This window comes from Corynebacterium sp. NML130628, from assembly GCF_001875665.1.
Lineage (GTDB): Bacteria > Actinomycetota > Actinomycetes > Mycobacteriales > Mycobacteriaceae > Corynebacterium.
Map to the genome: position 1 here is coordinate 1 of NZ_MLAL01000013.1, position 42,231 is coordinate 42,231.

Annotated in this window: 22 protein-coding genes and 1 pseudogene; 5 read left to right on the plus strand and 18 right to left on the minus strand. The window is 60.6% G+C overall.

Going from position 1 to position 42,231, the window contains the following annotated elements; translation table 11 throughout:
• A partial coding sequence (locus BJP07_RS02095; RefSeq protein ID WP_255365901.1) for a transposase occupies positions 1-246 on the minus strand: 246 nt, incomplete at its 3' end.
• A gap of 191 nt (positions 247-437) precedes the next feature.
• Here BJP07_RS02095 and BJP07_RS02105 point away from each other — a divergent pair.
• Positions 438-1,634 (plus strand): annotated as a pseudogene (locus tag BJP07_RS02105) (IS3 family transposase).
• A gap of 418 nt (positions 1,635-2,052) precedes the next feature.
• Here the strand turns inward: BJP07_RS02105 and BJP07_RS02110 are convergent.
• From BJP07_RS02110 to BJP07_RS02120, 3 genes are read right to left on the minus strand one after another with little or no spacing between them, the layout of a single operon-like run.
• The gene (locus BJP07_RS02110; protein WP_071565847.1) at positions 2,053-2,781 is read right to left on the minus strand and encodes an ABC transporter permease; all 729 of its coding nucleotides are present in this window, start codon (positions 2,779-2,781) and stop codon (positions 2,053-2,055) included.
• A gap of 2 nt (positions 2,782-2,783) precedes the next feature.
• Positions 2,784-3,737, minus strand: coding sequence for an ABC transporter ATP-binding protein (locus BJP07_RS02115; protein WP_071565848.1), 954 nt, complete (start codon positions 3,735-3,737; stop codon positions 2,784-2,786).
• Positions 3,730-4,209 (minus strand): NUDIX domain-containing protein, encoded by a 480-nt coding sequence (locus BJP07_RS02120; protein ID WP_071565865.1) that lies wholly within the window; start codon positions 4,207-4,209, stop codon positions 3,730-3,732. The genes BJP07_RS02115 and BJP07_RS02120 overlap by 8 nt, the downstream gene beginning before the upstream one ends.
• Positions 4,210-4,268: 59 nt before the next feature.
• Between BJP07_RS02120 and BJP07_RS02125 the strand changes: the two genes are divergently transcribed.
• From BJP07_RS02125 to BJP07_RS02135, 3 genes are read left to right on the plus strand one after another with little or no spacing between them, the layout of a single operon-like run.
• Complete coding sequence (locus tag BJP07_RS02125; protein WP_071565849.1) at positions 4,269-5,630, plus strand: hypothetical protein; 1,362 nt, start codon at positions 4,269-4,271, stop codon at positions 5,628-5,630.
• Positions 5,627-6,646 (plus strand): glutamate ABC transporter substrate-binding protein, encoded by a 1,020-nt coding sequence (locus BJP07_RS02130; protein WP_143109639.1) that lies wholly within the window; start codon positions 5,627-5,629, stop codon positions 6,644-6,646. The genes BJP07_RS02125 and BJP07_RS02130 overlap by 4 nt, the downstream gene beginning before the upstream one ends.
• Positions 6,633-8,897 carry a serine/threonine protein kinase gene (locus tag BJP07_RS02135; protein ID WP_071565850.1) on the plus strand — a complete coding sequence of 755 codons (2,265 nt, stop codon included), beginning with the start codon at positions 6,633-6,635 and terminating at the stop codon, positions 8,895-8,897. Before BJP07_RS02130 ends, BJP07_RS02135 begins: the two co-directional genes overlap by 14 nt.
• A 1,057-nt stretch (positions 8,898-9,954) precedes the next feature.
• Here BJP07_RS02135 and BJP07_RS02140 read toward each other — a convergent pair.
• The 13 genes from BJP07_RS02140 to BJP07_RS02200 all read right to left on the minus strand — a co-directional run bounded on the left by BJP07_RS02140 (position 9,955) and on the right by BJP07_RS02200 (position 39,940).
• On the minus strand, positions 9,955-12,405 hold the full coding sequence (locus BJP07_RS02140) for a hypothetical protein (RefSeq protein ID WP_071565851.1): 2,451 nt from the start codon (positions 12,403-12,405) through the stop codon (positions 9,955-9,957).
• Between the two features lie 13 nt (positions 12,406-12,418).
• Positions 12,419-15,673, minus strand: coding sequence for a YPDG domain-containing protein (locus BJP07_RS02145; protein ID WP_143109640.1), 3,255 nt, complete (start codon positions 15,671-15,673; stop codon positions 12,419-12,421).
• A gap of 190 nt (positions 15,674-15,863) precedes the next feature.
• Complete coding sequence (locus BJP07_RS02150) at positions 15,864-17,066, minus strand: acetate kinase (protein ID WP_071565853.1); 1,203 nt, start codon at positions 17,064-17,066, stop codon at positions 15,864-15,866.
• The gene (pta, locus tag BJP07_RS02155; protein WP_071565854.1) at positions 17,067-18,410 is read right to left on the minus strand and encodes a phosphate acetyltransferase; all 1,344 of its coding nucleotides are present in this window, start codon (positions 18,408-18,410) and stop codon (positions 17,067-17,069) included. It abuts the gene before it with no gap.
• A gap of 532 nt (positions 18,411-18,942) precedes the next feature.
• On the minus strand, positions 18,943-23,667 hold the full coding sequence (locus BJP07_RS02160) for a YPDG domain-containing protein (RefSeq protein ID WP_071565855.1): 4,725 nt from the start codon (positions 23,665-23,667) through the stop codon (positions 18,943-18,945).
• 455 nt (positions 23,668-24,122) lie between these two features.
• Positions 24,123-28,559: a YPDG domain-containing protein gene (locus BJP07_RS02165; protein ID WP_071565856.1), complete on the minus strand. Its 4,437-nt coding sequence runs from the start codon at positions 28,557-28,559 to the stop codon at positions 24,123-24,125.
• 423 nt (positions 28,560-28,982) lie between these two features.
• Positions 28,983-30,206, minus strand: a complete 1,224-nt coding sequence (locus BJP07_RS02170) for a hypothetical protein (protein ID WP_071565857.1) — start codon at positions 30,204-30,206, stop codon at positions 28,983-28,985.
• Between the two features lie 30 nt (positions 30,207-30,236).
• Positions 30,237-30,770 (minus strand): thrombospondin type 3 repeat-containing protein, encoded by a 534-nt coding sequence (locus BJP07_RS02175; RefSeq protein ID WP_071565858.1) that lies wholly within the window; start codon positions 30,768-30,770, stop codon positions 30,237-30,239.
• Between the two features lie 208 nt (positions 30,771-30,978).
• On the minus strand, positions 30,979-31,791 hold the full coding sequence (locus BJP07_RS02180) for a hypothetical protein (protein WP_071565859.1): 813 nt from the start codon (positions 31,789-31,791) through the stop codon (positions 30,979-30,981).
• A 12-nt stretch (positions 31,792-31,803) separates the two neighbouring features.
• Positions 31,804-33,111 carry an AAA family ATPase gene (locus tag BJP07_RS02185; protein WP_071565860.1) on the minus strand — a complete coding sequence of 436 codons (1,308 nt, stop codon included), beginning with the start codon at positions 33,109-33,111 and terminating at the stop codon, positions 31,804-31,806.
• 26 nt (positions 33,112-33,137) lie between these two features.
• On the minus strand, positions 33,138-37,187 hold the full coding sequence (locus tag BJP07_RS02190; protein WP_143109641.1) for a YPDG domain-containing protein: 4,050 nt from the start codon (positions 37,185-37,187) through the stop codon (positions 33,138-33,140).
• A gap of 85 nt (positions 37,188-37,272) precedes the next feature.
• Complete coding sequence (locus BJP07_RS02195; RefSeq protein WP_255365900.1) at positions 37,273-38,421, minus strand: ATP-grasp domain-containing protein; 1,149 nt, start codon at positions 38,419-38,421, stop codon at positions 37,273-37,275.
• A 229-nt stretch (positions 38,422-38,650) separates the two neighbouring features.
• Complete coding sequence (locus BJP07_RS02200) at positions 38,651-39,940, minus strand: adenylosuccinate synthase (RefSeq protein WP_071565862.1); 1,290 nt, start codon at positions 39,938-39,940, stop codon at positions 38,651-38,653.
• 50 nt (positions 39,941-39,990) lie between these two features.
• On the opposite strand from BJP07_RS02200, the gene BJP07_RS02205 reads away from it, so the two are divergent.
• On the plus strand, positions 39,991-40,875 hold the full coding sequence (locus BJP07_RS02205; protein WP_071565863.1) for a hypothetical protein: 885 nt from the start codon (positions 39,991-39,993) through the stop codon (positions 40,873-40,875).
• Here the strand turns inward: BJP07_RS02205 and BJP07_RS02210 are convergent, their stop codons facing one another.
• Complete coding sequence (locus tag BJP07_RS02210; protein WP_071565864.1) at positions 40,876-42,048, minus strand: aromatic acid exporter family protein; 1,173 nt, start codon at positions 42,046-42,048, stop codon at positions 40,876-40,878. It lies immediately after the preceding gene.
• Positions 42,049-42,231 lie beyond the last annotated feature (183 nt).

The window sequence follows — 42,231 nt, forward strand, 5'->3', positions numbered from 1 at the left end:
CAAGAAGGAACCGTGGCGTAGTTTCGGGATAGTCACATCGACGGTGTTGACCCGTGTATCCAGTAGTCGGTGGCGGTAGCCGTTGCGGTGGTTGACGCGGTTGTCGCTGGTGGTGCCGTAGTCAGCGCTGCCGACAGTATCGTCTTGGGCAGATAGAATTTGGTTGATGAAATCACCGAGCATCTGACGCATCAGATCGGGTGATGCTTGAGTGAGTAGCTCTTCGAGATACGCGGTCGGGTCGATAGACTAAGGGCCAGCGGCCATTATCGGTGAAACTCCTTCTAGATCAGAGCCTCACGCACAAACTTCCTGACACCCTCACCGCGAAAGCCACTTGTGCGACTTCTTGCCCCGTGCAGCTGTCACGCCCAGGCCCGTTAGGTAGACACCTCTGAAACCGACAACACAGTGTCGGAGAAAGGTAACCTACCCTAATGCCACGGAAAACATATTCGGAGCAATTCAAGCGCGACGCCGTCGCCATGTACGAGAACACGCCAGAGGCCTCACTGAAAACCACGGCCGAAGACCTAGGCATCAACCGCGCCACACTACGTGCGTGGGTCCAACGACTCGGCACCGGTGCCAAAGCCCAATCCTTTCAAACAACAACCCCTGCCAACGAAGCAAAGATGCTGACGGACGCAGAACGACTTCGCCAGCTCGAACGCGAAAACGCCAAGCTCAGAGAAGAACGCGACATCTTGCGCAAGGCAGCGAAGTATTTCATGGAAGAGACAAACTGGTGATCCGCTTTAAGGTTTGTTGATGACCACCGCACCGAGTACTCGGTCAAGCGGATGTGCACGGTGCTCGATATCAACCGAAGCTCCTACTACAAGTGGAAAGCCACCAAGCCTAGGCGGCAACGCCGCCAGGTGGCCGATGCGCTTCTGGGAGTAAAAGTCAAGACGATCTTCGAGGAAAAAGACCAACTCTACGGTGCGAAACGCATCGCCGCTGAGCTGAACTACAGTGACAAATACCTCGATAATGATCCGGTAAACCACAAGCGTATCGCCCGGATTATGCGCTTGCTGCGGCTGCGTGGCTACACGAAAAAACGCAACGTCACCACCACGCGATCCGCCCGCAACCGGAAGGTGTTTGCCGACTTAGTCAAGCGTAACTTCACTGCACAAGCGCCTAATATGGTCCTTGTCGGCGATATCACCTACCTACCGGTTGCCGGTGGGGCGAATATGTATTTAGCAACGGTGATCGACTGTTACTCCCGACGTCTTGTAGGCTTCGCGATTGCCGATCACATGCGCACTGAGCTGGTAGAAGAAGCACTCGAGCATGCTCGTCGTAGTCGTGGAAGTCTTGCTGGGGCGATTTTTCACTCGGATCACGGCAGTGTATATACCTCGTCGCAGTTTCAGGCGACGTGTCGCCGCTTGCAGGTAACCCAGTCGATGGGTGCGGTTGGCACGAGTGCTGATAATTCGTTGGCGGAGTCGTTTAACGCGACGTTGAAGCGAGAAGTGCTCAAGGACAACAAAGTCTTTGCAAACCAGTTGATATGTCGCCGCGATGTCTTTGCGTGGTGCGTGCGTTACAACACCAGTCGGCGTCATTCTTGGTGCAAGTATTTGACTCCTTGCGAGTACGAATCTCGTTGCGCGTAGCGATACGCTAGAGTTGAACCCATTATTTGACCACCCCATGGTGTCTACTTTTCAGGGGTCGGCCCCGATGGCACGTGGCAACAGATGGAGGCCAACCGGCAAGATGCCGTCGAGCAAGCCCTTGCTGATGGGCTCATTACCGCGCGACCGAAAACACCGACTGGGTTGCCTGAGAAAGTCACGATTATCCGCACAACAAGCAAGACAGCGCCGACGCCGTGTGCTTTGATGATGCATTGCTAACCATGAAGCTGGACCACAACCACTTGACACAAAGCGCAAAAACAGGAATTTGGTGTCGCACGCACCAGCACAAGCACCAAATTCCCCCGCGCCCACCCAACGACCTGGGGAAATGCAAAACCCGCGCTCCAAAAAGCAGGAATTTGGTGCGCGGGAACCGGCCAGGCGGCGAAACCTAGGCGTCCCGCGCCTCGGTCAGCAGCACGCCGATGACCCACAGCGCCACGGCCCAGACGGCGAAGATGCCGAGGGAGGCGCTGAGTTCCCAGTGTTGGGTGGGTTGGTTCATCATGAAGGCGATGAGGTTGTTGAAGGGCAGGAACTTCGCAACGTCTTGGCCGTATTTGGGGATAAAGCCGACGATGGTTTCCAGGAGGAGCATCATGGACAGGCCGATGACGATGGCGGCGGAGGTGTTGCGGACGATCCAGCCGACGCCCTGGGTGAACAGGGTGAGCAGGGCCATGCCGAGCGGGATTGCCCAGAGGGCGCGCTGGGTGGCTGAATTGGTGGTCCAGCCTGCGGGGATGGCGGTGGTGAGATCGGCGAGGGTGAAGGCGACGACGACGGCCACCAAGGTCGCAACGACTACGCCGACCACGCCGACGCACAGTTTCGCGAGGGCGACTTGCCAGCGCTGGGGTGTGAGTCGGAAATTGGTGGCGGGGATGCCGAAGCGGTATTCGGTGGTGACGGTCATGGCAGCCTGAACGATGACGACGATCCCGATGGTCATGGAGACGGTCGAGACGACGGTCAGGGGTGTGTAGGGCATGCCGGAGGTGTTGGCGAGCCAGCCGAAGAGTGCACCGTAGATGCCGGCGACGATGATCATGGTGGCGCTGGTCCACCAGAAGGCGCGGGTGCTGCGGAGTTTGGTCCACTCGGAAAGTATGAGGTTCATGGTTACTTGCCTTCCTGGACTGTATGTTCGGAGCGGGATGCGAACTGTTCGGTGCCTTCGGTGGATTGGATGTAGGCGTCTTCGAGGGAGGCGTGGTGTTCGCTGAGTTCGGTGAGGATGACGCCGGCTTCGAAGGCGATGCGCCCGATGGTTTCGGGGGTGGCGTCGTTGATGGTGAGGTTGGGTCGGCCGTCGGCGTCGGTGCCTGGGCGGATGGTGGCGCCCGGCGCGCCTGCTTCCACGGCCGCCCGTAACGCCCCCAAGCCATCCTCCAAAGCGCGCACCACGACGCTTGAGCCGGAGTGGGCTTTGATGAAGTCGTGGACGGAGGTGTCGGCGACGAGTTTGCCTTTGCCGATCACGATGAGGTGGTCGGCGGTCTGCGCCATTTCGGCCAGGAGGTGGGAGGACACCAGGATGGTGCGGCCTTCCTGCGCGAGGGCGCGGAGGAGGGAGCGGACCCAGCGGATGCCTTCGGGGTCGAGGCCGTTGACGGGTTCGTCGAGGATGAGGTATTCGGGGTCGCCGAGGAGTGCTGCGGCGATGCCGAGGCGTTGGCCCATGCCGAGGGAGAACCCGCCAACCTTCTTGCCGGCCACGTCGGTGAGGCCGACGAGGGAGAGGACTTCGTCGACGCGGGAGGTGGGGAGCCCGGAGGCCTGCGCCTGCCAGAGGAGCGTCGCGCGGGCGGAGCGGTTGGGGTGGACTCCTTTGGCGTCGAGGAGCGCGCCGACTTTTTGGGCGGGGCGTTTGAGGTTGCGGTAGCTGGTGCCGTCGATAAGGCAGCTGCCTGACGTGGGCTTATCCAGGCCGACGATCATGCGCATGGTGGTGGATTTGCCGGCGCCGTTGGGGCCGAGGAATCCGGTGACAACTCCCGGTTTGACGCGGAAGCTGATGTCGTCGACGGCGCGGACGGGGCCGTAAGCCTTCGACAGGTTTTGGACTTCAATCATGCGAAACAGTATGCCTGAGAATGTCCGGCAGCGCTGCACGCAGGCCCGGGTGGAGGGCAAGTTCTTCCAAAGTTGTCAGGGGAACCCAACGCAGTTCGACGCTTTCTTCGTTGGCAGTGGTCGCCAGTGGGTGGCCGGCGCGTACGCGGGCGAGCACGGTGGTGTAGGTCCAGCCGCTGGGCGCGGGACCGGACGTCACTAATTCCTTGTCGACGTCCACTTCGCCCCCATCGATGCCGCATTCTTCTGCTGTCTCCCTGAGTGCCGCTTGGGAGGCTGTTTCGTGTGAGTCGCGGGCGCCGCCGGGGATGCCCCACGTGTCGCCTTGGGCGGTCCAGGGGGCGCGGTGTTGCATGAGTACGACGGGTTCGCCGTCGTGTGTGGCCTGCAGGAAGAGTCCTGCGGCGCCGTGTTTGCCCCACATTTTTTGTCCGTTGGGGCCTTCTACCCATCCGTTGCCGTCTCCTTGCATGTGTTCCACTGTAGGTCGTTTCCTAGAAATAGGCAGGGTGTGGTGGTTATGGTTGAGGAATGACAGTCACGACGCCACCGCCCAGCGACGCCTGGTTGGATGATCTTGCGCTGCATCCGCAGCAGCGCGCGTCGAGCGGGCCGATCCGTGCGCTGCGCAGGTTGGCGGATTTCGTGATGACGACGCCGGGCAAGATGCTGGCGATGATGCTGGTGCTGACGGTGGCGGTGGGTGCGATTGGGTTTGCGCAGAGCCAGTCGATGAGTAAGCGGCAGCACGCCTTGGACGTGCTGGTGCAGACCACGGAGCCGATGAGCCACTCCGCCCACGTGCTGCTGACGTCGCTGTCGCAGGCGGACACGGTGGCCACGACGGGCTTCGTGCAGCCGGGGTTGATGACGCCGGAGGAGGTGGAGGCGTATTTGGCATCGATAGATCAGGCGGTGATCGCTGCCAGCGACATTTACGAGGGCGCCTCCGAATTGACGCGGCCGGAGGACCAGGAGCGTATCCAGAACCTGGTGCGCTCCATCCAGCGCGACCTGCCGCTGTACGTCGCGTTTATGGAGCGCGCGAAGGTGAACCAGCGCATGGGCAACCCGGTGGGTGTGTCCTACATGTCTGAGGCGTCCAGCATGATACGCGAACGGATGATTACGTCGGCGAATACGTTGTTCGCGTTGACGCAGCGCCAGGTCGCGGTGGAGATGGTGCGCCTCAACGCGCCGCAGTGGGTGCCGCTTTCGGGCCTGGTTGCGGCGCTGCTGTTGCTGGCGGGCGCGCAGTGGTGGCTGTGGCGCACGTTCCGCCGCCGCTGGAACAAGGGGTTCGTGGCGGCCTCGGTGGCGATGGTGGTGGCGCTTGCGTGGGTTGCGGGTTCGAATTTTGTGTCGTGGCGCTCGGGGGTCGTCGGGTTTGAGCAGGCGGCCACGCCGTGGCGCCAGCTTACCGACGCCCGCATCCGCGCCCAGGAAACCCGCACCGACGAGACGATGGCGCTGCTGCGCCGCCAGTCCGTGGCGGAGTCGACGGAGTCCTTCGAGTCCACGTACAAGACGGTGGGCTCCGCGTTGGAGAGGGCGTCGGAGGCGCCGGAGGTGGCGTCGGCAAGAAGGGCGCTGGAGCAGTGGTCGCAGGCGCATAGCGAGCTGGTGGCGACGCTGGACGCCGGCCGTTTTGAGCGCGCCGTCGACGTGCTGATGGTCGATAGTCCCGACCACCCGAGCGCGTCCACCGCGTACACGGAGCTGGACGAGAACATGGTGGAGCTGATTGAGGCGTCGCGGACCGAGATGCGCAACTACATCCACACCTCCCTGGACGCAACACGGCTGGTGTCGACGGTGGTGGCACTGCTTTCGCTGCTGGCCGTGATCTGCATGTGGTTCGGGGTGCAACGCCGATTCAGGGAGTACGTATGATGCGCAAGGCTGGGTCGTTGGTGGTGGCGCTCGCGGTGGCGGCGGGCGCGGCGGGATGTGCTCCGAGGTCCTCCCTGGGGACGTTGGAGTCACCGCCGACGGGGACGGCGTCCACGGCGCACGAGGCGATCCCGCTGCCGCCCGGCGCGCTCCTGGACGGGGCGGGCAAGCAGCCCTCGGCGAAGTTTGTGCCGCACGGCCTGGACTGGGAGGGCTCGCTTCGCCCGCGCGAGACCACCCAGGACGAGCCAGGTGACCCGGCCCTGGAGCGGATCCGGCAGCGCGGCCGCCTGGTCGTGGGCGTGGAGCAGTCCCAGTACCTGCTGTCCTACCGCGATATGGTGCGCGGCCAGCTGCGCGGGTTTGAGGTCGAGCTGGCGCAGGAGATCGCCCGCGACCTGTTGGGGGACCCCGAGGCGGTGGACTTCCGCTTCGTGGACTCGGCTTCGCGTGCGGAGCTGCTGCAGAAGGGCCGTGTGGACGTTGTGATCAGGACGATGTCGATTACCCCGGAGCGGGCCGCCAAGGTGGCGTTCTCCACCCCGTACTTGAAGTCGCAGGTCAGGGTGCTGGCCCCGGACGATCGCGGCATCACAAGCATGGACGACCTGCCCGAGCGCACGGTGTGCGTCGTCGACGGCACCACCCTGCTCCACATCGTGCGCACCCTCGCGCCGCAGTCGCCGGTGCTGCGCACCCGCTCCTGGTCCGACTGCCTCATGGCCACCCAACAATTCCAGGCCGACGCCATCATCGCCGACGACGCCATCCTCGCCGGCATGATCGCCCAAGACCCCCACACCGACATCCTGCCGGACGCGCTGGCCACCCAGTACTACGCCGTCGGCATCCCGCTCGGCAACGATTCGGTGGTGCGCCAGGTCAACGCCACCATCGAACGCATCAGGGCCGACGGCACCTGGCGCCGCATGTTCCAGGAGTGGCTGTCGGATTCCACCACAGACCCCTACCCCCCACCGCTGATGTACCGGGAGGAACCCAATGAGCACGAATGACCCAGGCACCGAAGCCGTCGCCTTCGACCCCTTCGCCGACGACGACGATGACGACGACCTCTTCGAGTACGACGACTCCATGTCCGCCCTCCTCGAAGACCTGGAGACGCTGCGGAAGGAGAAACAGCAGGAAGACACCTCGCAACGCTCGCGGCGCCGCGCCCTCGACCGGTTCCGCGAGCTGCGCGGCACGAAGCGCGAGACCCGCACCGTCGCCGACGGCATGGTAGAACTCCCCTGGGTCCACCCCACCAACCCCAACGACGCCCTTCGCGACCCATCCACGTTCAACAACGTGCCCGCCCCCGCCCTGCAACCCGGCGACATGGTCGCCGAACAGTACGAAGTCCTCGGCACCATCGCACACGGCGGCATGGGCTGGATTTATCTTGCCGCCGACCACTTCGTCTCCGGGCGCAACGTCGTGCTCAAAGGGCTACACTCGGCCCGCAACAAGGACGAGGAAGCCGCCGCCGTCGCCGAACGCGAATTCCTCGCCGACATCACCCACCCCGGCATCGTAAAGATTTTCAACTTCATCGACGACCCGCGCGTGCCCGGCGGGTTCATCGTCATGGAGTACGTTGGTGGGCCGTCGATAAGCAGGTGCGAGGTTGACATCGCGATCGCCTACATCCTCGAAGTGCTGCCCGCACTCGACTACCTGCACTCACGCGGCGTCGTCTACAACGACCTCAAGCCCGACAACATCATCGTCACCGAAGACCAGGTCAAACTCATCGACCTCGGCGCCGTCTCAGGCATCGGCTCCTACGGCTTCATCTACGGCACCAAAGGCTACCAGGCCCCCGAAGTATCTATCGACGGCCCCTCCGTCCAATCCGACATCTACACCATCGGCCGCACCCTCGCCGCCCTCATCATCGACCTCCCCCACGACGCCGACATCCCCACCCCCACCACCGAACCCCTCTTCCGCCGCTACATCTCCCTCTACCGCCTCATCGCCCGCTGCTGCGCACCCAACCGCGACGACCGCTTCGAATCCGTCACCCAACTCGAAGCCCAACTCCTCGGCGTCCTACGCGAAGTACTCGCCATCCGCGACGGACGCACCTTCCCCGCCCAACACTCACTCTTCTCCCCACAACGACGCACCTTCGGCACCAAACACGTCGTCTTCCGCACCGACCAACTCCTCGACGGCATCACCCGCACCGTCACCATCACACCCCAAGAAGTCAACATCGCCCTCCCCATCCCACTTGTCGACGCCACCGACTCCGGCGCCGCCACCCTCCAAAGCACCACCTACTCCGAACCCTCCGAAACCCTCGCCGCGCTACGCCAAGCCCTCGCCGAAGACCGCCACCCCGACTCCATCGAAATCCCCTTCGCCGTCGCCCGCACCCTCCTCGACCTCGGCTTCACCACCCAAGCGCGCACCTGGCTTGACTCGCTTGACGTAAGGCTGCGGAAGAACTGGCGGTACCACTGGTACACCGGCATCACCAACCTACTCACCAGCAACTACACCGACGCCCAGGTCGCCTTCTCCCGCGTCCTCGAAATCCTCCCCGGCGAATCCGCCACCAAACTCGCACTCGCCGCCGTCGCCGAACTCCTCCTCCAAACCGCCGACCTCCACGACACCGCCCTGCTAGAACCACGCGTAGCCCGCGGCGCCGCCGGCATGGACCGCCACCTCGACGAACTCCCCAACTCCGTCTTCGAACACCTCCTTGACCGCGGGCTGCTCGCCCCCGACTGGTCCATGGTCACCACCAACCCCGCCATGCTCCGCTTCCACGCCACCCGCCTCTACGCCCTGGTCTGGAGCACCAACCCCACCACCGTCTCCTCCGCCTTCGGCCTCGCCCGCCAACTCATGCACGAACACCAACCCGAGCTCGCCGCCGCCGCCCTCGACCAAGTCCCAGTCGCATCCCGTCACAACCGACTCGCCCAACTCACCGCCATCCTCAGCCTCGTCACCGATCCCACCGAAGACCGCATCCGCAACGCCGCCCTACGCCTCCAACGCATCCCCAACACCGAACCCCGCTACCTCCAAATCAAAGTCTTCATCCTCCGCGCCGCCCTCAGCTACACCCTCGACGGCCACCAACCCGACCCCTCCCCCATCCTCGACACCCCATTTACCGCCCACGAACTCCAAAACGAACTCGCCCGAACCCTGCGCGCGCTTGCCCGAGTGGCGCCCTACCTCCAGCACCGCTTCGACCTGGTCGACATGGCCAACAAAATCCGACCCGTCACGTGGTTCTAGGGTTGGTTGGGGCTTGCTTGGGGGTTGCTCGGGTGCCGCGTGCACCAAATTCCTTGTTTTTCGCAAACGGGTTTCACATTTCCCCAGGTCACGTGGCTCGCGTGAAGGAATCTGGTGCGCACCCCACCCAGCCAGACACCACATTCCAGGAATTCGGGGAACACCCCCAACGTTTGCCCAGGTCGCAGGGTTTGAGGGAGGGAATTTGGTGTCACCCCCCAACGCGCCCCACCCAGCCCTGCACCACATTCACGCTCCGTACCCAACTGCCACCCACTAAGGGCGCCGAGATAAGCTTCGGGTGGATAGTCGCACTATGTCGCTTATCAAATATGTGAACCCAAAAATCGAGCGTCAACTCTGCAGTCACACGCCCCGGAGGCGGATCCACTTCTCCCGCACGCTATTTCGCTTTTGTTATCCCCCGCCTATCAATGCTATTAAAGTTCAGTCCAGTAGGGTTCGACGCAGATTTGATGTTGTCGTACCACTTCTGGCCCCAAGTTCTAGCAACATGTCGATCAATCCAGTTACGCAGCAGCACTTCAAAATGCTCAATATCCTCAAGGAACGCTTTACCCAGTTGGGCGTTCCAAAGGTATAGGTCCACAGGGTTTTCCGGTGCGAAAAGGTCTCCATGCGTGGAACAGAAAACCAACGCTCAAGGTCAGCGAGCGAAGCGGCGACTTCCGGGTTCTGACAGATTGACTCGCTCCTCGTGCAGGCACAGCACGAAGTGCATACGCCACCGCATTGACGTATCTGTTCAAACCCGATAGCCTCCACCAGCGAAGGCCCCAGGACGATCCCTGCATTAAGTTGCAAATCGCTGGGGTCATTGCTTTCCCCCTCTACCCGGCACCATATTCCAGGTTTTCGGCGGCCCAATTCGCGTTTCCCCAGGTCGCGGGATCCGCAAGAGGGAATGTGGTGCGCACCCCACCGCACCTCACCCAGCCAGACACCACATTCCAGGATTTCCCGAACGCACAGACGAATTCCCCCAGGTCACGAACTGGACCTGGGGGAATCTGGTGCACAATGGAAGCCGAAAAAGTTAGAACCCTCCCATGCCAACTGCGGCAGCGCCCAGAATACCGATCAAGGCGAGCAGGCCAACGACGATGCCGGCGATGGCGCCGCCGGACAGGCCGCCCGCTTCCCCGCCCTTGCCTGGGTTCTGCTGCTGGGCAGTCGAAGGAGCAGGACGCACAGTCGGCTCGCTGGGGCGCGAGGTGGTCGGCGAAGGGGCGTCGTAGGTGCCGCTTGGTGCGGCGTTCAGTGAGGTCACTGGCGCTTGGCCGGCGCGGCTCGGGATGACGGCGTTGGCTTGGGTTTCCAGTGGCTTCGTTGGGCGTGGCCCGGCGCCGCCTTCCTCCTTGCCGACGGTCTGCTCTGCCCTGCGGAGCAGGTCGGAGTTCTTCTTGCGGAGCTCCTTGATCAGCTTCGCGGTGTCTTCGCCGTTGTAGTTGAGGACGGAGAACTCGATGGTGTCGTCGGCGACAATGTCGTTGTCTTGGTTGAAGACGCGGAAGGTGACCGGCATGGTGGAGCCGCTGTAGCCGGCGGTGTTCGTAATGGGGACGCTGATGGGCAGTTTGGATTCGTCGCTGAGGGCGCCTTCGATGGTGTATTCCTGCTCGTATCGGCCGCCGGGGTAGGTGGCTTGGAGGCGGAATTTGTGGATGTCGATGCCCAGGTTGGCGATCTCCATGCTGACCTTGGAGTCGGTTCGGTTGGCGATGATCATGTTGTCGGCGCCTTCTTCGGTGCGGACGCGCAGGCCGGCCTTGCCGTTGTTGAATTCGGCGGAGTAGACCTCGAGTTCGCGGACGGTTGGTTCGTCGTTGGCATGCTCGTGCTCGTGGTCGTGGTCGTGGTCGTGGCCTGGGGTGCCGGTGGTGCCGTGGGCGCGGCCGATTTGCCCACCGATGAATGCGAGGTTGGGCCAGTCGGGTTCGATGTCGTAGTCACCGGTGTAGCACTGGACGGTCTTGCATGCTTCGGGCAGTTTGTTGAGTGGTTTTGATCGTTCGTTGGAGTATCGGAAGTCGGTGAACTGGTAGAGGTAGTTCATGACTGAGAGGTAGCCGGGCACGTAGTCGGAGATGGGTCGACTGGGGTCGGCGAGCGGCCCGGAGTGGGTGAGGCCAAGGTTGTGGCCGAATTCGTGCAGGATGGTGTTTCGCAGTTGGTCTTGCGAGGTCATCATGCGGTTCTTTGCGACGTAGAATGCGCCGTCCCCGATCAGTGCGTTTCCTGAGGAGAAGTTGCTTCGGGTTTGTTGGTCGCCGATGACGCCGACGCGGAAGACGGTTTGGCGTCCGTTGAGGAGGCGGTCGCGGTCTTCGAGCATTTTGATGCCGGGGACTTTGCCTTCGAAGTAGTAGGGCTGGAAGTCTTCGGTTGGGCCGCCTTGGGGGTTGGTGAGGCGCATGGGGTTGTAGTATTCGCCGGCGTCGATGTGCAGGTTGATGTTTTGTTCGGCGAAGGCGTCAACGAGGTCGTTAAGGGTTTGGCGGGATGGCCGGTACACGTTCGTGTTGGCTTCGGAGCAGTCGAGGAATTTGCGGAAGTCTTCCTCGGTGGGCGCGTATTTGCGCTGCTCGGAGCATTTTTTGGTTTCCCATTCGGATTTCATCCAGTTGAGTTGGAGGAAGAGGTCGACTTTTTTGGGGTCGGCTCCCCATTTGTTGAGTGGGAAGGGGTTGCCGTGTTCGTCGGTGAAGCCGTTTTCTTCCCATTCGTCGGGGAAGCCGTCGCCGTCGGTGTCGATGGTGCCTTGGGCGACGCCGAGGGTCATGGCGGTGGTGGCGCGCAGGGTGCCGTTGGCGGGTACGTGTTGTTCCCAGACGCCGGCGACGAAGTGGGCGTCGTCACTTGTGCCGCCGTTGATGGCGTCGTAGCGTTGTGGGCCTTTGCCTTTGCGGGTGGCGCCCATGAAGTCGACGTTGAGTTTGTAGCTGTTGCTGACGTCGACGTGGTAGCCGTCGCCGCGGGGGACGCCGGTGACGTTGAAGTCGCGGTCGATGATGCCGCTGGCCATTTCGACGCGCAGGTTGGCGTCTTGGCCTGTTGTGTTGCGCAGCGCGACGGTGACTTGGATGGAGTCGTTGCTGATGAGGAAGGTGCGGGTCATTTCGACGCCGGAGTTGGGGTCGGTGTGGCGCAGTACGACACGGTCGTGGTTGCCTACTGGGCGTGCTTCGACGACTTCGGTGGCGTTTCCGACGTAGTTCATGGGCGAGCCGTTGACGGCGCCGTCGATGTAGAAAGCGTTCTGCAAAAGACGCGTGGTGCTGCTTGGGTGGTTGAAGTACATCCAGGACACGCGCGCTTTGTTGACGTCGACGCGGAAGTTGCCGCCTTCGGAGTCTCGGTTGACGCCGATGGCGAAGCTACCTTTGGTGATTGCCGCGTCTGCGTGGGGTGCCACGACGAAGCCTGCGGCGACGCTGACGCCTGCGAGTATCGCTGCGATGCGTTGTTTGGTCGTTGTGCCGGTCACTGTCGTTGTCCTCTCAGCGCTGGTTGAAGATTGGGAATGCCATGAATGTGCGGAAGAAGTCGCGGTGTTCGTATAGGGAATAGCCTAGCCCGCCCAGGAATGCGAGGAGTCCGAGTACGAAGCCTGCAATGTTGAGCCCTGGTGGGAGCACACTACTTGTCGACGCCCACTCCGTCCCACCCTGTGGTTCTTTCACTACTTTGACTCGGAGGAGTCTGTCGGCTTGGGAGTTGTCAGCGAAGCTGACGACGACTGGGATTGGCACGATGCCAGGCTTCGCGCCTTCAGGTGGTGTGACGTTGAGTTCGCCGGTGGTTGGGTTGATGTTGAGTTTCCAGTCGGCGAGGCCTCTCGGCAGTTGGCCGAGGGCGAATGCGTTGTCGGCGGCACCGGCTGGCTTTGGCACCACGTAGGTGGTGGTTTTGCCGGGGTATACCTTGATGGTGTCGTTGAAGGCGGGGGTGGCTTCGGCCAAGGATGGCTTGCCATTGTTGGTCAGTACGGAGACTCTGGCGTTCGCGATGGTGCTGGAGCCGTCCGGGAAGGTGATGCGTACCGGGATTTCGCGCACGCCGGGGACTGCGTTCGGGCGGGCGCCGACGGTGAGGGCACCGGTGGCGGCGTCGATACGTGTGTCGAGGCCGCCGACTGGGTTGAGCAGCGAGTAGTGCGCGCCCTGCAGCGTTGGGCTGAGCGTGGTGGTTTCACCTGCGCGGACTTGGGTCGGCTCGTATACGTGGGAGACTGCACCGCCCATCGATTGCACGGCCGTGGCCTGCGCTTCGACGATCTTTTGGGAGCCGTCCCCGAAGGTGACCACGATCGGGATGATGACGCGGTCCCCTACCTGCGCGGTCGTTGGCGCCGCGACGGTGAGGGCACCGGTGGTGGCGTTAATGGCGGCTTTCCAGCCGTCTGCGGCGAAGTCTGCAGAAATGGCGTAGGTGGCGCCCTTCGGTGCGTCTTTCGGGTCGTGTGTGACGGCGTTCGCTCCGACGGCGACCCCCATTGGAGGCCAGGATGCCTGCTCACGGCGGGCTTCCGAGTCGCGAGCGACGTTGAGATGTACTACTTTCGAGCCGCCGTCGGGGAAGTTGATGCGCACGCCGAGGTCGTAGCTTTGACCGGGCTTGCTGTCTTTCGGCAGGCTGACTTTGATCTGGCCGGTTTTCTCGTCGACGTCGACGCGCAGGCCGGCAACGCCGCCGAGGGCTGCGGCGCCTTCTGGTTCGAAGGTGACGCCGGCAGGGATGTCGCCGGTGGGGGTGATCGTCACGGAACCGTCCTCGCCGACGACGGCGTCCTCGAAGTCCAGGTTGGACGTGTAGGCCTGTGGCTGCGCGTCACGCACGCCTAGCACGGCTACCACTGTTTTGTGGGAGCCATCCGAGTAGCGGGCCACCACTTCGACGTTGAGTGGTTTCGCGTCCTTGGCCGGGGCGGTTGCGGTGATGGTGCCGGTGGTGGCGTCGATAAACAGGTCCCAGCCCTTGTACTGGGAAGACTTGGTCGCGATCGCGAATTCGGGGTCGGAGGCCGGGTCGAAAGGTTCGGTCAGGTTCACCTTGATGGTTTCGCCCTCGAAGGCTTCGCGGCGCTCGTACTCGAACTTTTGTGTCTCGGCGAACTGTGGTGCCAACACGTGGAAGTTAGCGACGATGTCCTGCGTGCTGCCGTCCCCGTAAGTGACGGTGACGGGCACTTCGATGGTGCTGCCTTCCTCCGCGGTCAGCGCTGGGGAGAGTGTGATTTGGCCCGTGTGGTGGTTCAGCTTCACGCCTTCGAACTGCGTGCTAAACGACGCCTCCTTCGGCAACGGCTGACGCTCAAAGACCATGCCGTTGTAACCGAGGCGCGCGTACGGCGCAGGCGAGGTAGCGGAACCACCGGCGCGGACGTAGGTGTCCGCGTAGGAAGACTCGTAGCGTTCGGCATCCTTGGCGGCTGCGGTGACCTCGACAGTGATGGTGTCCTGTTCCCCCTGCTCGGTGCGCACCTTGGCGGTGTAGGTGCCCGGCTCCACATCGCGGGAGGGGGCCGCGTAGATGGCGCCGTTAGCGAAGACGGTAATCCAGTCCGGGGTGCCCGGCTCCGCGATGACGCGCACGCCTTGGGCGGCGCGGGTTGGGGTTGCACCGGTTTCCTCGCCTGCGCGGACGCTGATGGGGCCCCACTCGAATTGGTCCGGGGTTTCGGGTCCGGCTGGGTCGGAGGGATTGGCCGGGTTGCTTGGGCTGTCCGGCTCGGGAGCGTTCTCGTCCACGGTGAGCGTGAAAGAGCTTCGCTTGCGCTTGCCGTCCTCCGTGATCGTGTTTACGACTACCTCGGAGGTGCCTTCCTTCGTCGGGGTGCCGACGATTGCGCGCTGCTCACCGTCGTATTCCAGGCCGTCCGGCAAGCCTTCAACTTCCACGGAGGAGGCGCCCTCGACATCGAGCGGGATGTGCACGTCGCTGCCGGGGCGCACGGGCGGGACCTCGGAAGGGGCAACGTTGGATTCTTCGGGTTCCCCGAGTTCAGACGAGTCGGCGACGGTAATGGTGAAGGTTTCCTCGAGGATCTCGCTTGCGCCCGTGACGCGCACGGTCACGTCGAAGGTGCCGGTCTCCGTGGGGCGGCCGTTGATAAAGAAGTAGGTACCTATACCGCGGCGGGTTTGCGCGGAGGTCCCCAGGCCTGCTGGCAGGCCTTTTACCTCAAGCACCGCGTCGTCTGGCACGTTCCAGGCCATCACACGGCGTGGCAGGATCAGGTGGTCCTTCCAGTACTTTTGGTCCTTGATCGGTTCGAGTGTTGGGCCGTCAGCAAGGGTGACGTTGGCTTCGACCTGCTTTACGGAGTTGTCAGCAAAGGTGATGGTCACCGGCACTTTGAACGTGGTGGTTTCAATGTTTTCGTCGGCGGTGGCGTTGAGGGTGCCGTCGTCGGAAAACGTGAGGTGCCAGCCGGTGGGCGTCGAAAAGCCCTCCGAGAGTTCCCACTTCACGGGGGTGCCGATCTCGTTCCACACCGCGGTGAGCCAGTTGCGCTTCAGCTCCGGCTTCGAAGCGCCGACCTCACCAGGGGCGACGACGAGCTCTGGGAAGGTGACGTCCGTACGGCTCGCCTCGGTGCGTGGCGTCTTCCATGAGATGGACTCGGCGGGCGCCTCCTGCGCCGTGGCCGTCCCGGCCACCGCCGGAACCCCGCTGATCACTAACGATGCCCCAAGCGCGCAGGCTGCTACCGACACCCCACTACGCCGTTTCGCCCCTTTGCGTCCGCTCATGTTTCCCATCATCGTTCCTTCTTAAACCCGTCTGTAAATTGCTAAACGCTACCAAGTGTACTCACTGTGCAGACATTTGCGTTCACAGCTGCTGACATGCCGTTCCAAAGCCTAAAGTCTAACGAATAGAGGCCGTACAACAAAGGTGTTGAACAATGATGGGAAGCTTCTAGTCACCCCGCAAAATTCGCTAAGTGTGGCGCGCAAGCGCCGCCGCCTTCTGGGCGATGGCGAGCTCCTCGTTCGTGGGCACGACGAGGACTTTCACGCGAGAATCGTCCGCGGAGATGATGCGCGGGCCGTCGTTGGGCAGGGAGTTGCGCTCCGGGTCGATCTTCACCCCGAACGCCTCCATGTTGTCCAGGGCGTCCGCGCGCACAAACTTGTCATTCTCGCCGACCCCGGCGGTAAACGTGATCGCGTCCACCCTGCCGAGTGCCACCATGTAGCTGCCGATAAAGCTGCGCAGCCGGTTGATGTAGACGTTGTAGGCCAGCCAGGCGTCGCCATCTTCGTTTTCGATCATGGCGCGCAGCTCGCGGAAGTCGTTCACGCCGGCCAGGCCTTTCACGCCGGAGCGCTTGTTCAGCAGCTCGTCGATCTCGTCGATGCTCATGCCGCCGTGCCGCGCCAAGTGGAAGATCACGCCAGGGTCGATATCCCCGGAGCGCGTCCCCATCACCAGGCCGGCCAGCGGGGTCAGCCCCATCGACGTATCGATCGCGTGCCCGTTCGCCACCGCCGAGCACGAAGCACCGTTGCCGAGGTGCAGCACGATCTGGCGGGTATGGTCCGGGTCCGTGCCGATCAACCCCGGCACCTGGCTGGAGACAAACTCGTGGGAGGTGCCGTGGAAGCCGTAGCGGCGGATCTGGTTCCGGCTCGCCACCTCGGCGTTGATGGCATAGAGCGCCGCCGCCGGTGGCAGGGAGTGGAAGAAACCGGTATCGAACACCGCGACGTGCGGAATGTCCGGCAGCAGCTCACGGGCAACCTCGATGCCGTCGATGTTGGCCGGGTTGTGCAGCGGCGCCAGCGGCACCTGCTCCCGGATCATGTCCACCACCGGGTCCACGATGATTTCAGGCTGGCTGAACACCATGCCGCCGTGCACCACGCGGTGTCCCACGGCCACCACGTCAAGGTCCCGTGGGCTCACGCCGCGCAACGCCAGGCGCTCGAACGCCTCCTCCAGCCCTTCCTTGTGCGTAGGGATGGATTTTTGCAGCACCCAGCGGTCCTCGCCGTGCTTGATGGTGATGCGGCCTTGAGGCTCCCCGATCTGCTCCACCAGCCCGGAAACAAACGGCGGGTCTGAGGCATCCGAATTCGGGTCGACGATCTGAAACTTCACCGAGGAGGAACCAGAGTTAATCACCAGTACGTAGCTCATTTACTTCACCCCTGCCTGAATCGCGGTCACGGCCACCGTGTTCACAATGTCGTCCACGGTTGCGCCGCGCGAGAGGTCGTTGACCGGCTTGTTTAACCCCTGCAGAATCGGGCCGACGGCCAGCGCGCCGCCAGTACGCTGCGCGATCTTGTACCCGGCGTTGCCCGCCTCAAGGTCGGGGAAGATAAACACGTTCGCCTGCCCCGCCACCGGGGAGTCCGGCGCCTTCTGCTTCGCGACGCCCCCATCGCACGCAGCGTCAAACTGGAGGGGGCCGTCGATAATTAAGTCGGAATCAATAGCGCGGGCCGCGGCAACCGCCTCGACTGCCCGCTCCACGTCGGGGCCAGCCCCAGAGCTACCCGTGGCGTAAGACAGCACCGCAACCTTCGGGTCAATACCGAATTGAGCGGCGGTCAACGCGGAGCTGACGGCGATTTCGCCGAGCTGCTGTGCGGACGGGTTTGGGTTCACGGCGCAGTCGCCAAACGCCCAGAGGCGGCCCTGCATCACCATCAGGAAGATCGACGACACCACGGACGCCTCCGGGCGCGTCTTGATGATCTGAAACGCCGGCTTGATCGTCTCCGCCGTAGTGTGCACCGCGCCGGACACCATGCCGTCCGCGCGGCCCGTGTGCACCAGCATCGTGGCGAAGTAGGACACGTCCTGCATCGCTTCGCGGGCCTGCTCCAGGGTCACTCCTTTGGACTTGCGCAGCTCAGCGAAGGTCTGTGCAAACTCCTCGACCAGGTCGGAGGCGCGGTGGTCCAGCAGCGTCGCAGCCGACACGTCCAGCCCCAACTCCTGCGCCTTCGCGGTGATCGCGTCGGGTGCGCCCAGCAACGTCAGCTTCGCGACGCCCCCCTCCAACAACCTATGTGCCGCCTCAAGCACGCGAGGCTCCTCCCCCTCTGGCAGGACGATGTGCGCGCCAACCTCGCGAGCCTGGCCCAGCAAATGCGACCCGAAGACCAGCGAAGACATCACCGGCGCGACCTCCGGGATAGTCAAGTCGGCCGCTTCTTGCACGTCCGTGACCGTGGCAAGCAGCGTTGCACCGTAGCGTTCTACTGCCCGCCGCGCGAGGGTGGCGCGCTGCGGGGCGTCGACAAGTACGATGACCGCCGCACCGAGCGCCGCAGCGAGCTCCGCGTCGAAGGTGCACTCCCCCCGCCCCACAAACAAGGTGGAGTGTTCCTCGTCGGCGCAGGCGGCGTAGGCTTCGGCGAGCGTCTCCCCCGTGACGCGGACGGTGCGCAGGCCATGCTGCGCCGCGAGCGCGTCAGCATCAGCACTGCCGAGGTTCGTGTTAGTGCAGGTAAGCAGTAGATGATAAGCCATAACCCAACCTTTAGAATCGTGGCGGACATAAATGCGTATCATTCTACAGCCCCGCCACAACACGCGGGCCGAAAATTGGGGCCTAGTTCACATTTCCGCGATATTGGCCGCCGGGTCTCACTTGTGGCGTTGGTTCGCCGAGCTGTTTCACATCCGGTGCGGACACACCCCAATGCGACCTCCGCATACCCCGCAAAAAGTTCCCACGCCGCCGCCCGGGAACCATTTTGGGTTTCAGGCCGGTTCCGGTCGACCGGCGCTCGTATTTTCGCAGTTGACGACACCTGTCCACGCAGAACGTTCCCGCCATCGACGATGCGGGGGGAACAATTTCAATCGACTGCCTCAGGCCATAATGCGGAGCCGGGAAACCGCCCCTACCTACATGCACCGGCTCGCTTTCGGCGTCCACCAACAACGCAAAAAGCTGCCGCCCGCCACAAACGGCGGACAGCAGCTTTCCTACAAAGCGGTCAGTAAGTGTTTAGCCCGCGATCTCCCACAAGGGGTGACTGTGGGCTAAACGTTGTTCTTACTTCTGTTCCTTCGACGGCTTCGCAGGGTTCTTTGTTGTGCCCTTGTCGGAGGACAGCTTCCACGACTTACCGGAAGAACCCTTCAGCTCCAGGTCCTTGACCGAAGAGGAAGGACCACCCGGCTTGCAGTTGTCGTAGATAACCGTGCCAGCCAGGATACCAGCGGCGATCAGCACGATACCTGCGGCAACCATACCCAGGTCAGCACCAACGGTGCGCAGTTGGGCATTGATCTGCTCAGCCTGACGAGCCATCTCCGGGTTGAAGATGCCAGCCTGCTGCTGAATACGAGTGTTCACAGCCTTCAGCTGAGCATCAACCTGAGCAGCCACATCGCTAAGCACCGGAATCTGAATCTGGGAAGCCAGACCCAACGGCAGCAACGCAATCAACGGCAAACCGAAGCCCACAGCAGAGGCGGCACAGCGACCAGCGTCAAAGCCGTTTTCCTTCGGATCGAACGGGTTAAGACCCTTTTCGATTTCCTTGCCGTTTGGAACACCGTCACCATCGAAGTCACCGCTCGGGTCCAGGATGGACTTACCGTCCTTACCAACCAGGCGGAACTGCGCCTCGCCTGGCTTGGTGGTCTTGCCATCGGTAACACCGAACTTCGCCAGTGGGTTCGCCACGTCACCGAAGTCCTTCTTAAACTGCTCGAAGGTCAACGTACGACGTGCGTCACCCGGCTGTCCGTACTTGCCAGTGAACTGCTTCGTCAGCTGGTCCATGGACGGTGCCTGGCCGGTGACTACTGGGCCATTCGTGCCAAACTGCCAGTCAGTAGCACCCGCAGCCTTCGGATCCTGAGCCTTGATGCCCTTTGGCGAGTAGGTCTTGCCATCCTTGGTAAAGGACGGGGTAGCCTCACCCTTCATGCCAGGCTTGACATTGGTCTCGGCTGGGTACGTGAAGTCCAGGGAGTCCAAGCTGTCACCAGGAGCCGGTGCGGGCTTCTCGCCAGGCTTCTGCGGGTTTTCACTTTCGCCGTCCTTCGGCTTCGGCTGAACCTCAGCCGTCGACGAGTTACCAGCCTCGTCGGTCACCGTGACCGTGCCACCAGGCTTCAGCTCCGTACCAGCCGGAACATCAACCGTCCAGTTACCGTTCTCATCGGTAGGTACCGTCTTCTTCGTACCATCCGGGAACTCAACCGTGACATTCGAATTCGGACGATCATCCGTACCCGTGATGGTCTTATCGCCCTCCGTTACCTTATTAATGGTCGGATCGGTCTCATCAGGAGTGCTCTTCTCATCAGCAGGGTTGGAGCCCTTCTCGATCTCCTCACGGTTCTTCTTACCGTCACCATCGAAGTCTCCATCTGGATCCAGCAAGGACTTACCGTCCTTACCAACCAGATCGAAACCGGCCTTCCCAGAGTTCGACGTGCCATCCTTGTACTCAAACTCAACAGAGACATCCGGCTTCGCCAACGGGGTGAATTCCTTGACGAACTTATCCCAACGCTGCTCCTTCGGAGTCTTCTTCAGCTCAGGCATTTTCTCATCGATCTTCTCGCCAACCTTCTCATAGGTCGGGGAGGTCGCCGTGACAACACCATCGGTCGGCGAAGTCTCAAACTTCCAGTCCTCAGAACCCTCAGACGGCGTGGGCTTCGCGGACTTCACAGGCGCGTCAGCCTCACCAAATGGCTTCTTCGACTGCTCAGTCTTACCAGCCTCAACCTTCGTGGCATCGCCGTAGTTCGGGACGAACTTCGCAGCGTCGGAGTTCGGGTCGACGATCTTCACGTCGATCTCGCCAACAGGATTACCCTTACCGTCGGTAACCTTCACCTTGGCATCCTTCGGGTCAGTACCCTCCGGCACAGTGACCTTGACGTTGCCGTCCTTGTCGATCTCTACAGACGAGCCCGGGATCTTGTTGCCGTCTTCACCAACAAGCTCACCCTGCTCATCGCCATTCGGGTTCTCAACAGTACCTACATTATGCGGCTTGTTATCAGCCGGAACCGTCGTGTTATCACCAGGCTTCACAGAAGGATCAGCCTTCTCCACCGTCACCGTAACGTCAACGTTGTCCTTCGAACCATCCGGGTAGGTCACCTCAACAGGAACCGTAATCTTGTCACCCGGCTTTGCGCCCTCCGGAACAGGAACGGTCACAGAACCGTCCTCGTTAACGGTCACATTCCCCGGAGCACCCTCGCCCTTCTCGAACTTCGTGTCTGCCGGCGGAGTCGTCTCCTTACCATCCTTGTCCGTGAACTTCGGAGCCGGAACCGTTACATCAGTGCCCGGCTTACCCTTACCGTCCTGGTACTCAGGCGTGTAGGTATCGGCATCTGCCATCGAGTTAATCACCAACGGCACAACATCAGTGTGCTCGGTCTCTTTGCCATCGCGGTCCACCAACGTGTACTTCACCGTCACGTTCGGCTTCTGCTCGGTGACTGCATCCTTCTCGGTCGCAGCGGTAGGTGTACCAGTGATCTTGCCGTTTTCGAACTTCAAGCCCGCTGGAAGACCCTCAACTGTGATGGAGCCTTCCTTCACTTCATAGCCCTGCGGCAACGGGCCGAAGCCCTCCGGCTTCACATCCTGGGTGTACTCCTCACCAACTGTGCCAACCTTCAGCGGCGTATCCGTAATCACAATCTTTGTGACGACACGCTCCTGCTGCTTCTCAGGCACAGTGGACTTCTCAGTCTTCTGAACAAGCTTGGTCGGATCTTTCTCGTCCGGGTTCTCATATACCGGCTCACCCTTTTCATTGGTGACACCAACATACTTCTCCACCATGACCTCAACCTCACGGGTCACGGTCACCTCAGTGGTACCAGCCTTGGTTGGAGTGCCAGTGATCTTGCCGGTCGCTTCATCAATCGTCAAGCCCTCAGGCAGCCCCTCTGCGGAATACTTCGGAGCGGTGCCCTCAACCTGTTTGTCCGGCGCCTTAGCAAACAGCGGAGCAACCTCATCAGCAACGTACTCGTCATACCGCGAACCCAGCGGCAGCGGCTCAGGAACAACGGCGGTAAACGAGTCCGCGATCTCCCAACGATCAGAAGGCTCACCCGATGTTGGATCCACACTGACCACAGCAGCCGTGTAGACAGTCGTTTCCTTCAGGTCTTGAGGAGCCTGGAAATCACAAGACTTCAAGGCGCCCTTGTCGTCGCTCTTGAACTTGCACATCTTATCCTTGAGCTCAACCTGGTTGCCCGAAGGATCAGTTGCGTACCAGCGGATCGCATATTCCGTATTCGGCATCAAGCCGGCCGTCTTCGTGGTCACCTTCGAGCCCGCACGACCCTTGTTATTCGCCGAGTCGTACTCAGGAATATCGAAGATCGGCTGTGCAGACATCAACGGGAACTGCAGGCCGTTCATATTGAACCCTGCAGCCATCGCCCCTTGGTCCTGATAGTTCTGGAACATGTTCATCGGGAACGCCGAATTCTTCACATCACGACCCTCAATACGCGGGTAGATGTACATGTAATCCGTATTGATGTGACGACGCTTCGCCGAGTTAATTGCGCCACCAGAGAACGCACCATAACGAGAAGCACCAGTCTCGGTCTCAAATGTCTTAGCAACCTTGCCGAAGTCGCCTTCTTCAAGCTTGTGGCGCGTCTGTGCAGTCTGGTTTTCCTGGGTACGTGACACACCGTACGTGCCCTTAAACGGCAGGTAAATCTTGCCATCAGCCTTCGACGGCACGACTACCGTCTCAGCGATATGCGAACCCTCACCGTGCTCCTTCTGGTACTCAGTGATGATGCGTTCCTGGTTCGCACGCTCCTGCTCAACAGTGTATCCAGGGTTTGCTTCTTTCCACGCATCCAGCTGACGCGCAACCTCATCATTGAGGTAAGAAGCAACAATCTCTACACCACCAGCGGCACGATCACCCTGGCTCGGATTGTACCCGTAATAACCCGGCAAAGAACCGGCGTTTTCACCATTTTCCCACCACACCTGCGACTGGTTCGGCGCAGCAAGGCTCTTAATGGTGCCAAACGCACCATAGTCCGGGAACTGGCCGTCAACCGTCGGCTTACCGGTCTCACCGTCAAGTGCACGCGTCCACTCGGACTCCGGCTTCGCCAACCAACCGACATGGTTCGGCTTCTCCTCCAGCACGAAACGGCCGTTGGTAATACGCGAACCGGAAGGACCAGCCGTGAAGTTCCACGACTCCTGAATGCGGTAGGTACGCGTGGTGTAGCGGCCAGACATCGCGTCACCAGCCATCACCACCGAGTACTTGTTCTCATCGGGGTTTTCACCCCACACGCGGACCTTGAAGCTGGAATTGCCTGCCAGGTGGAACGCAGGCGCACCAACCTTATCCGTGACGGGCCGGGTCAAATCGAAAGAGAAACGGCCCTCAGAGTCCGTGATGGTGTAAAACGTCGGAGACACTTCCCCCTTGCCTGTCACGTACTGCAGGTAAATGACGTTGCCCTTCAACGGCTCGTTATTCGAGCTCAAATCGTCTGCACGGCCATCCTTGTTGATGTAGGCGTACCCGTGGTAGCCGCCGAAATCGCGCCAGCCACCCTTGGTGTAGATGGCGTTCGGCACCATCTTGTTCTTGCCCTGCGTATCAGCAGCGGCTTCTGTACCTGCAACAGCCGCAGGTGCGTCTTGCGCAAACGCTACCGGCTGCGCAAGAGGCGCAACCAACGCGAACGACAATGCGGCCGCAGCAAGAGAAGTGCCACGACGTGCTTTATAGGAGCTTCGCACAATAATTCCTTTCATCCGTTATTTCAGAACATGCCACCGCCGTGTGCATCACCGTTTTCCCGGTGTAGAAACAGGCGCTACATGGTTTACAGTTATCCGACAATAACAATGAAAGGTCTGTGCATCCAATGGACATTGTACGTCTATACCCTTTATGGACACTTGGCCGTTATCGCAGGCATAAACCTAAGAGCTTTATGAGCTGCAAGCTGTCGGCGATTTACCCAGGAAGGGGTATGGTCACCTTTGATATAGCGCTTTCAGGAGTACCTGTATGCGACCTGGCAAGACACAGGCTTTTCGACGCCCCCTCCGCCAATAATGTCCAAACACGCAAAAAGCTGCCATTCGTCACAATGACGAACAGCAGCTCTTTACTTCTTACCCGACGCTTAGTAAACGTTTAATCCGTTCCCTCCCCCACGAAGGGGGAGGTGGTGGAGGGCGCTATCGCGTTACTTCTTCGGCTTTGCTGGAGCGGCAGGAGCAGCGTTGTCCTTCTTGGAGGACAGCTTCCACGACTTACCAGACGAACCCTTCAGCTCCAGGTCCTTGACGGAGGAGCTTGGACCACCCGGCTTGCAGTTGTCGTAGATAACCGTGCCAGCCAGGATACCAGCGGCGATCAGTACGATACCTGCAGCGACCATGCCCAGGTCAGCACCAACGGTGCGCAGTTGGGCATTGATCTGCTCAGCCTGACGAGCCATCTCCGGGTTGAAGACGCCAGCCTGCTGCTGAATACGAGTGTTCACAGCCTTCAGCTGAGCATCAACCTGAGCAGCCACATCGCTAAGCACCGGAATCTGAATCTGGGAAGCCAGACCCAACGGCAGCAACGCAATCAACGGCAAACCGAAGCCAACAGCAGAGGCGGCACAGCGACCAGCGTCAAAGCCGTTTTCGTTCGGATCGAACGGGTTCCAGCCATTCGTGATCTCGTCCCCGTTGTTGACTCCATCACCGTCAGCATCACCGTTCGGATCCAGGATCGTCTTGCCGTCCCTACCAACGAGTACGAACTGCGCCTGACCATCCTTATCGGTCTCACCTTGGACCACCTTAAAGGTCACTACTGGGTTCGCAACCTGATCGAAGTCCTTCTTGAACTGGTCAATCGTCAACTTCGCACGGCCTTCACTGCCCTTCTTGCCGTACTTGTCGTTGAACTGCTTCGCCAGCTGCTCCATAGTCGGAGCCTGACCAGTCACAGTCGCGTCTTTTGGAGTGAACTTCCAATCGGTAGCGCCCTCGGACTTCGGGTTCTTCGTGTTGATCCCATTGAGGTCCGTGACCTTCTTGCCACCTTTGTCGGTGAACGCTGGTGTAGCGGTCTTCGTATCGCCAGGCTGAACAACGGTCTTATCGTACCCAGGCGTCAGCGACGACAGATCATTACCGTGGGAAGGATCTGTCGGCTTTTCAGGCTTTACCGAAGGATCAGCTGGATCCGCGCCCTTCGGTTCAACGGTGACAGTGACGTCAACGTTGTCCTTCGAACCATCCGGGTAGGTCACCTCAACCGGAACGGTGATCTTGGAACCAGGCTTGGCATCCTCCGGAACCTTAACGGTGATAGAACCGTCCTCGTTCACGGTCACATTCTTCGGAGCACCCTCGCCCTTCTCGAACGTCGTGCCCTCCGGCGGAGTGGTCTCCTTGCCCTTCCCGTCCTTAAAGACCGGCTTGTCAACCGTCACATCCGTACCCGGCTTACCCGAACCATCCTTGTACTCCGGCTCGTAGGCACCATTATCCTTGTCAGTCACCGTGACGGTCACATCGACGTTGTCCTTCGAACCATCCGGGTAGGTCACCTCAACCGGAACAGTGATCTTGTCACCCGGGTTCGCACCCTCAGGGATGGTCACGGTGATCTCACCGGTGTTCTCGTCAACCTTCACACCATCAGGCACGTTCTCACCAGGAGTGAACTTGGTACCCTCAGGAACCTTGGTGTCCTTACCGTCCTTGTCGGTGAAGGTCGGAGCACCGATCTTGACATCGCTACCCGGCTTACCCGAACCATCCTCATAACCAGGCTCGTAGTCCAGGTTCTGGTTCGGAGCCTTCGGATTAGTGCCGTCTTCCTTTTCCTTCTCATCCGGGATGCCATCGCCATCATCGTCGTCATCTTTGGAATCCGGCTTACCGTCACCATCGGTATCCAGCTTGAAGTTCGCATCCGTCGTATCGGTGCTGCCATCCGGGTACGTCACCGTCACCGGAACATCGAACTCCTCAACGGTGTCCTTGTTCAGCTTCGACTTATCTGGGAACGTCACGGTGATCTCACCGGTGTTCTCATCAATCTTGAACTCGTAGCCCGGAACCTTGAAGTCATCAGGAATAGCAAACTTCGAACCCTCAGGAGCCTTGGCGTCCTTACCTTCCTTGTCAGTGAAGGTCGGCGACGACTTGGTCTCCTTACCCGGAACAACCAACTTGCCCTCATACGCAGGCTCGTAAACGCCGTTGGCCTTCTCAGTCACCGTGACGGTCACATCGACGTTGTCCTTGGTGCCATCCGGGTAGGTCACAACAACCGGAACGGTGATCTTGTCCCCTGGGTTCGCACCCTCAGGGATGGTCACGGTGATCTCACCGGTGTTCTCATCGATAGTCACACCACCAGGCACGTTCTCACCAGGGGTGAACTTGGTGCCCTCAGGAACCTTGGTGTCCTTACCGTCCTTGTCAGTGAAGGTCGGAGCACCGATCTTGACATCGCTGCCCGGCTTACCGGAACCATCCTTGTACTCCGGAGTGAAGTCCAAGTTCTGGTTCGGAACCTTCGGATTGGTGCCGTCTTCCTTTTCCTTCTCATCCGGAATACCGTCACCATCATCATCGGTATCTTCGGTATCAGGCTTACCGTCACCATCGGTATCCAGCTTGAAGTTCGCATCCGTCTTATCGGTGCTGCCATCCGGGTAAGTCACCGTCACCGGAACATCAAACTCCTCAACGGTGTCCTTGCCCAGCTTCGACTTATCCGGGAACGTCACAGTGATCTCACCGGTGGGCTCGTCGATCTTGACCTCGTAGCCCTCAGGAGCCTTGAAGTCCTTCGGAATCTCGAACTTCGAACCCTCAGGAGTATCAACCTTCTCCTCGGTCGGCTTACCCTCGGCATCCTCACCAGCCTTGGTGAACGTCGGCTTCGACTTGGTTTCCTCACCAGGAACAACCAACTTGCCCTCATACGCAGGCGTGTACTCGTCAGCATCCTTGGTCACCAGGACAGTCCAGGCAGACACATCGTTGCCACCGGAGACCAGGACAACGTTGTAGTAGTCACCCTTCTTGGCATCCTCCGGGATATCGAAGGTGCATGCCTTTACCTGGGCCTTGATCCCCTTGGACTGGTCAAGCTCGCACTCTTTAAGCTTGTTGCCCTTCTGGTCGCGCCACTCAACCTTCGACGGCAGCGCCGACAGGTCGCCGTTGAACTCCGGGGTCACCTTGGTACCAGGGGCAGCAGGCTTGTCGGTCGCATTGTAGTCAGCTGTGATCGATACCGGAGTGTACGGCATGATTGCGTAGTTGACGCTGTACAGCGAGTTAACGCCCTTGCCGTAACGTGGCTTGTCCTGGTCCTCAACACGTGAAGTGACCGTGTTGTTCCTGCCCGGAACGGCCGATGGACGGAAGTTACCACCGGCGTTGAACTCTTGGAAGACCGGGGTGTGGAAACCGGTGTAGCCGTTCTGGACCACACCATCTCTGTTCTCAACCCACACGAACAGGTGATCCTTGTTGAGAGAATCCTCGTTGGTTTGATTGGCATCAGTGAGCTCGCCAAAACGCAGCGAATAGTTGCCATCTGGATCGGTCTTACCGTAGACAGTCTTGAGAATGTACTCGGGATTGTCCTCGAGCATCTTCTTGGTGGCCTCAGCCAGCTTGTTCGGGTCGTCTTTAAACTTGTCGTGCAGAGCTGCGTTCGCAGCAGCACCGTCCTTGGTCAGGGTAGATGCGTACACGGTGTAGCCATCCGCGGCTAGGTCGACACCGTTTTTCGACGGACCGGTAGCAACGATACCCTTATCCGGACCGCCGGTCTCAAGCCATACGCGACCAGACAAAACGTTCGACTCGTCAAGCTGGGTCCGAGGCAAGCTGATAGGCCCCTTTGGATCCTCGATCAGCTTGTCGCCCTTAGCTGCCATCCAGCTGGTCTCGTGGTTCGGCGGAACTTCCTGGTAGAACGCCGCCATCAGCTGAATGTTGCCATCAGCGGCGACAAAGGAACCAAGCGGGCCTTCGACCACGCCGTTGAAAGAGCCTGGAACGAAACCGTTGGCCTGGCGGAACATGACCATCTTGTTGCCACGATCATTGGTGAACGGCTCAACCCAGATACGGTGCTTCTGATCGGTACGTGCAGCCCAAGTGTGCTCCACTCCCAACTTGTCTGTCCAGGTAATACCCTTGTCGCCAGTGCCGAATGCGAACGTGCCCCGACCACCGTTACCGCCGACAACATCAGGTAGTGTGTGGGTCTCTGCCTTAAAGATTGGCGAGTACGAGCCATCCTTATCCTGGAACTGGGCGTAAACCGTTACGCCGTCCAGTGGAATATTTCCGTTATCGATAGTCGATCCCGGGTTACCCTTCGGACCGGTCGCATACACGTGACCGGAAATCAAGCCCTCACCAACACCGTGAGCATCAGTCAGGTTGGCGGCCTTCGTGACACGCCCACTAGCGATCATGTCTGCATCAATCACGCCGTTCTCATCAACAGCCGGAGTGCCGGGAGTTTGATCTGCAACAGCCGCAGCCTCCTGAGCAAACGCTACCGGCTGTGCAAGCGGCGCTACCAAAGCAAACGACAACGCGGCCGCAGCAATCGAGGTGCCTCGGCGCGCCTTATATGAGTTTCGCATAGAAATTCCTTCCATTGATGCAAGCAAATTGACTTTCAGTTCAGCAACTAAAAGCCTTTCACCGGAAATTGTATCAACCGATAAAGACCGTAGGTTCCGTACAGCAAATTTCTAATATTCCTGGTCATAGACTTACAAACGCCATTTTCCCACCACCGCGCAGACCAATAAGAGGCGATAGAAACGTTTTGGTACATATAGGCATCCCCCCCCCCGCCAAAACGGCCACTACCCCACATCACGCACTAAAGAACATCTGTATCTTTCGCTCGCCCAATGAGGCCCATTTCACGCAATCAAAAAGCGGTTGCCCGTCACACAACAAGTGACAGGCAACCGCTTTAAAAATTCTTAGCCGATTATTAGTCAGATATTATGAACTACGGCCCCTACACGGGGGTGCAGAGGCCGTGGTTCAGCAAGTTACTTCTTCGGAGTTGCCTCTTTGGAAGGTTTCGCTGGCTGGCTCTCATCATTTGAAGAGGCCTTCAGCTTCTTGCCAGACGAGCCTTTAATCTCCAAGTCTTCGACCGAGGAGAGTGGCCCGTTAGGGTTGCAGTTGCTGTAGACGAGCGTTCCGGCCAGGACGCCTGCGGCGATCAGCGCGATCGCTGCGGCAACCATACCCAGGTCAGCGCCTACCTTGCCCAGCTGGTCGTTGATGCGCTCAGCTTGGAGTGCCAGCTGCGGGTCAAACACGCCAATCTGCTGTTGGATTCGAGTGTTCACGTCCTTCAACTGGGTATTGATCTGTGCCGCAAGGTCGCTGAGCACTCGGATCTGTACTTGTGTTGCCAGGCCCAGCGGCAGCAGCGCAATCAGCGGCAGACCGAAGCACATTACGGAGGCAATGCACTTGTTCTGATCAATGCCGACCTTCGCCTGCGCTTCGAGACCAGCACCATCCTTGGCAAAGATGTCGTGACCCGGCAGCAGTTGGACGTCAGACGGCACCTTCACATTCCAGTTGCCGTTCACGTCGGTCTTCGTCTTGACAGCCTTGTTGCCCGGGAGGGTGACAATGATGTCTTCACTCGGACGGTCGCCCTTGCCCTTGATCTCCGTGTCACCTGGGTTGACTGGGAAGATCTCAGGCTTGGTGGTGTCCTTGACCGTGACTGTTGTGGAGTGCCCGGCCTTGTCCGTCACGGTGATCTTGTCGCCGTGGTTGAGCTGAACATCGCCCGGAACGTTGACAGACCAGTTGCCGTTCGCATCGATGTCGGTCTCAATCGGCTTCTCGACGCCTGGGCTGGTAACGGTAATCTTCGAGTTCTTACGGTCGTCCGTACCGGAGATCGCCGTATCGCCAGGCTTGACTGGGTTCACCATCGGCGCCTCGGTGTCGGGCACGTCGTCGCCGTTGGCCGGGTTGGAACCGCCCTTGATCTCGTCCTCGTTGGAAATACCGTCCCCGTCGAAGTCACCCTTCGGGTTGAGTAGGGACTTGCCATCCTTGCCAACCAACTCGAAGTCGGCGTCCGCAGCATTCGCCGAACCATCGTTGTATTCGAAGTTCACGCCTAACGTCGGGCGCACATATGGGGTGAAAAGCTCCTTGAACTTCGCCCAGCTGCTGTTGATCTTCGGCAGCTCAGCAGTGATCCGCTCGCCGACCTTCTCATAGCTCGGAGCTTGCGCCGTCACGACGCCACTGTCCTTGCCAGTCTCGAAGGTCTAGTCGTCGGCACCCTCAGAAGGCGTGCCCACAGCTTTCTTCACAGGGACGCCAGTCTGGCCCTCGAACGGATCAACCGTTTCAACCTTGCCAGCCTCAACGTTCCTGCGATCACCGTAATTCGGGGTGTACTTCGCAGCATCCTTGCGCGGATCCACGATCGTCACGTTGATCTCACCGACCGGTTCGTCGCCACCGTTAGTGACAACAACCTGGGCAGCCTTCGAGTCAGTGCCCTCCGGCACCGTCACCATGATGGTGCCGTCCTGCTGCGGGGTACCAGTAGTTGTCCCAGTCTTCGGATCGTACTCCACGCCCTCCGGCAGCCCATCAACCTTAACCTTGCCATCAGTCGGAATGTTGGTGACCTTCACCTCAACAGGCGTGATCTCCTTACCAACCACACCCGACTGATCAGCAATCTTGTCAATCGTCGACGGTGCCGAATTCGGATCCTTCGGATCCGTCCCAGCGTTCTTCTTGTCCTTGTCGGAGATGCCGTCGCCGTCGGAGTCACGCTGAACGATGATCACCTTCTTGCCCTCGACGTCCTCCTTGCCTTGAGCAGCGATGGCGACCTTGATTTCAACTTCACGCTTTTCCTCATCCTTGCCCCCAGTCGCCCAGCTTGTCCGGGGTTCCGGTGACCTTGCCAGTTTCGCAGCGTTGCGGTTCAGACTATGAAACCGACCTAATCATCACAGCTTGAAGCTGTGACCCTTTACGGGCAGTACTCTCGAACTATCGCGTTTTTAAAGTGTCCACGCAGAAGCTGTAGTAAACAGATGGATACTCCACTGAATCTTGTTCCAACTTCCTCAGTCGACCTTCTACGAATTTTCGTCGTAGTTGCACCAAACTGGCGCCACGGTGTTTCTTCGACTGTTTTTCGACAGTAGCACGCCTCTTCACAAGTTCGGCGTACAGCCCCGCCCGCTGCCGTTTCAACAACTTCGAGTTGAGATTCAGCACGTCGTCGAGGACTTCTTGTGCCTGCGGAAGATCCTCCTCGCTGGATAGAAAAACCGGATTCGGATGCACAGTGCCATCCCGGTCAACGACAACGAGGCTTCCCAGTTCGGGGGATTTTGAATCTGCAGGGCGGGCTGTGTTTGGGTTTTGCATCCACCTACAAATATCCGTGTTGGCCTTGCTTGTGTCGCAGTGCTCGCCTACTGCTCCTGCAATCTTAGTTTGGCCTGAACATACCGCGAGCATGTTCGAAAGCTTCAATGGTGCCTTAGCCAAGTCAGCACACCCCGCGGCCTGGACACATGCGGCGGAGCCAGACACGTTGCTCTGTGGATGGAAGTGCTCAATCTTATTCGCAGGCGGACGCCGCTCATCAGCTTGTTCTTTCTTTGAGCTTCGCTGCTTGTTGTTAATTTGGCGTTCGCAGTACGCACAGCGTTTCCCCTGCCTCTCCAGAAGGTAGGCGCGAAGCTCATCCTTGTAAGATAAGGTGGCAAAATCCTCACCATCACGTATCGAATCCTGCAACAGCCTTCGAAGGCGGCGTTCTTCCTGGCTGTCCTGAGAACGATGTACGAACACTATCCCCGCTCCCTAGTCATCATCCTCAAGAAACAGGTACGCATCCGCTTCCAAGAGCTCGGGAACGAGGTCTGAACTACCGAGCAACTCTTCGATCCGCTGGCGCAGCTCGCGAGCTTCCGCACTGTTACCTTTGCCTGCGTGCACGAGCGCCATGTACTCGTTCAGCATCCGGCGATTCGCGGTGTCTGGCGTGGGGTCCACCCCCTGAATGTGCTCAATCACCTTCTCGATGTCGAGTCCCTGCGCATGCTCAGGGGTATGCGCCTTATTGTCTTTAAGAGCACGGACTGATGCCGTTTCTGCATTCGCAATCACCATTGGACTGTGCGTCGTCACGATGAACTGTACAGCGGGGAAGGTCTCCAGGAGCGTCGGCAAAATTTTCTTTTGCCACGATGGGTGCAAGTGCATGTCCACTTCATCAATGAGCACGATGCCAGGAGTGTGGTGCCGAAGCGCTTCACCCGACAGGTGCGGGTTCAGTCGCCCCATGCGAGAGGCGATATCAAGAGCGAGACCCGCACAAATCTTCGTGCCCGTGGCCATCAAGGAAAGCGGCAACGTCCCATGCTGCTCGTGTGTGAGCACCACAGACTTCGCCTTTCGATCCCACCGCGCATTTCCCCACCCTGTTGGCTCAAGGATACTGTTGCACGAGTCGAAGATAGACTGCAGCTGCTGCGCGTCGGCATTCGTTTCAAGCGACTCGTCCGCGCTGAGCGCGTCGAGGCGCTGCGCGTCCAAATACTCAATGTAGGACGAAAGCTGGTTCAAATCTGAACGCGGGTCCAGCACATTGTCGTAGGCCGATAGGCGGGAGGTAGGCACTGAAGCTTTCCGTGGAATCTCCTTGACCAGCCGTTCAACGCCGTACACGGCAAGCAGCGGAGCGGTTTTCGCACTTGAATCCTCGATGAGCTCATCTTTCAACAACTCACAATACTTCCGGAACTCGGAATTCGCTCCCACCGTTTTCCGCCTCGGTCCATTGAGTGAGCGGAAAACGTCAAATCGGTCGTCTCCGCACACTACAGCCGCTTTAACAGACACCGGGTAGTGGGGTTCTACCTGCGATACCCGGTTACTATTCCCGAGCTGAGGTGCTAGGCGTGCATCATCGCGTTTAATTCCAACTGCCTGATAACCGAAAACCCCAACGGGTACCGAAAGGATGACTTTCAAGGCATCCAGCACAGCCGTTTTTCCAGCGCCGTTCACACCGGTAAGAACGGTCAAGCGCTCGTGAAAGTCGAGCGAGAACCGTTCGTAATTACGGAAGTTCTCCAGCTCTAGGGTTTCAAACCGCCACTCAGACATGCGTTTTACTATACCGGACCCAGTCACTACTTCTGACTACTCAGCCCGTCCTTGGTCACCTCTGGCCCACACTGCGTGTAAATCAACGCGCTCAGTGCCACGCCGAATGCCAGCAGGCCCGCGCCCGCCAGCGCAACCTCCGGGTTCTTCACACCCGACTGGCCGCCAGGGCCGAATGCGCCATCCAACGCCTTGCGCACTGGCGCCATCGCCTGCTTCACGGCCGGTACCTCCTGCGCCGCAATGCCAAGCGGCATCAGCAACAACAGCGGTACCCCAGCAGCGACGGAAACCGCGATGCACTTCTCCACTTCCCACCGCTTCGGGTCCTCAGCTGGGGCCGATGTGGTTGGGGTAGCCGCAGAGGTTGTCGCGGTTGGCGGCTCCGGCTGCGCGGACGTAGTTGGGGTTGAGGCGGGCACGGCGAACGGATTCGTGCGCTGTTCCAGCTCGTCGACATTCGACACACCGTCCCCGTCGGCGTCCGCTGTGCGGTCGAGCAGTGGGTGCTTGTGGGCGTCGACAAGCTCGAAGGCTGCTGTGGCCAGCTCGACGCGACCATCCTCGTGCTCGACGATGACGTTGACCGCCGGACGAAGCACATGCTGGAAATCCACTGCGAACTGGGCCCACACCGGCGGACGCAGCTGTACCTCGCCATCGCGGGCGCTGCCGTACGCCTCATCGAACAGTGCCGCCAAAAACTCCTGCGATGGCGCCACCGCGTGGATCTGGCCCGTATTCTTATCAATGCCAAACTTCCAACCATGCGCGTTAGTTGGCGCGTGCATCTCGTAACTGCGCACCAGCGCCAACGAGTCCGCGAACGGGTCCCGCGTCACGGCGCTCCCACCCATGCCAACCGAAACCCGGCCAAGTGCGCTGTTCGGGTCCGCGTAGTTCGCTCGGGCATCCGACGGCGAGATCGGCGAAGCCTTGGTACTGGTAGGCACCGGGGTGGTACCCGGGGCTGTCGCTGGCGTGGTCACAGATTTTGTCGCTGTAGGCGAAGCCAGCGGTGTTGTCGCTTTCGTCGGCTCCGAAGTTGCAGTGCTCGTCGGTGGCGTCGTCGTTGCCTGCGGCGCGATCACGCGAACACGCACCGGGATCACGTCCGAGGAACCATCCTTGTAGCGCACCGTGATATCAAAGACCACGATGCCCTGGGTTGCGTCCTTCGGCGCGTGCAGGTTCACCTCATCCCCCTCGACTGCGATGCCCCAGTCCAGCGGGCCGCTCACGGAGACCTCAGCGTCCTTCGGTAGCGCGTCGCCCAGGTTGCGCATCGGGACGTCCTGGCCGGGCTGCGCCGTAGTGCTCTGATACCTGGGCGCGTACAAGTCCGCGAGATTCTCCGTGATTCGGACGGGGATACGGCCAACCACCTCACCCGTTGAAAGCGCAGAAACCACAATCTCGTAGTCGTCGCCGGGTTCGGTCTCCACCGGCGCGGTCAGATACATCGCACCGGAATCCAAATCCAACTCTACTGAGGCCCCCTCAACAGCGACGCCGTCAACGCCAACACGCTCCAGGCGTGCCTGCGCATTGCCGGCGTGCTCCACTGTCGGCGTCAGCCGCTCCTGCCGAGCGCCCGCCGCTACTGACTGCCGCTCAATGGGGCTCACTACCGGCAACGGTAGACGCACCCGCGCTTTCGCCACACCACGCACCGGATCTTCGTACGGGACGTGTGCCACCACCGGAACCTCAACATCGGTAAGCTGGCGGTGCCAAACCTCCACCGTCAGCTCACCTGTGTCGGCGTCGATAGATACCCCAGGCATGGGGCGCTCCAGCTCGAAATGCGCACCCTCAAACGTGAGGCGTTCGCGCTTCTTCGTCGCGCGGTCATCAAACGTCGGCGCCGGGAATTGCGCCGACTGCCCCGGCTCGACCTGCTGCTCCGCGTACTCCAGCGCGTACTGCGCCACGTGCGGCACGAACGTCGCAATCGCAGCAGCAACCGGACGCGACCCAATCTCCTCCACGCCTTCCCTGTTGTAGAGGCGGATCTTGCTGCTGGGGTCCAGCATCTCCACCGGGATCTCAATGCGCTGGCCAATCTGATCCACACGTGGCGTAAAACGCACCACCCCCTGATCGTCCACGCTCACCTGCGAGGCATCCACCCCGAACGGCAACGACCCCAGCTGGAACTCCGCACGCTCCGGCTTCTCCTCCACAGGGCCCGAAGCAGGGTTATCAAAACTTGGCGACGCCACCGCCTGCCTACCGACGGCCGCCTCCACCGGCTCCCCATACTCCAGGAACATATGCGTCACCGCAAACGAATCCTGCGCCAGCATCGCCTCAACGTTGCCAGCATCAGGTGCATAAAACAGGCGGGCAATGTAGGTATCACCCTGCTTCGCGTCCTCCGGCACCGTGAAATCACACGACGCGATACGCGCCTGCTCATCGGGCACCGTCACCGGACACTCATGCACACGCTCCCCGTCAGCGTTATACCAAATAACCCTGTATTTCAACCCTCGCGAACGCGGCACACCCGAACCAAACGTGCGCACCACCTCCCCCGGAGGCGCCCAGTTATTAAACGTGTTCCGTTTTTCCACGTGGAACTTCAAAGGGGCCGTCGATAAGGCGTACCGCGGCGATGACACCGACGTCCCACCCGAATACGCAGAACCCGCCGAAAGCTTCACCGACGGCACATCCGACCCCGACCAATAATCAAAATTGCCACCAGCATCCGGGCCACCCCAATATCCCAGCGCCCACGGGTGGATCGCACCGACGTTGCTCGGCAGCTGCTCACCATCCGACGTCAAAATCGAAACCAAGGACCAACCCCAGTTAATATGCTTCGAGTTCGCGTTCCCCTTGAGCCACGAACCCTCATCCCAGGACTCCGCAACCCGGTGGTGCCAACTGCCCACAAGCCCCGGGCCGTCAAAGGAATTGCCGTACGTGCCACGCCAATACAGGTAAAAATTACCGTCCTCGTCAGTCGTCGTCACCGCGGTTTCAGCAATCCAGTCCTGATCCTTCGCAACCTGCTCATTAATCCAACGCTGGAGCGCTTTCTCATCCTCCGGCGTCCACGAAGAACCCCGAACCTTCTTACCAAAGTGCTCCCTGCCATACGCAAGCACCTTCTCGACAGCCTCATCCGACAAATACGACCCAACAACCGTCATCCCAGCTGCCGGTGCATCCCCCGTATTATTCGTCATCGACTCCTGATACCGCCGGTTAAACGGCGTATCCACCGTATTCCAAAACATCTGCCCCGAATACATACCAAACGCAACCCCCGCCCCCTCGTTCGCAACCCACTTACTGCGGTCCCTCAAGTGCCGCGCCGCATTCCTCCGATCGTGGTACGCAACAAAAAACCCATTCACCTTGCCGTCACGCCACCAGCCGTTCGTCTCAAACGATGGCGTGATCATCCCCAACCAATTCGTCGGAGGCACAATCCCCGCAGGCTGGTGAATCAAACGGTAATCATCCTGCACACTCTCAGGAAGCTCCACCCACACACGCAGCTTCTCACGCAACTGATCACGCCCTCGATCACCGTCATTCCGCGGCAACCCCGTCGTCGCATCAGCCAAAAACTCACGCTCCACCCCATGCGCATCCACGTACGGCTGCAACTTCAGCGAAAAGTTCCCGTTCTCATCCACCTCCGTGTAAAACGTCGGCGACGAATGCTCCGTATACACACCCTCATACCACTGCGCAAACACCCGAATCGGCTCGCGGCGCACCGGTGCCCACGTCCCCGGATGCAACGCCGGCGTCAAATTCCCCGAACCATCATCAACCATCACCGGCCGCCCCAACGGCTCCCCCTTACGGTTCGTCAACACCTCAGCCGACTCACTCACCGTCCGCGCCGAACGCGCCACCTCCATCGGCACCTTCACCGAACCACTCACCGTCGCAGGATCATCCGGGCGCCCCGGCGAAAACAACGCCTCCGTCGAACGCAGCGCCTGCGCATAATCCGGTGCCCGGTCAATCTGCGCCGTCGCCTGCGGCACCACAATTGACGACGCCACCACCGCGGCAGCCACCGCCATGCCCAACCGGGACGTGTTCATGCGCAGACACTCCATCACCAACAAAGTTTCCAGTAATCTGTCAATTAAACCAGAAAACTAGTCCATGCCCAAGACGGCTTTGGGGCTACAGGCGCGACGCCGCCAACGTCGCCCGGTCCCGCGCCTCCTGCGCCGACTCGCCCGTCGACGTCACCACCGCAGCACCATCCACAAAACGCACACCGGTCTCCGCAACCGACATCGCGCTCGCAAGGCCATCCACACTCGGCACCGCGCCCTCAACCAGGACCATCGCGCCTGGGCTGACCAGCGTGGCGTCAATAGGCAGGCCAATCACCGCGCGCGCATGCAACGAACACTGATTCAACCGCTGCGTCGCACGAGTCAACAACCCATCCAACGACGGGCGCGGACGCGCATCCGAAAAGTACACGTCATCCCCCGCCACAAACATCTCCACCGCATACAACCCCTGGCCGCCCAGCGCCCCCGTAATCCGCGCCGCAATCGACCTCGCGTTCCCCGCCGCAGCCTCCGACAACACCGCAGGCTGCCACGCCTCCACAAGCCGACCCCCCTCATGCCGCGTACCGATCGGCTCACAGAACCACGTCGCCAACTCACCCGTCGCCGGATCCACCGAACGGGCCGCCAAAATCGTCAGCTCAAAATCAAAATCAATAAAACGCTCCACGACCACAGGGCCCTCCGGGTCCACCTCCAGCGCCGTCTCCCACGCCTCAGCCGCCTCAGCCCCCAAGTCCTGGTCAGTCCGCAGCACCGTCTGGCCCAGGCCCTCCGCAGACCTCCCCGGCTTCACGACGACCGGCAAACCCAACCGCAACGCCGCCCCCTCCAGCTCCTCCGGAGACCGCACGAACTCACAACGCAACGTGGGCAGCCCCAAGGACTCCGTCGCCGTCGCCCGCACGCCCTCACGCGAACTGCACAACTCCTGCGCCTCCACCGACGGCGACACAATCGACCCGGCCCACTCCTCCAGGTCTTTCAGCACCTCCGGGCCCACCCCGGCGCCCGCCACCGTCAACGACGGATACCGCTGCTGCATGCTTTCCGCATCTATTTCGGTTGTGTGCAGGTGCGTCACATCAAACCCGAGCTGCCTAAACGACCACGCGAGTTCCTCCTCCACCACGCTGTCCCCCAATACGAGCACCTGGCGAGGATCGCACCTCAAGTCCCGTGCCGGGTCAAGCTGAGTGATGGGCTCGTTGTCGAGCTGCTGCTGCTCCTCGGGCATTGCTGCGTTCATAGTGGTCAGCATATTCAGCTGCGTATGTGGCGAGCAAACTTGAGGGGAGCTCGGAGGGCTTGAAGGGAGCTTGAGGGGGAAGGTGTCACCGAGATGGGACTCGGGAAATTGTGAACAGAATTGCTTGTGTGCGCGATCACATTTTGCGCAATTCTGTTCACGATTTTCCTAAGCCCATTTTGCGAGACATTCCTACCCCACAGAAGACGCGGAAAACACGGGAAGGGAGCTAACGGTCCATCACGTCGAAGCGGACGATGGTCTGGTCGCGGCCCGGGCCGACACCGATGTAGCTGATCGGCGCGCCGGAGAGCTCCTCGAGGCGAAGGACGTAGTCCTGGGCCTTCTGCGGGAGTTCTTCGAAGGTGGTGCAGCCGGTGATGTCTTCGTCCCAGGCCGGCATCGTTTCGTAGATGGGGGTGGCGTGGTGGAAGTCGGACTGGGTCAGTGGCATTTCGTCGTGGCGGACGCCGTCGACGTCGTAGGCGACGCAGATCGGGATTTCGCCGATGCCGGTGAGGACGTCGAGTTTGGTCAGGAAGTAGTCGGTGAAGCCGTTGACGCGGGCGGCGTAGCGGGCGACGACGGAGTCGTACCAGCCGCAGCGGCGCTTACGGCCGGTGTTCACGCCGACCTCGCCGCCGGTCTCCTGGAGGTATTCGCCCCACTTGTCGAAGAGTTCGGTTGGGAACGGTCCGGCGCCGACGCGCGTGGTGTACGCCTTGACGATGCCCAGGGTTGCCGTGATCTTGGTCGGGCCGATGCCGGAGCCGACGCAGGCGCCGCCGGCGGTCGGGTTGGACGAGGTCACGAACGGGTAGGTGCCGTGGTCGACGTCGAGCATGGTGGCTTGGCCGCCTTCCATGAGGACGTGTTTGCCTTCGGCGAGTCCGGTGTTGAGGACGTTTTCGGCGTCGATAATCATGGGTTTGAGGCGTTCGGCGTAGGACATGAAGTAGTCCATCATTGCGTCGGCTTCGATGGCGCGGCGGTTGTACATTTTGACGAGCATTTGGTTCTTGACGTCCAGCGCCGATTCGATTTTCTGGCGGAGGATTGATTCGTCGAGGATGTCTTGGACGCGCAGGCCGACGCGGGCGACTTTGTCTGCGTAGGTGGGGCCGATGCCGCGGCCGGTGGTGCCGATGGCGCGTTTGCCCAGGAAGCGTTCTTGGACGCGGTCGAGTGTCTGGTGGTAGGGCGCGACGAGGTGCGCGTTGCCGGAGATGCGGAGGCGGGAGGCGTCGGCGCCGCGGGCTTCGAGACCGTCGATTTCGTCGAAGAGCGCTTCGAGGTTGATGACGACGCCGTTGCCCAGGATCGGGGTGGCGTTCTCGCTGAGCACCCCGGCGGGTAGCAGCTTCAATTCGTATTTTTCGCCGCCGACAACAACCGTGTGGCCTGCGTTGTTACCGCCGTTGGGTTTGACTACGTAGTCGACTTTCCCGCCGAGGATATCGGTGGCTTTGCCTTTCCCCTCGTCGCCCCATTGGGCGCCGACAATGATGATGGCGGACATTCTCTCTCCTTTTATAGGCACTAATCCGGGCTTATTGTAGCGTGAATGGCATGCGTCTTCTTCATTGTGCGTGTGCTAGCTCCCTCACAGTTCCGGGTGCGGAGGAGGTCACACTGTCGGAGGTGCCGTCGAGAAGTGAGCTTTCTTTTCTTCTCGACGCCGCCAGCTCCGCCCTCCCCCACGACCCGACGCCGAGCTTGGCGGAGATCCAGAAGTCGCCGTCGGTGGCGCACCTGGGTGCCCCGCAGCTGGCGCCGCAGCGGCCTGAGGAGCGGCTGCGCGTGGTCGTGTCCGGCAGTGACGCGGCGCTGAGCGCGGTGCTGACACGGTTGATGCGCGCGGACGCGATGTGGGTCGAGGTCGCCTACGTGCCCACCTGCGTTGATTCGTCGGCTGCGGTGGCGTGGGGCGCGGGGTCGGTGGACCTGGCCGTGGAGGGGCCGGTGGTGCCGTCGCCGTGTATTCGGACGGACACGGGCGTGGTGGTGGCCGGTTCGGCGACGCTCTCGCACGGGGATGGGCGCGACGAGTACGTGGGGGAGATTGTCGTGGACTCGCAGCAGCTGGTGATGCGCACGGGCGAGGAGCCGTCGGCGTGGTACTTTGGGCAGTTCGGGGCGCGGCTGGTGCCCACCCCCGATGCGCCTGGTCTTGCTGCATCGCGACTGGTCACGCCGCTGGTGGTTCCGGAGGGCCGGCGCGTGGACCCGCAGCGCCTCGAGGGGCTGGCGGGCATGCCGCTCGGCAGCTTGCTGACGAAAGGCAAAACGGTCGCCCCGGCCCTCACGGACCCGGCGACCGTTCTTACCGGCCGGGCGCTACAGTCCGGCGGGGAGGACATCACGCTGGTGGTGGACGGTGTCGCCCACCCGCGGCCGCTGCAGCGGGTGACATTCTACCGTCACCTTCGCGACATCCAGTCGGTGCGCGGTTAGCTAGTCCAAGTCGAAAGTTTCCGGCGGGTACGCCGGCGTGTCCGACGTCGGCGCCAACGCCGCCAACGCCGACTCTCGCGACATCCCACACACCTGCAGCAAGTCCACCGTCAACGAACGCGTCTGCGCCAAAATCGCATACTCGGACAACACCGCGTCCTCACCCAACAACTCCACCGGCGAGCCCTGCGCCACCGCCCGCAACTCGTTCACGATCTGCGGGATCACCGTCGCCTGCGCACGCCGCGACTTCACCTCGTAGACCTCAGAAATATCCAGGCACGCCTTCGCCAACACATCAATCAGCTCAATCTGCTGCGGAACCACCCGGTCCCCGTCCTCACACAGCACCAGCGCCCGACGCGCCAGCACTCGACACGAACGCACCGCGTTGTCCACCGGCGGGATCACCAAGCTCAGGGAATTGATGTAGCGGCGCGCGCCCCACAAAAATGGGGAAATCTTCGTCGTTTCCTTCCCCGCGTTCACAGCCGACGCCATATCGTCAATGTCCGTCTGCGACCCGCGGATCGCCTCCAAGGCATCATCGATTACCAAGGGATCGCAGTCGGTGAGGCCTATGGCGACGTCGTCAAGCACTGAACTCATCAACCCCATCAAGTTCGAAATCTCCGCGCGCACCGGCTCCATCGGGCCCTGCGGAATCAGCGCGATCGTAGCCAACGCCACCAAACAACCCACCGCCGCGTCAATCGTGCGATCAAACCCCGTCACCTCCGCACCGGGCGGCATAATCGTCGCAATCAGAATAGAACCAATCGCCACCTGGTTATTCACCAACTGTGACTTCGAAAAGAACGACGCAATCAACAAACTGCCCGACACGATCGCCGCGATCTGCCAGCCGCCATCGCCAAGCCGGTAAAACAGGGAGTCCCCCACCAACACGCCAAGCGCACAACCAATCGAGAGATCAATCGCCTTCGAAATGCGCTCCCCACCCGACATACCAATAATGATGACCACGGAAATCGGGGCAAAGAACGGCTTCGCATTTCCGATGATGTCGCCCGCAATCCAATACGCAATACCGGCAGCAATACCCATCTGCAGAATCGGCAACAGGCGCTTGCGCACACGCATCAACCGCGCCTGAATCGACTGATCCACCGACGCCAACCTGGCACGCGTACCCATTCTTTCTTTTGCCATGCCATAACCATAGCGCCCCAGGACGGCGGGTTAGGTGGGCTAGGTGCGGCTAGGTGTGTGATGTCTAGCGACTTTTTGGACACGGAGTCCAGGATGTTTTTGGACGGGATGTCTAGTGGCTTTTTGGACGTTCTCGGCGGTGGAATAGCTGGATGGCTATTCCATTGTATAAACGTAGAAAGG

Excerpts from the sequence above, each read along its gene's own strand:
- BJP07_RS02145 (WP_143109640.1), bottom strand. The coding sequence starts at position 15,673 with ATGAGCGGACGCAAAGGGGCGAAACGGCGTAGTGGGGTGTCGGTAGCA.
- BJP07_RS02190 (WP_143109641.1), bottom strand. The coding sequence starts at position 37,187 with ATGAACACGTCCCGGTTGGGCATGGCGGTGGCTGCCGCGGTGGTGGCG.
- BJP07_RS02200 (WP_071565862.1), bottom strand. The coding sequence starts at position 39,940 with ATGTCCGCCATCATCATTGTCGGCGCCCAATGGGGCGACGAGGGGAAA.
- BJP07_RS02150 (WP_071565853.1), bottom strand. The coding sequence starts at position 17,066 with ATGAGCTACGTACTGGTGATTAACTCTGGTTCCTCCTCGGTGAAGTTT.
- BJP07_RS02120 (WP_071565865.1), bottom strand. The coding sequence starts at position 4,209 with ATGCAAGGAGACGGCAACGGATGGGTAGAAGGCCCCAACGGACAAAAA.
- BJP07_RS02125 (WP_071565849.1), top strand. The coding sequence starts at position 4,269 with ATGACAGTCACGACGCCACCGCCCAGCGACGCCTGGTTGGATGATCTT.
- pta (WP_071565854.1), bottom strand. The coding sequence starts at position 18,410 with ATGGCTTATCATCTACTGCTTACCTGCACTAACACGAACCTCGGCAGT.
- BJP07_RS02135 (WP_071565850.1), top strand. The coding sequence starts at position 6,633 with ATGAGCACGAATGACCCAGGCACCGAAGCCGTCGCCTTCGACCCCTTC.
- BJP07_RS02185 (WP_071565860.1), bottom strand. The coding sequence starts at position 33,111 with ATGTCTGAGTGGCGGTTTGAAACCCTAGAGCTGGAGAACTTCCGTAAT.
- BJP07_RS02110 (WP_071565847.1), bottom strand. The coding sequence starts at position 2,781 with ATGAACCTCATACTTTCCGAGTGGACCAAACTCCGCAGCACCCGCGCC.
- BJP07_RS02195 (WP_255365900.1), bottom strand. The coding sequence starts at position 38,421 with ATGAACGCAGCAATGCCCGAGGAGCAGCAGCAGCTCGACAACGAGCCC.
- BJP07_RS02130 (WP_143109639.1), top strand. The coding sequence starts at position 5,627 with ATGATGCGCAAGGCTGGGTCGTTGGTGGTGGCGCTCGCGGTGGCGGCG.
- BJP07_RS02165 (WP_071565856.1), bottom strand. The coding sequence starts at position 28,559 with ATGCGAAACTCATATAAGGCGCGCCGAGGCACCTCGATTGCTGCGGCC.
- BJP07_RS02210 (WP_071565864.1), bottom strand. The coding sequence starts at position 42,048 with ATGGCAAAAGAAAGAATGGGTACGCGTGCCAGGTTGGCGTCGGTGGAT.
- BJP07_RS02115 (WP_071565848.1), bottom strand. The coding sequence starts at position 3,737 with ATGATTGAAGTCCAAAACCTGTCGAAGGCTTACGGCCCCGTCCGCGCC.
- BJP07_RS02205 (WP_071565863.1), top strand. The coding sequence starts at position 39,991 with ATGCGTCTTCTTCATTGTGCGTGTGCTAGCTCCCTCACAGTTCCGGGT.